This is a genomic window from Clostridium sp. N3C (assembly GCF_900095445.1).
GTDB lineage: Bacteria > Bacillota > Clostridia > Clostridiales > Clostridiaceae > Clostridium_AU.
The window spans coordinates 1-54835 of the sequence record NZ_FMJL01000020.1; the positions used below are offsets into that span (position 1 = coordinate 1).

A 54835-nucleotide genomic window follows, 5' to 3' on the forward strand; every position below is an offset into this window, starting at 1 on the left:
ATAAAAAGTTTGTAAGCTATTAGGTAGTTTACTACTTAGTGTGGAATCTATAATAATTAATTTTTTGACTGCATCATAATAGACATAGATGTAAAAAAGTTTCATAGTCCTGAAAAGCAAAGGATAAAAGGTTTAGGAAAATTATCTATTTATATAGAAACAGAAGATAAAAAAGAGGCGAAAAATGTCTCTCAGTTAAAAGATGTAGGGGGATAATGAATGTTGTTAATGATTTGTGATGTAATTAATACCTTTTGTCAAGCTTTTATATTTTCTGTCATAACTCAAGGCATTGTTTCTAAGGAAAAGAGATTATCAAAGCTTAAATTTTTCATGTTGTTTGTAGCAATAAGTGCAGAAGTAATATTTCTTACATATAGTGACTTTAATCTTCCTTTTGCGAATTTTGTCATGATAATGCTAGTCTTGATTTTGACAGTAACATTTTTTAAAGAAAGTATAAAGGAAGCCTTTATAGGCTTTGGTATAGCTTATTTCATTATTACCATATTATCTTATTTTTTAGTAACCCTTTATCAAAGTGTTTTTCTATCACTTAATTTATCTATTTCCAAAGAGTTACAAATGCTTTTGTTTGTTTTTATACCTGCTTGGGGGATTTATTATCTTTTATATAGGTGCAGAAAATATATTTTTAATGTTGCAATATTTTTTAAGAATTTAAGAAGTTCCTTGCCTTTTATTATACTTATGGATCTATCATTAGTAATTTTAGATACTTTAAGGATGGAGTGGACAATCGAAATGATGAGTGTTACATTTAAATTGTTTATGTGCCTACTAATCTTTATCGTTTTTATAACGGCTCTAATATCTTTTGCAAAGATAAATAGTAAGTCAAAGGAAGTTGAATTACTTAATTATCAGCTAAACGAAAAAATAACTGAGCTTAGAAAACTGAAACATGATTATGGTAGTGAAATAAGCAGTCTTTATGGATTATATCAGCTTAAGAAGTATGATAGGATGGGTGAGATATTAAAAGGAATTGTAGATAGATATCAAAAAATGTCCATGTCTATTAATGTAGAACATAAGGTTAATCCTATAGTTTCATCGGTGTTGTATAGTGCTAGTAATGCGGGCATTAATGTAATAACTATAGATGATGCAGATTATGATGAATTAAGTATATCGGACAATGAGCTATTAAAGATTCTATCTAATATTGTAAATAATGCTGTGGATGTACTTAAGAATACTGAAAATCCAACAATTAAGTTTAAAAGCTATAATGGTTATGACTCCATAATTATAAATATAACCAATAATGGACCTAAAATTCCTGATGAGTTAAAAGAGAAATTATTTCAATCAGGATTTACTACAAAGAGTAAAGTAGAAGGGGAAAGAGGTTTTGGTTTAAGTATAGTAAAAGACATAATAAGCAAATGTAGCGGAAAGATTACTGTGGAAAGTAATGATGACTTTACTCAGTTTAAAATAGAAATTCCTAAAAGGAACTTTAGTATTTGATACATTATTAAATAAGAAGATGTTAGTGGGGGAATAAATGTATGAGAGCTTTAATAAAAAAAATAAGCCATCGCATTGCAGAAGTAAATAAATATACTAAAGATCAAGAAGAACAGATTGAATATGCCATGAAAATATGTTCATTTGAACTTATTAAAATTTTTCTGGTAATTTTAATATTTAGCCTTTTAGGATATGCCTCTAAAGTAATTGTAGCTATGATAGTTATGATTACTACAAGATCCTTCATTGGAGGCTACCATGAGGACAACCAGGTGAAGTGCTTTGTTGCTACCTTTTTAATTAATGCAGGGGTTATTTATTTAGGATGCACTGTACATATTGGAATAATAGGAAAGATAATTATATATTTATTAGCTCTATTTTGCATATGGAACCAAGCGCCAATAGTTAATCCTTTGATGCCTATTACTAGAGAGGAATTGTTAAGGAGAAATAAAATAGTTGGAACAACAATTACTTTGATATTTGTTATTATTTCTATAGTTTTTGAAAATAATAAAGATTTATCTAACGTAATTTTATGGATGATAGTTTTCCAGGTAATGTTGATGTTTAATAAAGAAAAATAAGAGTAAAGCGTTTTTAGACACTTTACTCTTTACTGTTTTCTTAAGGAGTTTCTATTAATTCGTCCCAATTTTCTATAGTTTCTATAAGGTTTTCTATAGTTGGGCTTTTAGCATTTCTTACATAATATCCCGAAGTTGCATTGGCAGTATATAGTGCTCCCTCTAGATCTAAGCCTAGTAGGAAACCGAAGCATAGTCCTGCATTAAAGTTATCTCCACCGCCAGTAGAAAGCTTAGGCTTTTTAACATATAGACTAGGTGTTTGAGCAAACTCTTCTTTGCCCCAAGCTAAAGAATCTGTTAAGGTATGTACAACTAAATAGTCAACCTTTAAATTATCATACATATATGCACCTAACTCTTTTAGGCTAGGAACTTCCTTATCAGGGAATAGGGCCTTAAACAATAGTATAGCCTCATTTTCATTTAATCCAAATACAACAGTATTGTAATTGTTAAATTCCTTAATTAGTTTTACTGCTTCGTTTACATCCTTATGAGTACGTTCAGAGAAATCCGCCATATCAAAGAACACTATTCTTTCTTTGTTAACTGGAGAGTCTTTATATATTTCATCTAAAATTCCTCTATAAATTTCATTAAAGTTTAGCATACCAGTCCAATTTACTAAACCGATAAGATTGCTGTTAATAAAGAAATCTTTTAGAGTATCAAGGCCAATAATATCTTTTAAGGTTTGCCAAGTGATTTTATTTAAATAATCTCTTTGAGATAGCATTATCTTACCATCATCAAATTCTAAAGCAGTGGTATAACCAGGATTTCCTATACTATACAATGTACAATTTGGAGATAGGTCCTTGAACACTGGATCTATATCAGGATAACCTAAGGCACTTATACAATTAACTTTTGCGCCTAAGGAACCCATAGCATTAGACATTATAGGTGAGTTTCCTCCAAGCTTAGTAAATCTTTCGCAGATTTCAATTCCACAACTCATTCCGCTTTTGGAGGTAATATGTTGTCCAAACTGAGCTATATCATTAAAGAAGAAATAGTTTTGGTTTTCATCTTTACTATGTACTACTCTAACAATCTTATCGATAAAAGCATCTATGCCTATGGTAGTTTTTTTAACCTCTAAAAGTCTCTTTCGTTCCTTTAACGTTTTCACCGTTTTTTGGCGAACTTCATTCATTATTATAACTCCTTTCTCTCTACAAAAAATAAATGAAATAATCCTCTTGCAAAATATTGTATCAACAATTTATAAGCATTTCAAGAAAATAACCATGCCTATAAAAATATATTAATATAGAAAAATTATTATGAATCTTTCTAGTAATAATTTTCGTATAAATTAATTAATAAAGGATAAGTTTAATAGAGAAATAAGAAGCTTTGAGCCATAATTGTTAAATTGAAAAATTTTATTGTATAATATTATAGCTATAATGAATATGAAAATATTACAAAGGATATTTACTTTAATCCTTTGAGAAATGGTGGGAATAATGAGAATTGTGATTAATAAGAAAGGTTATTTATATAGATTAGTGTTTCTTATATTAATAGTGATGACTTTAATTGCTTGCAGAGGTGGTAGTACTACTAGGGAAAAAATTGATGATAAGGAAAATAAACTGTTTGGTACTATAAGGATATGGTGTAGTGAAAGAAGTAAAGAAAGTATAAAAAATTCAGTTATGCTTTTTAAACAGAAGTATCCTAAGCTTGTTATAGAAGTTACTGCCTTAAGTGAGAAAGAAATTCAAAGTAAGCTTAACAGGAAGGATATAAGTGATGATGACTTTCCGCATATAATTGAAATAGGTAGCTATGATATAGCTAATATGGTTGAAAGCTATCCTGACTTTTTTGTTCCAGTAGATAGTATTATGGAAAATAGAAGGGATAAGTTTTTATCTTGGAAACTAGAAGAAATGACTTATGAAGAAAAAATCTATGCTTTTCCTTGGGACATAGAGCCAAAGATTTTGATATATAATAGAAAATTAGCAAAGGAATATAATATTTCTACCTTTGATATAAAGACCTGGTTGGAATTTTCTAATTTAGGATTTTTGATTAAGAAGCAGACCTCAAATAACTTGAAGCTTATAGCCTTGAAGGAAAATGTAGATGGCAATTTATATAAAAGTATGTTGAGACAGTTTAGGAAAGGCTTATATTCAAAAGGAAATTACATTAATTTACCAGAAGAAAATAAGAAAGTCTTGTCTACTATTAGAGGTATGTATAGTGAAGGAATGGTTTATACATTAAAAAAAGAGGAAGATCCTTTAGAAGTATTAAAAGAAGGAAAGGTTCTATGCATTTTAGGGGATTCTTCTGATGTAAGTAGATTAAATAGAGAAACAGAATTTAAAGATTTTCAATGGGAAGTTCAAAATTTACCTGCCTTTGAATATGGTGGAAAGAGAATGGTTTATGGGGAAGGAAATGCCTTAATGCTTACCAAAAAATCGGAAAGTAATAATGGAGCTGTAGAGTTTCTAAATTTCTTATTGACAGATTCTGAATCTGTTACATACTCATTAAAGGAAGCAGGAATAATTCCTTCTATACCAATACTTTACAATTTATCGGAATTTAATATTAACAGCAATAATTATCAAAATATGAAGCTTTGGAGATTTATGGCTGAACAGAGTAAGGAGGAAGAGGCACTTTTATACGATCATAGATATGAAGTTATAGAAAAACAGTTAATTCAAATGGAACAAGCAGCTATAGAAGGGCGGGATATAGAAACATTAATAACAACAGAGGAAAAAGAATTAAATAAAATGATGGATGTTGAGTTCAAGAAAAATTGATAATGAATATAAATAGGTGGCTAAGAAGCCACCTATTTTCATAACTGAATAATTTGCTCATAAATTTTTAAAGTTTCTTTTGCAGTCTTTTGCCAGGAGTATTGTGAAGCACGTTTTAGTCCTGCTATGGAAAGCTGGTTTTTTAAAGTTTCATCGTTTAGAATCTTTACTAAAGATTCCATTAAGTTCGAAGTATCATAGGGATCTATTAGTATACCTGCATCTCTTACAACTTCTGGAATGGAAGAAACATTAGAACTTAATACGGGAGTACCACAACTCATTGCTTCTAAAGGAGGTAGTCCAAAACCTTCATAAAAAGATGGGTAAACGAAGAGTTCTGCACCGTTATATAGTATAGGAAGTAGATCTTCTTCAACAAAACCTGTAAATATTACCTGAGATGAGATTCCAAGCTTTTCAGTAAGTTCCTTTAGACAGTTACCTTCATCTTTCAAGGACCCTACTATAACTAGGTTATAGTCCTTGTTCAAATCCTTATACACCTTTGAAAATGCCATAATTAGAGAACGAACATTTTTTCTGGGAGAAAATCCTCCTATATATAGTATAAAAGGCTTTTTTATGTTCATTTTCTTCTCCAGCATATATCGGCACCATTGACGGTCTATAGGCTTATATTTTAAATCTGCTGCTAATGGTGTTACAAAAACCTTATTTTCATCAACAGGAAAGAACTTTAAAATATCTTTCTTTGACCATTCTGATACCGTGATAATGGCATCGGCAAACTGAAGGATATTAGGGACTTCCTTAAGAAACTTTAATAAGTATCCCTTACCTACTGTTTCTGGCATAATGTAGGGAATTAGATCATGTACCGTTATAACCTTTTTACATTTAATATTTTCTGATAAACCTATGCCATTTTGAGGTACATGATAAAGATCTATTTTTTCCTTTAAAAGATTGCTGGGCATATAATTTTGTTGAAAGAATCTATGATGTTTTTTAGAAGTCATTATAATTTTTGAATTAGGATAGTTAAAACGGTCATAGTCATCTCCGGACCAATAAATATGATAGTAGTTTTCTTTATCTATATTTAAAAGCTGGCTTAGAACATTGTCAGTATAGGTACCGATACCTGTTCCCTTATACCAATTGACACCTCTAGCATCAATGGCAATTCTCATATAATCCTCTCCCTAAAAATGCTGGATAATTGCAAGGGACCTATTTTCAATATTAGGTCTATATACTATAAATATTATCTAGCAAGGTAAAATGTGCTATAAGGAATTAGAATTTTATGTTCTTTAGTAATAAAGCTAAGCTTCACAGAAAGAGTCGCACTTATATTAATCCCTACATATAATAAAAAAGAAGTAATCTTTTGGAGGCCTAACCTTGGATACAGCCTTTGTTAAAAAAATCGTGGCAGAGAGATATGGAATCATAGCAGTTACTATAGAGAAGATTAAGAATGTTTATATGGTATGTGATGAGAGAAGGAAATTCTGTCTAAAAATAATTAAATATGAAAAGCCACATTTTGCCTTTATATTAGCTGCAATAAATCATTTGCGCAATAATGAATTTAAATCGGTACTGCCTATTATAGAAACTCTAGATGGAAAGCAATATATTGAGCTGGATAATAAATTTGCCTACCTTACACCTTGGGTAGAAGCAAGGGAAAGCAACTATGATAATCCTATTGATATAGAAAGAGCTGCAAAGGTTCTAGCAGAACTTCATATAAAAAGTAAGGGCTTTGAGATAAAAAATTACATGAAGCCACGTATAGGCTGGTTTAAATGGTTTGACAATTACAGAACTCGAAAGAATGAAATATTGGATTTCAAGAGAAGAATTGAAGCAAAGGAAGATAAGACGGAATTTGATAGGATTTATATGGAGCATATGGAAGAGGAATTATTACGATGTGACCAGGCCTTACAGCACCTAGGAGAAAGTAACTATTACATTAAAATGACAAAAGAGATGAGAGGTAGAGGCTTTTGTCACCATGATTTTGCACATCATAATGTATTAATAGGAGCAGATAACAAGGTTACTATTATAGATTTTGATTATACCATATTAGATACCCATCTTCATGATTTAGCTAGTCTTTTAATAAGAAGAATGAAAAATGGGAAATGGGATTTAGAAAATGCCAAATTCATCTTAGATGCTTATGACTCTGTTTATAGAGTAGAAGGGGATGACATACCTATAATGGCTGCCTTTATGGAGTTTCCTCAGGATTATTGGCAAGTAGGAATTCAGTATTATTGGGAACAACAGCCTTGGGGTGAAGAATTCTTTTTGAAAAAATTAACTAGGATAATTGAAGATAAGGAAGAAAAGCAAGAATTTATTAATGAGTTTAAGGTCTTTAACTATAAAGGAAAAGGGGGGAGAACTTATTGAGTGAAAAGTACTATTTAGATTTTAAGGATTATCTTAATAGCTGTGGCATTAATATAGTAAAAAGCTTTGATGAGGAAGAAGAGTATAAAGAACCGTTATCGAAGGATTGTATATACAAGCAGCTTTCTACCATAAGTAAGTTTCATAAGTTAACCATGGGAATATCTTCCTTTAATTCAGGTTTAATGGAAAATGCTACAGGTAGAAAGGTAGAAAGATGTAAAGTAAAAATTAAAAAGTTAAAAAGAGATATAAGTAGATTCAAGGAAAATGGACCTACTAATGAATTTGAAAAGCTTGTGCTTGATAAGGGACCGGAGTATTTAGAAAGAGCTGAGAAATCCATAAAATATATTTATGGTAATGGATACTTTGGTCTTATTGAAAGAAGTATGAAAAGAAATGAAATCTGCATTGGAAGTACTTACATTGATAATATTAGAGAGGACAAAGAAATAAACATAAGAAGCTTAAAGAAATGTTGTTACAATATGGTTGAATGTGATGCTGTGTATTTCATTAATAAGCTTAGAAAAAGGGGAACTAGCTTTGATTTTGATGAAGTTATTAGGCTATTTTGCCATTTGGAAGGCTTATCTAAGGATAGTCAAGCTTTCATAACTGCTATGGTTTCTTTTCCTGAGGAGTTTATGAAATGCTGTGAGAGATACCGATATGGTAAAAAAGAATGGAATGAAGATGAATATGCTAAGAGACTATTAGAAGCCATAGAAAAAGATGGCGAAAGTCTTCTTTAGTAGAAGGGTGGTGTCTGAAATTAATGATATTGTTAAGTATAGAGAAAAAAAGTATTTATCAAGATACGATCTGTATGTAGATTTATTTAAGAAATTTGGCTTAAAGGTTACAGATCTAGTACCACTAAGAAATGTATATTTGCTATTTACGGATAAGGGTAAAAAAATTTTAAAGAAGGTGGAATACTCTAAAGAAAATTTGCAGTTTATTTATGAAGCTGTGGAATATATAAGAAGAAGCTTTAATAGAGTTATTAGCTTTACTAAGACTTCAGAAGGTGAAATATACGCCATTTGGAATGGAGAACTTTACTGTGTAATGGATGTGGCAGAGGGAAGAGAAGCTCAGTTTAGTAATCCTATAGATGTAAGTATTGCAGTTAAAAGTATAGCAGAAATGCATAAGGCTTCAGAGGGATATAGATGCAACTATCCAGAAAAGTGTATGTTAGGAAGAGCTATTGACAACTTCAATAGAAGGTTAGAGGAATTAAGGTTTTTTAAGGAACTAGCATTGTTACATGAATACAAGAGCGGTTTTGATGAAGTTTTTCTTAGTCATGTAGATAGTTATATTAAGGAAGTTGAAGAAAGTATCAAGTTCCTTAGTTCAACCCCTTATTTGAAGCTATGTAGTGAAGAGGATAAAAAAGTTATCTGTCATCATGATTTAGCAGATCATAATATACTAATCAATGAAGATAAAGCTTTCTTTATAGACTTTGATTTTGCTATTATAGATTTAAGGGTTCATGATTTATGCAATTTTATTAATAAGGCAGTGAAGAACTTTGTATTTGATTTAGAAAAGGCAAATAGCATAGTGGAAGAGTATAGTGCAATTAATCCTCTTGATAAAAGGGAATTAGATGTATTAAAAGCCTTTCTAAGTTTTCCAGAAGATTTTTATAATATATCCAAGGATTATTATGCTAGAAGAAAGGAATGGGAGGAAGAGACCTTTTTAGATAGATTGATGAGAAAGTTAGAATATAAAGAGTATAGAGATGAGTTTTTAAGTAAATTTCTAAGTGGAATCACTTGTTAAGAGTTTATATTATAAGTAGCAGTTATAAAGAAAAAAGTATGCCTATTTTTAATAGGACATACTTTTTTCTTAATTTTTTATATGAAGTATATATGGATAGCAAAATTTAAATATTAACTTTTTTAGCTTTAACTTTTTTTTGTACTATAAATGCTCTAGCTACTATAGCTATTCCAAGGCAAGTTAGAGCCAGGATTAGAGACTTGTTACTATCAGATTTTGCTCCTCTGTACATAACTACAGAACTTAATGCTGGAATTTCATAAGTGTTACCTTCAATTATCTTTAAGGTTTCTACTCCAGCTTTTTCTCCATCAACAACTATATTCCACTTGCCATCCTTTGGTAGGGTTATAGTTTGTGGTTTTGTCTCAGCATTGAAAGCTACAACTATATCATTCCAAGTATCTCCGTTAGCGTTATTATTTATTTGATAAGCAATAACACTATCAGGAGTATCTTCAATAAATTTAAGGTTTTCCTTTATCATATCAGCAGTAGGCATTTTAAAAGCTGGATGTTCTTTTCTTAGTTTTATTAAGCCTTTATTATATTCCACAATATCTTCATTGTCTGCTTTAGTCTGCCAGTTTAATGCGTTAAGTTCTTCAGAAGCATTGTATGAGTTATCATTTCCATCTTTTGATCTTAAAAATTCTTGTCCAGCATGGATGAAAGGAATACCTTGAGAAGTGAAGATAATGGCAGAAGACATTTTGTGCATCTTCTTTCGATCTTCTTCAGAGGAATCTGGATTTGTGAAGCTTAATTTATCCCACAAGGTATTATTATCGTGAGCTTCTGAATAGTTGGTGGATTGATAGGGTTCTACTCCATCACCCCAAGTTGATAGTTCATCACTATATTTAATCGCACCAACAATACCTTTTAAAACATCGGTTTTAGCACCATAATTTCCATTTATCCAACCTGTTTCTTTTTTATTAAATACGCTTCCCTTGATACCGTCTCTGATAGTATCATTGAAGAAACCTATACCTTTAAGAAGCTTAGCGTTTTTTTGGGTAGATTCCTCATCAGTAGAAAGGATATTTGACATATCCCAACCTTCACCGTGAACAAATATAGTCTCATCAATGTTATCAAGGGTAGCTCTTACTTCCTTCATTGTGGTAATATCAATAAGCCCCATTAAGTCAAATCTAAATCCATCAAGATTGTATTCTGTAGCCCAGTATTTTACTGAGTCAATGATATACTTTCTCGCCATTGGATTTTCTGAAGCAATTGTGTTACCACAACCGGATTCATTTGCCCAGCTACCATTAGCATCTTTCCTGAAATAATAGCCTGGAACTATATTATTAAGGTTTGATGTGTTAACATCGTACATATGATTATAAACAACATCCATTATTACTCTTAAATCTTCATTGTGTAAAGCCTGGATAGCTTGTTTTAGTTCTCTAATTCTTGCCTTTGGATCTAAAGGATTAGTAGAATAACTTCCTTCTACTGCATTATAATTCTTAGGGTCATATCCCCAGTTATAAGAAGCAGTTGGATTCTTTTCATCTACTGTAGCATAATCGTATATTGGAAGTAATTGTACATGTGTAATACCTAATTCCTTTAAATAGCTTAAACCAGTAGAGGTTCCATTTGGACCCTTTGTATCCTTAGGTAAGAAAGCTAAGAAAGTGCGTGGATTTGCAATTCCGCTATCTTTGAAAGAGGAAAAGTCTCTAACATGTAATTCATATATTATAGTATCCATAATGCTCTTTTGCTCTGGCTTTTTGTCTGGTGTCCATCCTTCTGGATCAGTAGAGTCTAAATCTACTACAACACCCTTATTACCATTTATAGTAACCGCTCTAACATAAGGGTCGACGGCTTCGGACCAATTACCAAAATTATTGACCTTATATGTATATATTAAACCATCTTGATCTCCAGAAATCTCCGCAGTCCAAGTTCCTTTTTCAGCCTTGGTCATATTTATTTCTTCTTTAGGAGTAGTATCTTCAGACTTTTCATAAATCAATAATTTTACCTCAGAAGCTAAAGGGGCCCATACCCTAAAACTTGTTTTATCCTTATTGTAGGTATTACCTAAGTCATCGCCATCATAATAATACATTTCATTGAATTTTTCGCTGGACATAATTTTACCGGTACTTGCTTGCTTTTCGGTAAATCCTTCTTTGTATACGGTAACATTATCCCCAAGATTTAAATTTTCTGCTAAAGTTATTTTGAAATTACTAGATGTAGTATTAGCGCTATCAGTAGTTACTTCCTTAATAGGAATATTCTTATCGCCTACCTTAATAGAGAAGCCTTCATTGTCCTTACTTGTTACTTCTGCAGCCATATTTAAGGTAACGTTTAGTATATTATAATCATCTATGTAAGCGGATTTTATTTTACCACCTAATTCAACATCTTCTTTTGAAGTATAGAATTTCTCTTCTCCTTGAAGAACCCAAATTTCAGCTATTCCATTATCAGGTATATCATTAATGAATCTGTCTTTGTCTATATCTTTACTTTTCCAGTCTCCTTCACGAACTATAAAACCAATTTTATCAGACTTAGATAGGCCCGTTAGTTCAATTGTAGCAACCTTTCCATATTCATCTTCTCCTGTAAATTCATAAGCCTGTCCGTCTTTACCATCAGGCCAGATCCACAAATTCCAATCATTATAATTATTATCTAGTCTTCGATAATGAATAATAAGTTTTACTTTGTCTGGAATCTTTGCAATCGTTTCCAACCCGGGGCAAGAAAATAGTATGCTAGTAAATGCAAAAATAAAACAGATAAATGAGGTTAAAAATTTATGGTTTTTCATTACTAAATCCCTCCTTGCTTTAATATTATTCGACATGAGTTGTTAATATACCTTTTTAAAATTTAATAAAGTTTAAAGAAAATTAAATTTTAATAGGGAAAGTTCTCTTTTTCCTTAAGAAATGTATAAATAGATAGATGAAGTTAGATATCTATATTAGGAGGGTATTTTATGAAGAAAATTATTATATATGCTATATTTTTGAGCTTTATGCTTTTACCTAATATGCAAATTAATGCTAAGGTGCATGATAGAAAAGCTATAGAGCAATGTCTTGATAACTTTTTTATAGATTATTTTAATGCTTATAAGTCTCTAGATAATAGCAAGGCAATAAAAAAGTCTAGAGATAATGAGCATTTATATGCCTTTCAAAAGTATCATGAAGTAGAAGTAAAGTTCTTGAAAGAATTGGATCTTATCTATAAAGATATAAAATATAAGGTGGATTATTATAAAATTCAAGTAAATTATAATAGTGCAGCGGTGGGAGCACTAGTAGATATGACCTTTAAATATAATCACTATGAATCCATAGAATCCGGTATATATAATATAAGTTTTGATTTTTTCTTAAGAAAAGATCAGGATAGATGGTATATTGAGAAAGTTGAATCAGATTATGAAAAGTATATGATGTTCATGGAAGATGTAAATAGGAAAAGGAGCAAATCCTATGAAGAAGGCTTTAGAAAGGAGCTATCTTTTGGAGAAGCGACAGATGAGGTTTTTGATGAGCATATGAAGAGAATATATGAGGCAAAGGTGAAAAAAACTGCTATACATAAAGGCTATTTTAGAGCAAATTCTTTAGAAGACAAAAGAATCTACAGTGGAAAAGTAGAGGGATATTTACCGGAAATAGGAGTGGAATATGCTTTAAAATTTGCAGAATCTCCTATAGATAAAAGATTCTTTTATACTACTAAGGCCAATTGCACTAATTTCGTATCACAATGTGTTTGGGCTGCTTTGGGAGGATATGATAGCAAAGATCCTAGAAAGGTAGCAGAAAACATTAGAAAAAGATATAAAATGACAGATATCTGGTATGGAAATACTGGAGGTGGAACACCTAGTTGGGAGTCTGTGGAGAGGTTTTACTCCTATTTTATTAGTGAGGATAAAGAGAGGGAAATTGATGGAGAGGTACAGAATAATGACCAATTGGCAGTAAAATTAGATCCTGTCTTGATAAAACCAGGAGAAGTACTTCAATTTAGAAAGGGAAATAAAGGTCCTTACACCCATTCGGTATATGTAACCTCAAATACTAATAATGGAGATTTCAGTGGTATATTCGTATGCCAACAGTCTACTGACTGGAAAAACAGAAATTTAGAAGACTTAATCTTAAGTCCTGGTTGGGGAGGATATGATAAGTGTTACATGAGAAGGATATACTTTAAAAATAAATAATAGAAAGGCACTGGGAGTTTAGAAGCAAGTTTAATCTCTAAACTCCGTCATATGCTTCCAATATCTTTTAGGCATCATTTGGAGTCTTAGTCTATCATTCTTTCTTTCCTCAATGGCTATAGTCTTGTAGTAGTTTTTCCATAAGTTTTCATAAAAGCCACTATTGGCGTATTCAAGACTTTCTCCATAGCTTTTTTTCATAGATGTAAGAAGCCATTGCCCACTGTCATGTAGCACGGCCAGCTCCCTTTTTAGGTCATGTATAATCCATTTTTGATTTGAAAAACGAGCTGCAAAGTGAGGGACTAATAAGGTAAGGATATTGTGATCAGGCTCTATGGAAGCGTAATAAATTTCTCCAGTAAGGCAAGAGAACCTTACAAAACCGCATAGCCTATGGACCTCATTGTTTACTCGCTTAACTTTTTTTGAAACCTGTAAAACTATAGGGTTATGTAAATGGTGCTGTATTTTTGGTCCTATTTTAAAGCCAAGCTTTATATATTCTAAAATTAGCACTTCAAAACCTGACTCTTCAGATAAAAACACAGTAAATATATTGTTTAAGGCCTCTTTACCTATTTTATTTTCAATGGCCTTTTCTACTTTTAAACTTTTTTCTTCTGAGGTTTCAATATAAACTTCTTCTGTTAACAGAGTCTTTTCATAGTTCTTTTCACTTTTGATATCCTGAGCCTTTTTATCTGAGTAATAATACTCATATATACAAGTTAATAATCCTTGAAAACTGCCGTCATATATATAGGTAACAAGCATAGGGCACCTCACAGTTCTCCATGAATTTTTGAAGTGTAATCTTCCTTACCTAGTAGTACAGGGAGGTTACTAAAGAAGGAGAGTTGTTCAAATTTTTCATCATCTCTTAATTTCTTTGCCATAGGAGAGGTGTCTAATAGTCTATGCCTTATAAGCTGGTCATCAAAACTCACATCTCCATAGTATTTTCCCTTACAGGTAATAAAATATTGAGCTCGCTTTAACACTACTCCAATTTTCTTCAAATCTTCAAAGCTTATTGTATGAACCTTTCGTATAGACAATATTTTATAAGCAGACCTTACTCTAATACCTGGAACTCTTAGTAGCTCATTATAAGAGGCCTTATTTATTTCTATAGGAAATTTATCTATATTTCTCAAGGCCCAGGAAGTTTTAGGATCAAAATCTTTCTCTAAATTAGGATGCTGATCATTTAGTAATTCATCTGCCTTGAAACCGTAAAAACGAAGGAGCCAATCCGCCTGATAAAGTCTATGTTCTCTTAGCAACGGTGGATGTTTAATACTAGGAAGCTTAGGTCCTTGGGCTACGGGAACAAAGGCGGAATAATAAACTCTTTTTAAAGCAAATTTATTATAGAGATTTTGGGATAAATTGAGTATTTTATAGTCGCTGTCTACAGTGGCACCTACAATAAGCTGTGTACTTTGTCCTCCCGGTACAAATAAAGGAGTAGACTTTATTTGCTTTCTTATATCTTTGCTTTCACATATTTCCTTACTAATTAGGTTCATAGGCTTAAGAATGCTTTCCTTGGTTTTTTGTGGAGCTAATAGTTTTAAACCACTGCTAGAAGGTAGCTCAATGTTAACACTCATTCTGTCAACATACAGTCCGGCTTCTTTAATCAGTCTTTCATCTGCTCCTGGTATAGCTTTCACATGGATATAGCCATTGAATTTATGTTCAAGACGAAGCTTCTTAACTACAGTGGTTAGAAGTTCCATAGTATAGTCAGGGCTTTTAAATACTGCAGAGCTTAAGAATAAACCTTCGATATAATTTCTTTTATAAAAGTTCATAGTGAGATCTACCACTTCCTCTGGAGTGAAGGCAGCCCTTGGTATATCGTTGCTGTATCGATTTACACAATAGGCGCAGTTATATATGCAATAATTAGTTAGCAATATTTTAAGGAGAGATATGCACCTTCCATCAGCAGAAAAGCTGTGACATATACCGGATTCTACTACATTGCCTATACCGCCGGGAATATTTTTTCTATTACTGCCACTGGAGGAGCAGGATACATCATACTTAGCGCTATCTGCTAATATTCTTAATTTTTCTTGTAAATCCAATATTACTCCCACCTCTATAAGGAATCTTTTTACTGACCTATAAGAAATAGTATATCCATAATTATATCAAACATACGTTTGGAAGTAAATAAAAAGATACCGCAAACTACCTTAAAGTTAGTTTTGCGGTTTTTAATTTTAATAGAAATTAATGATTTTATTATAGGCTTTTATAGTTTGCAGAGCGGTGCTATTCCAACTAAGCTCTGAGGATCTTATAAAACCTTTAGTTATAAGCTTTTCTCGTAGGTTCTTGTCTTCTAGAGTTTTTAACATGGCTTCGAAAAGCTCATCAGTATCCCAAGGATTTATTAAAATAGCATTGTTGCCAACGATTTCTGGAATGGATGTAGTGTTTGAAGCTATAACCGGTGTACCGCAAGCCATAGCCTCCACCGGTGGTAATCCGAAACCTTCATAGAAGGATGGATAGGTAAATAATTCTGCAGCGCTGTAGAAGAAGGGAAGATGTTCAATAGGAATAAAACCAGGAAATATTACTTTATTCAGAATTCCTAAGCTTTCAGCTCTATTTCTGTATCTTTCATAGGAGACGCCCTTCTTGCCTGCTATAACCAACTTAATATTTCTTTTATACTTTAAAACTACTTTGCTAAAAGCTTCGATAAGTCCTAAAATATTTTTCCTAGGACTAAAGCCACCTATATAGAGAATATAGTCATCTTCAATGCCATATAGTTTTTTTATTAATTCTTTACTGTATTTTTTATCTTTAGGTTTGTATATATTTTCCGGAGCTAGATGGGTAACAAATATTTTTTCTCCGGGATAATCAAACTCTTTCATAATATCTTCCTTGGAAAAATTGGAAACGGTTATTATACCATCACATTGAGGAATTATTTTAGGAATCTGATCAAGAAATATTTTTAAGTAACTTGGTCCCACTGTCTCCGGCATCTTATAAGGTATTATATCGTGTAGGGTTATTACCATTTTGCAGGGCTTATCCATAGGTAATCCTATTCCATTTTGTGGGACGTGATATAATTCTACTTCATTATAATGAAGAATATTAGGTATATTAACTTCATCCCAGAAGTCATTACTGTTATTTTCTGTAATATTACGCACATTGAAATTACTATTAAAGTCTATATCCGTAGAGCACTTATCTGGCATGAACAACAAATAATTATTAGAAGTATCCAATTGGTTTATAGAATTGATTAGTTGATAGGTGTAGTTACCTATGCCCGTTCCCCTATACCACTTTGCAGCTCTTCCGTCAATTCCAATTTTCATTGTGGATAATCCTTTCATAATGGTCTTAATTTATTATATTAGCCCTATCTGAATTTTGCGACAAAAATACATAATTAATCCAAATATAAAAGAAAAGTGTTAATAAATATAAAACAAGCCTCATATAAATTAGATGGGAGGTGATAGCGATGATGAGAGAATTTGAGATTGAAAGGCAGTTTGGCATTAAAATTGAAAGTATAAAACCTAATAAGGGTGTGTATTATTTAAAGACAGACAAGGGTGTCAGATGCTTAAAGAAAATTAATTATGGAATCCAAAAACTTTTATTCGTATATGCTGCAAAAGAACATTTAATTAATAATGGCTTTAAAAATGTAGATAGATATTATCTAAACACTGAAGGTGCTCCATATGCCCTGGTTAACGAAGATATTTATACACTCTCAAGATGGATAGACGGTAGAGAGTGTAATTTCCAAAGCGAAGAAGATTTGATATTAGCAGCAAAAAGTCTTGCAATGCTTCATCTATCTTCAAGAGGATATGAACCTCCTGAAAATAGTAAGTTAAAAACAGACTTAGGTAGATGGCCTCATTTAATGGAGAAAAGGATTAAATCCTTTGATAAAATGAGGGACATGGCTAGGAAAAGAGGTATGAAGACAGCCTTTGACCTTACCTACATAAAAGAGGTTCAATTTTATAAGGACTTGGGTAAAAGGGCAATGGCTATCTTAAATGATTCTAAATATACAGAACTTTGCGCTATAGCGGAAGAGGAAAAGAATTTCTGCCATCATGATTATACTTATCATAATATAATAATTGATGATAATAATGAAGTAAATGTTATTGACTTTGATTATTGTAAACGAGAAGTAAGGATATATGATCTATCTAATTTCTTGATAAAGGTTTTGAAAAGGGTACAGTGGGATATTAAGTATTGCAACTTGATTATAGACGCCTATAATAGTGTAAGTCCTATAAGGAATGAGGAATATAGAGTCTTGTTTGCTTTCCTGGTATTCCCTCAAAGATTCTGGCGCTTGTCTAATAGATATTACTACAATGAAGTTAACTGGGGACAAAACACCTTTAATAAGAAGATAGAAGAGTTAGTGGAAGAACAAACTGCTTACTTAAAATTTATCGAAGATTTTAAGAAAGAATACAATCAGAAGGAGTAATGTGGATCATAAGATCTAAACTTTTATATTTAAGTCAAAAAGCTTATTCTTACCATGTCTAAGAATAAGCTTTTTGACTTTTTACTTAGAATCCTAATTTTAGGCATTAATTTTGAAACCATCTTAGCGAAGTTTTTAAAAGAATAGCTTATTTTTCACCTATTAGCAAGTTAGTCATATTATATAATGAAAGTTATTAATGGAGTGGAAGGAATGGAAGTAGGGGATACTGTAGTTAGAAAGTCCTATGGTAAAGATATTACCTTTAAAATAATTGGTGTTAATGAAACAGAGAAAGGTAGACAATATGTTATAAAAGGTCGAAATTTAAGACTTATAGCAGACTCTCCAGAAGAAGATTTGGAGCCGGTTAAAGATAATCATACTAGTGTAAAGGATGAAGTCTTCAATAAAAGGGTAAATAAAGCTATAAAAAAGGTGCTGTCAGAGAGGAATAATTATTATAGATCTGAAAATTTAAGAATGGGTAAGTCCAGTAAAAGCATTCGTCAAAAGGAGCTGACCTTTGGGAGACCAGGAAGAATTCTTCATGTAGATGGAGATTCAGAGTATCTAAATACCTGTCTTAAAGTATATCAGCAGCTAGGAATAGATGCGGTAGGACGTTTGGTAGAGGAGAAAAAACAGCCTTTAGAAATTGTAAAAATGGTAAAAGAGTTGAAGCCGGATATTGTAGTTTTAACCGGTCATGATGCAATTTTAAAAAAGAGTAAGGACTACGCTTCTTTAGATAGTTATAGAAATTCCAAATATTTTGTAGATGCAGTCACGGCTCTAAGGGAGTACCAATCTAGCTACGATGAATTAGTTATATTTGCAGGTGCCTGCCAATCCTGCTATGAAAAGATTTTAGATTCAGGAGCAAACTTTGCTAGTTCTCCTAGCAGAGTATTAATTCACTGTCTTGATCCGGTTTTTATTTGTGAAAAAATTGCTTATACCAACATAGAAAAAATAGTACCTATTCATGAGGTGCTTGAAAATACTATTACCGGAATAAAGGGTGTTGGAGGGTTACAGACCAGAGGTAAATATAGAGAAGGATATCCCAAATCTCCTTATGCTTAGAACTTTTTAATTACTAAATCCCTCTGAAATAATCATCTAGGGAATAGAAAACTAGATTTATTTCGGGGGATTTAATTTTTTATAAAATTTACTATAAAGAATGATTTTAGTTGCTAGAATAATATAGCATTATCATAATAATGTCAAACAAACAACTAAAATGTAGAAGTTTAGCTTATAGTACTATTTATTGATTAGTTAGAAGTGGGGTTTTATGGTATAAGTTGGGTTTTACGTCGAATTATATATAAGTAAGTAACTTTAAGTATTAACTTACGTATATATTTTCAGAGAAATTATATTTTTAAAATCAATGAAAAAAAGAATAATTAATACGTAAAGTGGAATAATATAAACGTTTATTGCGTATTTAGTTACTGTTAATATAAATTTAACATTGACAAAAACGTTTACAGCATGATATTATAATATGTTTATTTGACAGAAAACCGGTTTTCGAGTATAATGTAGTTGTAGCTTGATGTCAATTTGATAAACACAGTAACAACGCAGGTATTTTCACATTAAGGTATTTATAATATTAATAGCTTGCCTTTTATCAATTTATCTATATCTATATCTATATAAAGGCAGTTATTTATAAAAAAACAAGGGTTACCAATTTAGCAATTATGCTTTCGTTGGAACAATTGTGGAAAGAGGGTGTTTTTTTATGGAAATGAAAAACAGACTAGCGGCTATCAAGAAGGATATTGAGGGCCATGTTGGAGAAAGTGTTACATTAAAAGCAAATGGTGGGAGAAGAAAGGTGCTTGTAAACAAAGGTATAATAGAAAAGACCTACCCTAGCATATTTGTAATAAGGCTTGATAATGACACCCGTAGGACTGTGACTTATAGTTACTCAGATGTATTAACAAAAACAGTACAATTAGTTTATGCAGGATAATACATAAGCATAATATAATCCTTGGAAGAGATCCAAGGATTATTTTTTTAATGTTTTAACAAAGAAATTTATATTTTTAATTAACGATAAAAACAGACAAAATTAGAAGGGCCTTTTATATTAAATTAAATTTTGGTAGAAAAATAATACAATAAATGTATGCTTGTACTAAAAAAGAAAGATGGTGGGTATCCATCTTTCAACTATGGTATAAAAGGGTATTGAGAATTTATGAGAGGTTATATGGTCAATAACCATTTATAATAATACGTCAAAATCTGTCGTTTGTCAATAGTAATTTTCTTTGGGGATTTAGGAATAATTTCTATACTTCCTTTGTATACATACTTTAGTAGGTATTATAGGAGGTATAGTATGGCTGCATTAGAGCTAATTAAAGAAAATATAGAATATGAGCAGTTACTAGGGGAAAACTTTTCCGATACTGTCATTAAGGGAGAGTATTTAATTCCCGATACTCATCCTGACGTAGTAAGAATACTTATGGTTGATGTAAAACCTTCCATAACTTCAAAAGAAACTATGCAGGATAAGGTATATGTTGAGGGACAGGTGCTTTATAATGTTATTTATTTAGCTAAGGAAGAAGAAGGTTTGGGAGTTTATAATGTAAACTACACAGATAACTTTTCAAATTATGTTGACATACCCAACGCAGAACATAAAATGTTCTGTGAGGCAGAATGCTATGTTGAACATATGGATTCTACCTTAATTAATGAAAGAAAGGTTGGAATTAGCGGTATAATCAAAATAAAGTCATCCGTTTACAAAAATTACAATTTTGAAGTGGTAAAATCCATGGATAAAGATGAGGATGTGCAAATGCTAAAATATCCAACGGTGGTAGATAAGGTGCTAGATAATAGCTTTACAGATTTGGTTATCAAGACTCAGATCAGAGTACCTATGGATAAACCACAGATTGGAAAGGTTCTAAAGTGTGATGTAAGCCTTCATAAAAAAGAGATTAAATTAAGTGAAGGTAGAATTCAAGTTTCTGCCTTTGCTAATGCAAAGTTGCTTTATAGAGGCAAGGAGGAAAAGACTTTAGTATGTCTTGAAGATGATGTGTTTATAAGCAAAGAGCTTGAATTAGAATCTGTTTTGCCTTCTATGGTAGCCTTTGTTGATTTTAAAGTGGAATCTTTGGATTATGATATAAAAGAAGATGACCTAGGTGAAGATAGGATTGTGGATATTGAGGCTATAGCTAATGCGGTTATTAAGGTGCAATACAAAGAAGAAATAGACATGATTGAAGATGCTTATTCACCAAAGGTAGTTATGGATATGATAAGAAAAACTTATAATTTAAATGTACTTCAAGGAGCTAATCATGCAGAAACTATTGTTAAAGAAAATATTGAAGTAGATAATAGTCCAGCAACTATTGTTTTGAGCCAGGGCCATGTTATGGTTACAGATAAAAAAATTGTAGAAGATAAAGTAGTTATAGATGGTATCGTTAAAGTAAATATTTTATTCTCAACTAATTCAGAAGAGGAAGAGTTTAGCACTATAACTGAAGAATTACCCTTTAGCTGTACTGTAGATATAGAAGGTTCAAAAATAGATATGGAATCTACAGCTAAAGCTAATTTGGAAAGTTTAGAAGCTTCTGTTGAAGCTAATACAATAGCAGTAAAGGCCGTTGTAAATGTTGAGGCTAGAGTTAATTATTCTATAGAAAAAGATTTCCTTGTAGATATTGCTGTAGCTGATGAGGAAGTACCATTAAAGAAGGCTAGTGTAACTATTTATGTAGTTCAACCGGGAGATACTTTATGGAAGATTGCAAAACGATATTACACTACTATAGATGAAATTGTTAGAGTTAATAACATAGAAAATCCAGATTTGATTTATCCAAACGACAAGCTGATTATACCAGGAAGAGCTATTGTATAATAGATAGTTATATTCTAATAAAGGTGTCTTAAAATATAGGGACACCTTTTATATTTTTTGAAAAATTACTAATAATAATTTGTGTAATGCATTAACTAGGTACTTTGATATTTTTTGAATAAGCAAATAGCTATTGGATAAAATAAAAGATACCTATGAGAGGTGGTGATCCTTTTGGAAGAGAAAGTAGAAGGAACTCTAATAATAATTGGAGGAGCGGAGGATAAAAAAGGAGAAAAAGAAATATTAAAAGAAGTTTGTTCAAAGATTAATAAAGAAGATGATCAGTTGGTTATAGCTACAGTGGCTACAGAGTGTCCCGTAGAAGTAGGAGCTCAGTATAGGGCAATATTTGAAGGTTTGGGAGTCAGTAAAGTTAATATATTAAATGTATCTTCCAGAGAGGATGCTTGTGCTAAGGAAAATATAGAAATGGTAAGGAAAGCAGCTTTAGTATTTTTTACTGGAGGAGATCAATTAAGAATAACTAGCATGTTGGGGGGCACCCCTTTGTATAATTGCTTTCTTGAAAGATATGAAGAAGGTTGTGTGTTTGTAGGGACCTCAGCAGGAGCCTCTGTTATGAGCGAGAATATGATAGTTAATGGACTAGATGATGAATCTCCTAAAAAGTGTACTTTAAAAATGGCACCGGGTCTTGGCTTGGTAAAAGGGGTAATCATTGACCAACATTTTGCTCAAAGAGGTAGAATAGGTAGGTTACTGGTGGGAGTAGCAGAAAATCCACAAAGCTTAGGTATTGGCATTGATGAAGATACAGCTATTGAAGTAAACAGCCAAGGTATTTTTAAGGTAATAGGTTCTGGTGCTGTTTATGTTATAGATGGAAGTACCATAAGCAGGAGCAATGTATCTGAACAATATCCTAACGAGATATTATCTATATTTGATTTAAAAGTACATGTGTTAAAATCCGGAGATAGATATGATATAAATTTAAGAAAACCATTTGCAGAGGAATAATATTATACTTTAATGTTTTGGCTTGATAAATCAAGGAGGAAAATAAAACAAATGAAACTCTTAAAATTACAGGTATTTAATGGAAGAAATGTTTATTCTCATAGAAAGTGTATAAGGTTAGATGTAGATTTAGAAGGTTATCGCGAAACTCCTAGCAAGGACATAGAAAATTTTAATGAAAGACTATTACAAATGTTACCGGACTTACATAACCATAGATGTGGGATATACGAAGAAGGTGGATTTGTTACGAGGCTTAAAGAAGGTACTTATTTAGCACACATTTGTGAGCATATTATCATAGCTTTACATAATTTAAGTGGTATAGATATATCCTTTGGTAAGGCTAGAGAAATAGAGGGTGATCTATATTATATTATTTTTCAGTATGAGTATGAAAAAACAGCTCTTAAGTGTGCTTATCTTGCCATAGATATTATAAATATGCTAATAGGAAAGATTGATAATATAGATTTTGATAGGCGAATAATGGATATTAAAAATACTCTTAATAAAGAATATTTAGGGCCTAGTACTGAGGCTATTTGCTTAGAAGCAAAGAGAAGGGGTATCCCTGTAATAAAAATAGGTGATACAGGACTATATCAATTAGGAAATGGAAAGTACGGCAAAATGATTGAGGCTACTATATGTAGTGATACTAGTGCTGTAGGTGTAGATATTTCCTGTGATAAGTTAGCTACAAAGGAAATATTAGCTATGCATAATTTACCGGTAGCTATAGGTTATAAGGTAAAGGGAACTGTTGATTTATTATATTATGCAGAAAAAATTGGATATCCAGTAGTGATAAAGCCTCAATTTGGAAATCAAGGTAAAGGTGTAATAGTTAATATAAAAAATCGCTTAGAACTAATAAAGGCCTATAATTCTTTGATTGAAAACTATAAGGACATAGTTATTGAAGAGTATATAGAGGGAAAGGACTATAGAGTTTGTGTAGTAGGTGGAAAAGTAGTAGCGGCAGCACTAAGAATACCACCCTATATTATTGGAGATGGTCATAAATCAATACGGGAGCTAATATATGAATTAAACAATGACCCCAGAAGAGGGGATGATCATGAAAAGCCTATGACTAAGATAAAAATAGATGAAGCTTTGATTTCTCATTTGAAGGAAGCAGGCTATAAGCTTGAAAGTGTATTGGAAGAGGGCAAGAAGCTTTCCTTAAGAGGGAATGCTAATATTTCAACAGGAGGTATGGCTATTGACTGTACCGATGAAATATGTGAAGAAAATAAATCAATCTGCATAAGAGCAGCCGCAGCTTTAGGATTAAATATTTGCGGCATAGATTTATGTTGTTTAGATATAGGAAAGTCTATAAAGGAACAAGGAGCTATAGTAGAGGTGAATTCTGCACCAGGTATAAGGATGCATTACTTTCCTTATGAGGGTAAAAAACGAGAAGTTGCTAAAGCTATAGTAGATATGATGTTTCCTGATAAAAAAGCATCTATACCCATAATATCAGTGACTGGAACTAACGGTAAAACTACCACTACAAGATTGATTGGTCATGTTTTGCAATGTGCCGGCTATAAGGTAGGAATGACAACCACTGGTGGTATATATATAAACAATGAATGTATTGAAAAAGGGGATACTACCGGTTATGATAGTGCTCTTTCTATCCTCTTAAATAAGGAAGTGGAAGTAGCAGTCTTAGAAACAGCTAGAGGTGGAATAATAAGAAAGGGTCTGGCTTATGATATGGCAGATGTAGGAGTAATTACTAATATAACAGAAGATCACTTAGGCTTGGATGGAGTTAATGATTTGGAAAGCTTAGCACATGTAAAAGCGCTTGTGGTAGAGGCGGTGAAGGATGAAGGCTATGCTGTCATTAATGGGGATGATAAAGTATCTAAGAGCTTGTTAGATAGAATCAAAAGTAAACTTGTGGTCTTTTCTAAAGATAGTGGCAATCCTCTTTTAAATAAGGCTGTTACTAGTGGTGGTATAGCTGTATATTTAAAGGATAACTATATCTACGTGGAGCAAAAGCATATTGTTGAAAAAGTAATAAAGGTTGAAGACATACCAATAACCTTGATGGGTAAGCTTAAATTTAATGTGGAAAATAGTCTTGCAGCAGTAGCAGCTTTGGTTTCTATAGAAGTACCATATAAAATAATTAGCAAGGGACTTAACAGCTTTTTTGGAGATGAGTTTGGCAATCCAGGAAGATTCAATATCTTTAATGTGAAGGGAACTACTGTTATTTTAGATTATGGACACAATAAAGAGGGGTATAGGGCTGTAACGGAGGTCTTACAAGAAATAAAGAATAAAAGACTGGTTGGTATAATTGGAGTACCTGGAGATAGACTAGATAGTGATATAGTTGAGATAGGAAGAATCTCTGGCCAATGCTTTGACTATATATATATAAAAGAAGATGATGATAAAAGAGGAAGAAGAGAAAGAGAAGTAGCAGAACTACTAAAAAAAGGGGTTATGGAATCAGGAAGGATAGATGAAAGCAATGTGAAAATATTAGATAATGAAAAAGAAGCACTTGTTGAAGCTATAGACAATTCAGCGGCAGGGGATATTATTATGGTATTTTTTGAAAAATATGAGCCTTTATTAGAGATTGTAAAAAGTCGAATGGAAAACTATGTGTTGGAAAAGGTTGCAACCTAATAGTAACTTTTGTTCTTTACATTTCCTGCAATCTAAATCATAATGTATTTATATAATTATGATTTTGTTGCGTGGAGGTAAATTATGTTAGTTAAGGCTTATGCAAAGATTAATATATCTTTGGATGTAGTTGGCAAGCAGGATAATGGATATCATTTGTTAGAAATGATTATGCAAAATATAGAACTATACGATTTGATAGATATCACAAAGCGTGATTCTGGAATAGAAGTTAAATGTAATATCCCATATGTTCCTACAGATGAAAGAAATTTAGCTTATAAGGCAGCAAAGCTTTTTATTGATACCTATGGAATAAAAGGAGGAGTATACATTAATATCAGAAAGAACATACCTGTGGCAGCAGGTTTAGCAGGAGGTAGCTCCAATGCTGCCGCGGTTTTAAAGGCTATGAGGGATCTATATGAAGTTGAGGTTTCTGATGAAGAATTAATTAAATTAGGTCTTCAGATTGGTGCAGATGTACCATATTGTTTTGTTGGAGGTACAGCCTTGTGCACAGGAATTGGAGAAGTAGTTAAGCCACTAAAACCCTTCAAAAATCATATTTTAGTAGTGGTTAAACCCAACTTTGGTGTTTCAACAAAAGAAGTTTATGGTGCCTTGGATATTAATAAAATTAACCTTCATCCTAGAACCACAGATATTATAAGTGCTATGGAAAGAAATGACTTAGAAGAAACCGCTGCCTTAATGAAAAATGTTTTGGAAAATGTTACATTGAGAAAGCATTATACATTGAGGGAAATTAAGAAAGATATGATCAGACAAGGAGCTATAAATGCCTTGATGAGTGGCAGTGGACCTACTATATTTGCTTTTTTTAATGATATGCTAAAAGCCCAAAAGTGCTTTGAAAGAATGAAGGAAAGATATTCGGAAGTTTTTATAACCCGTACAATATAAAAGTTAATACAACTAATTATGAGTAAAAAAATTCAGCCGATGGCTGAATTTTTTTATTTAGACTCAAATCTAATACAAATAAAAAAGCTTATTGAATCTATAACTTTAATATCCCTTATCCTACTATTGACATCTGCTTAACTATATCTTCACTTCTATTTCAAACATGAATATTTTAATCCCTTAAAGAAAAAAATAAAATGAAACAGATTTGTTAATATGGCGAAGTGTTATAGGTAGAAAGGTTGTGTAGCCATGATTTTAAGGTTGTTTAATGAGTACTTTCTTGCTTTAGTTATAATACTTAGCTTACAGGTTATTTTCTATGATAGCAAGGAGTTTATGAAGAAAAATAGGGTCAAGAAGGCTAAAAAAGCAAGATTTATTGGGGGGCTATATATAGGATTAGCCTTACTTTTGTATTTGTGCAATAAATTAAGGTAAAGGGGTGACATTTTTGAAGGAGTTACTCAGAAAAAACATCTATGTTGATTTGGAGGATAACTTTACATATTTAAAAGAACTATTTGAGAATAATACAGATGTAGTATTTAGACGATTTTATGTTGGACCTTGGGAAGCTGCTCTCATATATGTAGAGGGGCTAGCGGATAATAAATTACTTAATGATTTTGTTATGGAAACATTAATGATTTTTGGAGATCGAGTTCAAAGTATTGAAGACATAAAAGATACTTTGATAACAGTCACTGATATTAAGGAAGAAAAGAAGCTGGATTCTGCTATTAAAGCCTTACTATCAGGAGAAACTATCTTTATGATCGATGGGATTGATATAGCCTATATCATTGCTACTAAATTCTGGCCTTCCAGAGGTATTTCTGAACCTTCTAGTGAAAGTGTTTTAAGAGGTCCTAAAGATGCCCTAGTTGAATCTTTGAGAGCCAATACTGCTCTTATCAGAAGAAGAATAAGAGATACTAGATTAAAGGTAGAAAGTACAACTGTAGGTGTTAGATCAAAGACAGATATAGCTATTATGTACGTTGAAGATATTGTAAATCATGATGTGTTAGCTCAGGTTAAAGAAAAGTTAGATAAGATTAATATAGATGCAATTTTAGATAGTGCCTATATAGAACAGCTTTTAGAAGGAAGTAAATGGTCCATATTTCCACAGATACAAGCTACGGAAAGACCAGATGTAGTAGCGGCAGCCTTACTGGAGGGTAGAGTAGCCTTGGTTGTTGATAATAGTCCGTTTTGTCTTATAGTTCCCGCTACTTTGAGCGCTCTGTTTCAATCGCCAGATGATTATAACCAGAGATGGTTATATGCATCTAGTATTAGATTGCTTAGAACTATAGCCATATTGCTATCACTTGTTTTGCCTGGTGTATATGTGTCTGTTACCTCTTTCCATACATCTATATTACCAACAAGATTAGTTTATGCTATGGCTGCCTCAAGGGAGGGTGTACCTTTTCCTGCTTTTATTGAGACCTTGATAATGGAGCTTAGCATGGCCTTACTAGTAGAGGCGGTGTTACGATTGCCCAATGGACTTGGGGCTACTATAGGAATAGTAGGAGGCTTGATAATTGGTCAGGCAGCGGTAAGTGCTGGAATAGTTAGTCCTGCTATGATAATTATTGTATCTATAACATCCTTAACTACTTTTATAACGCCACATTATGAAGTAATATCTTCCCAGAGGATAATTAGGGTAACTTTAATTATTGCAGCAGCTATCATAGGTTTTTACGGAATTGTGCTAATGCTGATAGTTTTTTTAATTCATTTAGCAAAATTAGAGAGCTTTGGTGTGCCCTATATGGCACCTATAGTTAATACTAGAAGCAGTGATATGAAAGACACATTTATAAGAGCACCCTTAAGATTTTTCAGGAAAAGACCAGCATACATTAATCCTCAAGATAAGATAAGACAAAAGTAATATGAGTGTGGAGGAATGACAATGGAAAAGGATAATTTTATAACATCCTATGGGTTTATAGCCACTATTATTGTAACAGTAGTAGGTATTGGTATATTCTCATATCCAAGGGAAATAGCATCTATGGTAGAAGGGGATGTGTGGCTAGTAACCATAGTTGCGGGGGGAATAAACCTAATTCTCCTTAAATTATTAGTAAGGGCTGTAAAAGTTAATGGATTTCAAAGTGTAACAGATGTTATTAAAGCTAGATTTGGAAGCATGCTTGGAGGGCTTATACTTATAATTATGTGTCTCCCAACTCTTTTTTCTGTGTCCCTTGGCTTAAGAGCTTTTATAGAAGTAGTAAAGATGTATTTGCTGACTAAAACCCCTACGGAGTTTCTTTTGGTTGTTACTATATTAACTGGAGTCTATATAGTTCGTGGTGGAGTAAGTACCAATGTAAAGTTTAATGAAATTACATTATGGATAATGTTTATTCCTGCTGTAATTATAGTGCTATTTACCTTTAAACAGGCAGATTACACTAACATACTTCCTGCCTTTAGACAGGAAGTGAAGTCTTATATATATGCCTTGCCAGTGGCTTCCTTTGCCTTTACTGGAGCAGAAGTTGTTTATATGATGTTACCAATGCTAAGAAATAAGAAAAGTGCAATTAAAGGTATTAGATACAGTATGATTTTTATTACTTTTTTTTACATAGTAGTATCAATTACAAGCATAGCCGTATTGACAACCTCTCAAACTAAGCAGCTTTTGTGGCCTGCTATAGATTTGATTAGAAGCATTGAGATTCCAGGAGCTTTTGTGGAGAGATGGGATGGAGTAGTGATGTCTTTGTGGATTATCTATTTCTTTACAACATTCTCCAATGGCTATACTTTTTCAGCCTATATATTAAGTGATGCATTACCTTTAAGAGATATACGACTTTCTGCCTTAATTATTGCACCTTTTGTTTATATAATAGCTTTGTTACCAACTAATCTTACTCAGCTATACAGTACAATTAATATAATAGCCCCTTTTAACTACATAATTAATTTGCTAATTATACCCTTATTATTAATAATGTTTGGTAAAAGCAAAAATTATAGTACAAGGGGGGAGGAACGATGAAGAAAAAAATGGTCTTGCTTTTATCCTGTATGTGTATTTTTTTAACAGGTTGTTGGGATAAGGTGGAGATAGATAGAAATGCCTTCGTTTCTGTAATTGGAGTGGACGTAGGAAAAGACATTAAAGACGAAGAAGCTTTAAAAGATGTTAAAGCAGGTGAACCCTTTGGAGAAAGAAATTTAGAAAGATTAAATGTAACCTTTGCCTTTCCGGACATAAGTAAATACACTTCTCAAAATCCAGAAATATCTTCTGATAAATATGTAAAGACACCTTCTTATTCTATGGAGGATGCTTTATCAAATGCAGTATCAAAGAGTAGCAGGGTTCTAAACCTAGGCCATACAGATTTGCTGCTCATAAGTAATGAACTGCTTCAGTATCCGGACAATGTGAAGGAAATAGTGGATTTTTTATCACGAAGTCCTCAAATAAATAGAACCATGTATGTGGCGATGACAGAAGGGGATGTGGAAGAGTTCTTTAACTTTAAAATAGAAATGGAAAATACCTTAGGAACATATCTAACAGGTTTAATGGAGAGCAGTAAACGAAATGCCTCTATTTTACCAGTGAACTTAAATGAATTTATCATATTATTGACTGAAAATGGCAATGCTATAATACCAGCAATCAAAATTGATAAAGATAAAAATGAAATGTTAATAGACGGTATAGCTATTATTAAAGGATATAAGTTTATAGGTCGCTTATCGCCTCAAGATACCACGGTAGTAGAAATGTTAAGAGGAAAACTGATAACTGGTAAAAAGGTTATATACAAGGATCAAGTGCCAATAGATTTAGAAATAGATAACTTAAAAAGAAAGATTAAGGTTGTTGAAGATAATGGAAAGTTAGTATTCAATATAAATATTGATATAGAAGGTAGAATAAAGGAGTATAAGGTGGATAAGGAGCTTTTTAATGATTATACACTTGAAGAAATTCAAAATTATTTCAACAATTCCTTAAGTGAAGAAGGTGAAAAGGTAGCAAGAAGAGTTCAACGTGAATATGCAGTAGATATCTTTGGGGTTAGAGAGCATGTAAGAAAATTTATGCCTATTACTTGGGAAAAGATGGAAGACAATTGGGAAAAAGCCTTTAAGGATGCTGTAATTAATGTCAATGTTGATACCAAAATTAGAAGAATTGGTACAAGAAAATAAAAAGAAAATGTATATTATATATAAAATATGGGAAATATTACTAGTGTGAATACAAAAAAAGGGGGAAATATACATGAAAAGATTCATGCTAGTAGTTTTTCTTTTAATATTTATTGGGGTTGCAGTGAATGAAGGGGTTTATGCTATGTTTTTATCAACTCGAGAAAAAGATAAGGAAATGTTAAATTCTATTAGTAGTAAATTAATTCGCTTTCACGTTATAGCAAACAGTGATAGTGAAGAAGATCAGAATTTAAAATTGAAGGTTAAAGATGAAGTGCTAAAATATTTGGCTCCAGAGTTGGAAAAGTGTACAACCATAGAGGAATCTAGGCAGCTGTTAAGAGACAATGATAATAAAGTAAAAGCTATAGCAGAAAAGGTAATTAGAGAAAATGGCTACAGCTATGAGGTTAAGAGTGAGCTGTCCAAGGAAAACTTTCCGGTAAAGACCTATGGACCTATAACCTTACCTCAAGGTAATTATGAAGCTTATAGAATTTTAATAGGCAACGCTGGTGGCCAAAATTGGTGGTGTGTTATGTTTCCTCCACTATGCTTTATAGATATTACAAAAGGTGAAGTTGCTGAAGAAAAAACTATAGAGCAAATGAAAGAGGTATTAAGTGAAGAAGAATTAGAATATGTAGAAAATGATAGCGAAAATATACAATTTAAATTTAAAATTGTAGAAATATATAATAAATTAAAAAAGCGACTTTAGTCGCTTTTACTTATATTTGCCTTTAATAGCTTGTGCATTAAGTTTTTTATATCGTATCCACTATTAGGCTTAGCGAATATTAAACAGTTGTTTCGCATGTTTTCTAGTTTTTCTGAATTACATAATAAGCTATTAATGGTTCTGTGGCAGTTTTTACCTTCGCCTAAGGAAACTGCTAGATTATTATCGAGCAAAAACTCGGCGTTTTTTTGCTCTTGACCAGGTATGGCTGAAAATACCGCTAGAGGGACACCACTTACCAATGCCTCTGTAATGGTAAGGCCTCCAGGTTTTGTTATAAGTAAATCACAGGCTTGCATATATTTGTTTACTTCGGTAGTATATCCTATAATTCTTGTATCTTTAACGGAATTACTACTTAGTTCTGTTAATTGATTGAATAGTTTTTTGTTATTGCCTGTTATTGCGATAATTTGAATATCTAAATCTACTTTCTGAAGCTCTTCGTATAAAAGACATAACTTACCTAATCCTAAACTACCCCCCATGAGCAATACTGTTTTTTTATCAGGATTCAAGTTTAGTGTTTTCAAAGTATTCTCTCTAGGATATTTTTTTAAAAAATTAGGTTTTACCGGTATTCCTAAAGGATATAGGATGCTTTTGTCTACACCTCTTTTAATCATTTCATCCACCATAGCTGAGGTGGATACAACATAAGCATCAATGTTTGGATGAATCCAAAAACTATGCGGAGCATAATCCGTTAGGATTGACAAAGCCGGTATATTTATCATGCCTTTAGCTTTTAATATGGATACCATTTCCGTTGTAAAAGCGTGAGTGGCAATTATTATGTCTGGGGAAAAATCATCTATAAGAGGGATAAGTTTATGTATAATCATTTCAATTAACTTATTACTAAAAGTTGCAATACTTTCTCCTGTTTCAGCAAAATCGTATAACTTACCAAACAGTGATGGTGATAGTTTTAAGCTCTTAAGATAACTACCAATAACCACTTTGTCTAGTAAGGGGTTTATGTATTTTATCGTATCCACTACCTTAACTTCATTATTTGGGTTCTCTAATTTTATATAGCATTCCATGGCTTCGGAAGCATTTACATGCCCACCGCCAGCAGAAATTGAAAGTATTAGTGTACGCATATGTTTCATCCTTTAAACAATCTTAGCTGTAAATCCTTATATAGGATTCTAATTTCAAACCTTAATCTATATTATACATAAAATTTAACTAGTAATAAACAAAATTATTGATATTTATGTTGAATGTGAGATTCTTTTACAAAGTTTAAGCTATATTTGAGCTATAGAAAATATATGAATAAGCGCATATATTCAAAGGGATAATAATAGTAAGGAGGTTGGAATATATGGAAATGACTAAAAAAAGAATGTTTTATACATTGTCGACAACTATAATTGTAGTGTTTGCTACTACATATGCAGTATTAATGACTTTAGAGAGACAAGATTATAGGAATTATTTGCAAGGCGAATATAGTAAAAATTTGTATGATCTTATTACTAACATAGAAAATATAGAAGATAATTTAGGAAAGTCTGCAGTAGTCAATTCAAAGGAACAAAGTATGATGATTTTTCAAGATATATATAAAGATGCTACTGCTGCAAATGACAAGCTTAACTCCTTGCCAATCCCCTTAGAAGTTTCCCAGGACACTACAAAATTTCTTTCACAGGTAGGAGATTATAGTTATACATTGGTGAAAGCTAATTCCGATGGAAAAGAACTTAGCGATGAGGAGTATAACACAATTGAAAGGCTGGAAGAGCAATCTAGTAAATTAAAAACTCAATTAAATAATATATTAGCAGATATTAATCAGGGAGATATAAAGTGGGGCGAAATTAGAAAAAAAATAACTAGTGTTATGGCAGCAGGAAATGAAGATCTTGTGTCGGAAAAATTTGAGGAAGTAAAAAAACAAGTAGTTGACTATCCAGCACTTATTTACGATGGACCTTTCTCCGACAATGTTTTGGATATTAAACCAAAGGTAAATGCTTTAGAAGAGGTTTCAGAAGATAAGGCTAAGGAGGCAATAAGATCCTTTATTGGCAAAGATAAGGTTAGCAATATAGAATCAAGGAAGGTGGAGGGAAATCAAAAGATTCCAGCTTATAGTTTTACTGTTACTATGAAGAATAAAGCTAAAGAGGAAAATGTGGTAGTTGAAATAAGTAAAAATGGAGGTAAAGTTATTTATTTATTGGATAACAGAAGGTACTCCGCTCCTACTATTGATGCAGAAAATGCAGTAGATATAGGAAAGAAGTACCTAGAGAAGCTAGGATATAAGGATATGAAAGAAACCTACAAGATGACTTATGAAGATAATGTAATTGTGAACTATGTTCATGTTATTAATGATATTTCTATTTATCCTGAGCAAGTAAAATTAAAAATTGCGTTAGATGATGGCAGTATAACTGGATTAGAAGCGGAAAAGTATTTAATTGCTTTTGATCCTGATAGAAAAATTCCAACCCCTAAGATAACACAGGAAGAAGCAGCTAAAGCTGTAAGTAAGAGGTTGAAGGTAAATAGTGTTAAATTAGCGATAGTACCTACAGAAACTAATAAAGAAGTGTTATGCTATGAATTTGCTGGTACTAATCATAATTCAGATTATATTGTTTATATAAATGCCGAAACTGGGAAAACTCAAAAAATATTAAAAGTTATTAATACTCCGAATGGTAAGTTAACTATATAAAAACATATGTTATAATATAATTTAAAGAAGGAACTGAAATTTTAGTTCCTTCTTTAAATATTGTCTTAAACTACAATTAAGAGGTGAGAACATGGGGAAAAAAGCGTTAATTTCTATCACCAGTCACCATAAGGCTAGTGAAAATGATATAATAGAAGTTCAAACTCCAGGGGAGTATTTTAAGAAGGATAATAAGTATTATGCTGAATATGAAGAAACGAAGATATCTGGAATGGAAGGAACTACAACCATTCTTGAAATAAATCCAGAAAAGGTTGTATTGATGAGGGAAGGAACCACTACGGCAAAAATGGAGTTTGAAAAAAACAACAAGTATACTACTTTATATAATACCCCTTATGGAGTTTTAGAGTTAGTTATATCTACAAGAAATATTAAAGTGGATATTGACGATAATGGTGGGGATATATATATAGATTATGACATGAGCGTGGCTGGTCAAGCATCCTACAACACTGAGTTAAATATTAATATAAAGGCTTAAATTTTTATAATAAAATATCACCTCTATGATTAAAATACATAGCTTTGGATAATAATTCAAGTATGCCAGTTTAATCTAGGGGTGTTTTTATGGAAGAGAGAAGCTATAAGTTCAATAAATATGAAATGATTATTAATATTATTTGCACCTATAAAGGAATTTCAAAATCACAATTAGGGAATATAATAAAGGACAAGGAGTGCAAGTATTTGCTATTGCTTTTGTTGGAAAATTATAAATGCATGGATTTACAGCAGATGAAAGTAGATCTGAAGATTTCTAGTAATAGAAGTATTAGATATAACGTGAAAAAAGCTGAAGAGAGATTTTTTATAAATAAAAGCTTTAGAGAAAAATATTTTGAGTTAGAAGAAATAGCAAATCAAATAATATAATAAATCTATTAAATGATAGTTTATTATTAAAATAATAGGCTAAAAGTCTAAAAAGTAAAATTATTAATCCTTGAGCTTTTCCTTATTATATGGTTTAATAATTTAGTTGTTGAAGGAAGGATTTTATTTATAAATATAGAATTATATTTATAGATAAAAATTAATGGAGGCGAATTGATGCTATATAATTTTGATATTAAAATTGCAGTGAAAAACTCAAATAACTGCTATAAAAGCTATGATTTCTCAATCTTTGAGTTGGAAAGCATCAGTGATTATCTGCCTGATTTTAATGCTACAATTAATAGTTCAAATAAGATATGTATAAGATATAAGTGTCCTATTTGTGGGGAAGAGCATGAGAATAACTACAATATTAAGGATTTTTTTAGAAAGCAATTAATTATAGGTGGATGCGATATCACAGGTTCACCGGTTTATTTTGTTGGACAACCAATAAAAGTGAGCAAATATATATCGAAATATAATGAGATTAACAGCAAAGTATATGCTATGTTGTAAATAGTATGGTAGGAGTTTTTATAAGGGTATACATAGAACTTTTAATAATAAATGTATACTCTTACCAAAAAAACTTATAAAGGTATGGATTAAAAACTGTAAATTGTATATAATATAAAAAGTATTATAAAGTTATAAGGTACATCTCTACATTTCTATTTTTCATGTTGAATTTATAATGCAACGATTCATTAAGTAAACAATTGATTTCTTTTATATTTTCCAAGGCTTAGTTTAACAAATATAATAGTTCTTATATATTAAATATTTGATGAAAGGTAGGTGAATACTGATTTACACATGAATTATTGATAAATATAATTATTTTTTGTCTTGTGTGAACAGGGAACATGTTGAGTAACAAAGATTATGAAACTATGACAATAATTGAATTAAGAAAAATTGCAAAGGAATTAGGTTTAAAGAACCTAACAAAGTATAAAAAAAACGAACTTATTGATGAAATCATTAAGTTATCTCCAAAATCTATTGAAAAGGATGGAGTTGTTCTAACGGAAAAAATTTCTCCTAAAAATAGAAATGTAGATGATAGTGAAAGCAATGATGACATTAAAGGGGAGGAAAATAAAATAAGCCCCAATGCTATGGAAGATAGAGAAAATGTTGAAGAAAATGTACAAGAAACCAAAATTAATCCAGAAGAAAAGAGAGAAAAACTAAGAGGGATGATTAATGAATCTGAAACTGCAAAAGGTGTTTTGGAGATTAATGAAAATAACAGTTTTGGATTCTTAAGAGGGAAAAATTATCTTTCTACTCCTGAAGATGTATATGTCTCACCATCACAAATAAGAAGGTTTAATTTAAGAACTGGTGATGAGATAGAAGGAAAGGTGAGAACACCAAAGGAAGGAGAAAAGTTCAAGGCTCTTTTATATGTTGATAAGGTAAATGGAGAAGATCCTGAAAAGGCTGTTGGTAGGAAACCTTTCGAATATTTAACGCCTATTTATCCAAATAAAAGACTTAGACTGGAGACTAAAAGCCAGTTGGATTTAGCCTCTCGTTTAATGGATATAATCTGCCCTATAGGTATGGGACAGAGAGGTCTAATCGTAGCCCCTCCTAAAGCTGGTAAAACTACTCTTCTAAAAAAAGTAGCTCAGAATTTATCTATAAATTATCCTAATGTAAAACTTATAGTTTTGCTTATAGATGAGAGACCGGAAGAAGTTACCGATATGCAGAGATCTATTAATGGTGAAGTAATTTTTTCTACCTTTGACGAGGAACCAGAACATCATACTAAGGTAGCACAGATGGTTTTGGAAAGAGCAAAAAGAATGGTAGAACAAGGGCAGGATGTGGTAATTCTTCTAGATAGTATAACTAGGCTCTCAAGAGCTTACAATTTAACTATTACACCAACAGGTAGAACCTTATCCGGAGGATTAGATCCAGGAGCTTTGATTATGCCTAAAAAGTTTTTTGGAGCTGCAAGAAACATAGAAGAGGGAGGAAGTCTTACAATATTAGCTACAGCCCTTGTAGAAACAGGCAGTAGAATGGACGATATGATATTTGAGGAATTTAAGGGTACTGGAAATATGGAAGTTCATTTAGATAGAAAGCTGCAGGAAAGAAGGATATTCCCTGCGGTAGACATATATAAGTCTGGTACTAGAAGAGATGATCTTCTTCATAATGAAGAAGAAAGAGATGCTGCTTATACTATAAGAAAGTTGCTATACAGGGAGGCTAATCCTGATGAAGTAACTGAAAAACTTATTAATTTGTTGGCAAAGACAAAAGACAATAAGGAGTTCTTATCTTTGATTAGTAAAGGGGATGCACTTCTTACTAAGGAAATTAATAAATAATACAAAAAAACAGGAAGTTTAACTTCCTGTTTTTTTGCATCTCGGATAACTAATTCGCCAATTTGGTTATTTATTTTCGTTATTGAGGTTGAATCTCTTATTGAACTTTTCAACTCTTCCGCCAACATCAACGATCTTTTGTTTCCCAGTGAAGAATGGGTGGCACTTAGAGCATATTTCTACTTTTAGTTCCTTTTTAACGGAACCTGTTGTAAAAGTATTTCCACATGCACACTTAACTACAGCGTCAGTGTAGTATTCTGGATGTATGCCTTCTCTCATCTTTTTCACCTCTTTCGAATTGCATCGATACAATTTTCAACTACTAAATTATAGCATATTGAATATCTTAGGTCAATACAAATTAATAATAATGAAGGAGACAATTAATATATAGTTGTTAAACTTTCTTAGAAGTATATTTTTGTTTATTGGAAAATGATTTTTTGTTATAATGAGTATACATTATACTTATTTTTGAGTTTATAAAATAAAATGTTTAGGATGCAAATTATAGAATAGAACATATTAAGAATGGCAAAAGGATAAAAAGAGAGGGTGGGAGTAATGACTAGAAAGACTTCTGTTGGAGGACAGGCAGTCATCGAAGGTGTTATGATGAGAGGAGAAAAAGGTGTTGCTACTGCTGTTAGGTTAGATGATGGCAGTATTGAGGTTAAATTTGAGAAGTTAGTACCTTCTACAAAGAAAAATAAGCTTTTGGCACTTCCGGTTATTAGGGGGGCTGTTTCTCTCTTTGAATCTTTAAAGATTGGCATTGAAACACTAAATTATTCTGCCAGCTTTTTTGAGGAGGAAGAGGAAGAAAGTAAATTTGATAAGTGGTTTAACAAGGTATTTAAAGATAAAAGCAATGATGTTTTAATGACCATCGCCCTTATCTTTTCTTTGGGCATTTCTGTGTTATTGTTTTTCTTATTGCCAACATTTATAGCTAATCTGCTTTATAAATTAAATTTTAGCAGGTTATCAGTAAATATTTTTGAAGGGGTTCTCCGTGTTGTTATATTTTTAGGCTACATTTATGCAGTAGGTAAGTTAGAAGATATAAAGAGAGTGTTTCAGTATCACGGGGCAGAGCATAAAACAATTTTTTGCTATGAAAATGAAGCTGAACTAACACCAGAAAATGCAGCTAAATTTAAGCGCTTTCATCCAAGATGTGGAACTAATTTTATGTTTATAGTAATGATTGTAAGTATAGCTTTATTTACATTGATTGAGTTTAAATCTATTTGGTATAAGCTTTTGTATAGATTATTACTCCTTCCTTTAGTAGCAGGCATCTCCTATGAGCTAATAAAGTGGATGGGGAAAAGTGAAGGAAAGCTTTCAGGTATAGTGGCTTATCCTGGTTTAAAGCTTCAGCAACTAACTACTAAGGAACCGGATGCATTACAACTTCAGGTAGCTATAGTAGCTTTAAAAGCCGCAGAAGGTATGGATTATTCTAGAGAAGTAAAATTATCTAAAGGTGGTAAGACAATAGGTGACCTCTTAAATGAGGCTAAGGATATATTGAAAAAATCTGAAATAGATAGTTACTTGTTGGATTCACAATTGCTTTTAGCTAAAGTTTTGAAGAAGGATAAGCTTTATGTAATTACTAATAGAGATGAAGTTGTAGAAAAAGATTTGGTTGAAAAGTATATGCGCTACATTGATTTAAGAAAGGATAAGATGCCAGTGAAATATATCCTTGAAGAATGCGAATTCATGGGGATAGATTTATATATTAAACCTGGTGTGCTTATTCCTAGAACTGATACAGAGATTTTAGTAGAATCGGTTATAGAAGATATAAAGGATAAAAGTTATACTAAAATATGTGATCTTTGTTGCGGTAGTGGAGCAATAGGTATAGCTATTGCTTCCTTGGTAAATAATGTTGATGTGGAATGTTATGACATAAGTCCTATAGCTGAAGAGGTAACTAGAAAGAATATTAAGAAGTTAGAGCTTCAAGAGAAAGTGAACTATAAGCACAGTGACTTGTTAGAAGAAGCTGTAAAGGAAAATAAAAAATATGATGTTATAGTATCAAATCCTCCTTATATTAAGGAAGAAGAAATAGATAAATTAATGGAAGATGTTAAGAATTATGAGCCTAGGTTGGCTCTTTCAGGAGGAGAAGACGGCTTAAACTTCTATAGGAAAATAACGGAGCAGGCAATAAGTTGTCTTAATAATGGTGGATTATTAGCCTTTGAAATAGGCCATGATCAAAGAGAAGCGGTAGAGCAAATAATGCTGGAAAAAGGTTTTAAAGATATTCAGTGTCTTAAGGATTTAGGAGGTAATGATAGAGTAGTTAAGGGATTTTTGTAAATATACGTTGATTAAGATAAAATCTCTATGTTATAATAATTTATTGTTATAGTTTTGAAAATATATAATAGTTCGGAGTTGAGTGGTGTATGTTAGATAAACTGCATTTTATAGAAAATAAATATGAAGAGTTATCCATAAAAATATCTGATCCTTCCGTTATGGCAGACCAAAAAGAATGGCAAAAGCTTTGCAAAGAGCATGCTGATTTGGAAATCATAGTTACAAAGTATAGAGAGTACAAACAAGTTCTTGAAGATATAGAAGCTGCTAAAGAAATGATTAGCCAAGAAGAAGATAAAGATATGAAGGAAATGCTTCAAGAAGAGTTAAAGGAACTTACGGAAAAAGAAGAAGAGACTAAGAAAGAACTTCAGATAATGCTTATACCTAAGGATCCTAATGATGATAAAAACGTATTTGTTGAAATTAGAGGCGGTACCGGAGGAGAAGAGGCTGCATTGTTTGCAGCAGACTTATTCAGAATGTATACTAGATACGCTGAATCTAAAGGTTGGAAAGTAGAAGTTATGAGTGCTAATGAAACAGATATTGGCGGATTTAAAGAAATAGTATTTATGATTTCTGGTACTGGAGCTTATAGTAGATTAAAGTATGAAAGTGGAGTTCATAGAGTACAAAGAGTACCAGATACAGAGGCTAGCGGAAGAATTCATACCTCTGCTACTACTGTAGCGGTGCTTCCTGAAGTGGAAGAAGTGGATATAGAAATTAATCCTAATGATTTAAGAATAGATGTTTATAGATCTTCTGGTCATGGTGGACAGTGTGTTAATACTACTGATTCAGCGGTAAGAATAACACACTTACCTACAGGATTAGTAGTAACCTGCCAGGATGAAAAGTCTCAGCTAAAAAATAAAGAAAAAGCATTGAAGGTACTTAGAGCTAGATTGTACGAGAAAGCGGAGGCTGAAAGAAATGCTAGTATAGCTGCTGATAGAAGAAATCAGGTGGGTTCCGGCGATAGAAGTGAAAGAATAAGAACTTATAATTTCCCTCAGGGTAGAGTTACAGATCATAGAATTGGTCTTACACTATATAAATTAGATTCCTTTATGAACGGAGATTTAGATGAAATTATTAATGCCCTTATTACTGCTGACCAAGCAGAAAAATTGCAGAAGATGGGCAATAATGAAGTTTAGAATATTATTGAGGTGAAGTTGATGAATATAAATAAAGCCATAAAGAAGCAAAATAACTCTTATAAGAGGTTTGTGCTTATTATGGGCTTTATTTTTTTTATTAATCCTCTTGTATTAATTATATCCGGTGAATTTAATTTGTTTTTTTTATCTTACTTAGTCATAATAGAAGTACTAATAATTGTAGCTGTATTATTAAAAAAAGATGCAAATTCTATGAGTTACGAGTATTATAATGGTAAATTGAAGCTTTACCAAGGAATCTTTAAAAAGAAGTGCTCTATACACTGTGAAAAAGTGGTGTTTGTGCATATTGAAACTAAGATTCAAGATAAAGAAGATCCAGATATTATAATGCTAACAAGCTCTAGGTTTAGAAATAAAAAAATAAATCAAGTTGATATTACTTTTTTAAAAAAACATGAATATGTAAAAAAGGAATATGAAAAAATAAAAGCTGCTAATCCTGATGAGGAATACTATTATATAATAGTATCGAAAGGAAAGTTGATAAAGTATAAACTATTGATGGAATTATATAAAAGATGTGTTAATGCTAAATTTTCAGAGTTTGCAATTGATTCTATAAAAACTTGGTATGACAATTAATTATTATAGTAGATGATAGCTTTTAGTGGTTATAATTACTCCTTTCTATAAATAGAATACTATAGAATGGAGTGATTAAGTTGCAAAATGTTATTCTTGTGGTTATCTTATCTTCTATTATATCTTTAATTGGGACAATGGTTGGTGCCTCTATAGGTGTGTTTTTTAAGAATCCATCTAAGAGGTTTATGAGTTCGATTTTGGGCTTTGCTGCAGGTATTATGCTAGCTATAGTTGTTTTTGACTTGATTCCAGAGTCCATAGAAAGCTGGAGTTTTTCAGGAACAATCATTTTTGTTATCATAGGGATTCTCATAGTTATGACTATAGACAATTTAATCCCTGAAGACCATAATGAAGTCTCTGCTCATTATAAAGTAGCTTTTCTTACTGCTTTGGGGCTTATGCTCCATAACTTTCCTGAGGGCATAATAATGGGCTGCGGATTTATGGCAGGTAAAACCCTAGGCTTGAGAATGAGCATAATAATAGCTATCCATGATATTCCTGAAGGGATGGCAGTTTCTGCACCTTTAATGTTATCACGAGTTAGAGTATCTAAAATTCTTACCTATGTTTTGATAACAGCCTTACCTACTGCTTTAGGAGCTTGGTTAGGTATATTCTTAGGAAGTGTTTCAAAAAATATGCTGGGTTCCTGTCTTGCCATGGCATCTGGTATTATGCTGTATATTTCTTGTGGTGAGCTGTTACCAGAGTCTAACAAACAGTGGAAAGGAATTGCAGGTACTGTAGGCTTGCTTTCAGGAGTTATATTAGGATTGATTATGATAAAGATAATTTAGAATTTAAGGGGAAATGTACTATGAAGACAAAGGTAGTAAAAATGCTAGAGAATAATTTGAATGAGGAAGCTTTAGAAGAAGCAGCGGAAGTAATAAATAAGGGCGGTTTAGTGGCTTTTCCTACGGAGACTGTTTATGGATTAGGGGCTAATGCGTTAGACCCAGAGGCAGTAAAAAAGATATTTGAAGCTAAGGGAAGACCTCAAGACAATCCCTTAATAGTACATATTGCAGACTATGATTTACATGCATATGCTAAGGAAGTACCGGATATAGTTAATAAGCTTACTGAGCGTTTTTGGCCAGGGCCTCTCACTATTATTTTGGAAAAGAAAAGTATCATACCAGATGAGACTAGTGCTGGTTTATCAAGCATAGGACTTAGAATGCCTAAAAATGAAATTGCCTTAGCTCTAATAAAAAAATCTGGCCTACCTATTGCTGCTCCATCGGCAAATCTTTCAGGAAAACCCAGTCCTACAGAGGTTCAAAGATGTATAGAAGACTTGGATGGCAGGGTGGATTTTATAATAGGAGGTTCTGAAAGCGAAATTGGAGTGGAATCTACAGTGTTAGATTGTACCAGCTATCCACCTTGTATTTTAAGACCCGGTGGTATTACCCTTGAAATGTTAAGGGAGATAGATGAAAAAATATATATTGATCCAGCTATTATGGAAAAGGTTACTGGGGATTTTAAGCCTAAAGCTCCTGGAATGAAGTATAGACATTATGCCCCTAAGGCACCGGTAAAGATTATTAAGGGAGATTTCAAAAAAACTATTGAAAAAATTAATGAAATGGTACAAAATTATATGGATAGAAATTTAAAAGTTGGCATAATGGCAACGGATGAAACTATGGATTTTTATCCTAATGGTGAAGTGATTTCACTAGGAAGTAGAGAGAACTTATCCTCAGTGGCTCACAATCTTTTTGAGGTTCTTCGAGCCTTAGATGATAAAAAGGTTGATATTATTTTATCGGAAGCTTTCGAAGAAGAGGGGATAGGCATTGCTATTATGAATCGTCTTAATAAAGCAGCATCTTTTGACATAATAAAGATTTAATTGGAGGCAACTATGAATATATTATTCGTATGCTCAGGAAATACTTGCAGAAGTTGTATGGCTGAAGCTATATTTAATCATTACAATACTATAAGTGATATTAAGGCGTTTTCTGCTGGAGTAGCTGCAATTAAAGGAAGCAAAACTTCCAAAAATTCTGCAGTGGTAGTAGAAACAAATACAGGGGTTAATATAGCTGACAGAGAAGCAGTACAACTTACTCAAGAACAGGTTCATAATAGTGATTTAATATTAACTATGACTTACAGTATAAAAAATTACTTAGTAAGTTTATTTCCTGATTTTAAAAATAAAATATATGTATTAAACGAGTATGTCGGCGCAGAGGGAGAAGTTTCAGACCCTTACGGCGGCGATATAGCCGTTTATAATAATACTTTTAAATCATTAAAAAAATATATAGATTTGCTATTGTTAAAGCTAAAAGAAGATATCAGTAAGTAATATTACTGCTATCTTCTTTTTTGCAATATTAAAATGGTTTAACCTATTGATAATTTTCTGAAAATAATTTGGAGAAAATAAAAAAGTATGGAGGTGTATAGGATGAAAATTGCCATTGGATCTGATCATGGTGGCTTTAGGTTAAAGGGTTATATTATTGATTATCTTAAGAGTAAGGGCATAGAGTATAAAGATTTTGGAGCTTTTGATGAATCTTCTTGTGATTATCCAGATTATGCATTGCCTGTAGCTGAAGCTGTGGCAGCAAAAGAATACGATTTTGGTATTCTTATCTGTGGTACTGGTATAGGTATAGGTATTGCAGCAAATAAAGTTCCTGGTATAAGAGCAGCCTTGTGTCATGATACTTTTAGTGCTCATGCTTGCAGAGAACATAATAACGCTAATATACTTACTATGGGAGAAAGAATTGTTGGGCCAGGTTTAGCAGTAGAAATAGTAGATACATTTTTAAATGCTAAATTCGAAGGTGGTAGACATATCCTAAGAATTGACAAAATAAGTGAAATCGAAAGAAAATATAATAAATAAATGAATGAATGGGGGATTTTATAATGAGTAAAGTAACACAAATAGCACATCCATTAATTCAGCACAAGCTAGCTATTATTAGAGATAAAAATACTGGTTCAAAGGACTTTAGAGAATTGGTAGAAGAAGTAGCTATGCTTATGGCCTACGAAGTTACTAGAGAAATGCAGGTAAAAGATGTTGAAATAGAAACACCAATATGCAAAACAACTTGCAAAATGTTAGCTGGTAAGAAATTAGCTATTGTTCCTATACTAAGAGCGGGTTTAGGCATGGTAGATGGAATGCTAAAGTTAATACCAGCAGCTAAGGTTGGTCATATTGGTTTATATAGAGATGAAGAAACACTACAGCCAGTAGAATATTTCTGTAAGTTACCTCAGGACATACAGGAAAGAGAAGTTATCGTGGTAGATCCAATGTTAGCTACAGGTGGCTCTGCAGCTGATGCTATAACTTTGCTTAAGAAAAGAGGAGCAGTTAATATAAAACTTGTTTGCTTAATATCTGCACCTGAGGGTATTAAAGCAGTAACAGAAGCTCATCCAGATGTAGATGTTTATGTTGCAGCTATAGACGAAAAGTTAAATGAAAATGGATATATTGTGCCAGGTTTGGGCGATGCTGGCGATAGATTATTCGGTACAAAGTAATAATTAAAATCAATATTTTGAAAGGCTTTTCTCAGTTAAGGAGAAAAGCCTTATTTTTTAGTACTTTAAGTAAAATTGTATCGTATAAACCTATAAAAGTTTGTATTAACTAGGTAGATGGTTTATAATATACTTGATATGGAAGTTTTAACTTTCTACTTAATAAGTTAATGGATAATTTTTAAAAACTTATTATAAATATCTTTTAATATGTTTTAAATCAAATCTTTAAGTTCATAATACATAAATAACAGGATGGGGATAAAATGGAACGAAGAGATAAACATAATTATTATTTAGATATAGCAGAAACCGTTTTAGAAAGAGGAACCTGTTTAAGAAGGAATTATGGATCTATAATAGTAAAAAATGATGAAATAATATCTACAGGCTATACTGGTGCACCTAGAGGAAGAAAGAATTGCTCTGATCTTGGTTTTTGCAGGAGAGAACAGTTAAATATCCCTAGAGGTACTAAGTATGAGCTTTGCCGTTCAGTTCATTCCGAGGCAAATGCAATTATTAGTGCTGCTAGACGAGATATGATAGGGGCAACCTTATATCTTGTTGGAAAGGATGCAAAAACTGGGCAATTAGTAGAACAGGCTAATTCATGTACTATGTGTAAAAGAATGATTATTAACGCTGGTATAGAAAAAGTTTATATAAGAGATACGAAGGACAGCTACAGAGAAATACTTGTTGAACAATGGATAAGAGAAGATGATTCTCTAGTAGGCGATGGAACATACTAAGATAGAAAGTGATAAATAAAATGAATAGTGTAATAATATTGATATTAGTATCTGGCATAATAGCTTTCTTGGTGACCCCCATAATAAAAAAGCTTGCAATAAAATTTAATGTGATGGACGTGCCAAAGAGCAATAGAAAAGTTCATAAGAAGCCTATACCACTTTTAGGAGGGTTGGCTATATATATACCCTTTGTACTTTTGACCTTAACAAAAAAATCAGCTTTAACTGATGCAGAAATAGGAATAGTTTTAGGCGCTACTATAATTATAATAGGGGGTATTTTAGATGATAAATGGGATTTAACCCCTTATGAAAAATTATTTTTTCAGTTAATGGCTGCAGTGGTTTTATTAATTATGGGAGTTAATATACAGCTGATTGCGAACCCTTTCACTAATGATATTTCGTATTTGGATATTGGTTATTTATCTATACCTATTACTATAGTTTGGGTAGTGGGAATCACTAATGCTATGAACTTAATAGATGGATTAGACGGACTTTCTGCTGGAGTCTCCCTTATTTCCACTATTACTATTTTTCTTATAGCCTTAACCAAGGATAGGAGTAGTGCTATGTATCTTACTGCTATTCTTATGGGGGCTATAACTGGGTTTTTACCTTACAATTTCAATCCCGCTTCGATTTTTTTGGGTGATACTGGGTCGCAGCTCTTAGGCTTTCTTTTAGCGGCAATATCTATGGAAGGTGCCATTAAATCTGCAACTATTTTTTCCGTAGTAGTTCCTATATTAACTATGGGGCTACCTATTTTTGATACAATCTTTGCCATCATAAGAAGAAAGATTAACGGTAGGCCTATTATGGAGCCAGATCGTGGTCACCTGCATCACAGACTGTTGAATTTGGGGCTTAGTCAAAGGCGGGTAGTTTTAATAATGTATTTGATAAGCGCTTTGTTAAGCGGATTAGCTATTTTTTCTGTGCAATTGAGCTCTCTTGCATCTTACTATTTACTGATAAGTGTAATTATATTAATAGGCGTCATCTGTTGGAGGATTGGATTATTTAAACATGAGGATTAATATTAAGGAGATGAAGGTATGATTAAAATAAAGGTACTCACCATTTTTGGAACAAGACCTGAAGCAATAAAAATGGCACCCTTAATAAAAAAATTAGAACAATACGACTGTATAACATCTAAAGTATGTGTTACAGCTCAACACAGAGAAATGTTAGATCAAGTATTAAATTTATTTAACATAACTCCAGACTATGATTTAAATATAATGAAGACTAGACAGAGCCTTACAGGTATTACATCAATGGTGTTGCAGGGATTAGAAGAGGTCTTTGATAAGGAAAAACCAGATATAATTTTGGTACATGGAGATACAACTACAACTTTTTCAGGGGCTTTAGCAGCTTTTTATAAGCAAATTAAAGTTGGCCATGTGGAGGCTGGTTTAAGAACCTTTGATAAGTATTTTCCTTTTCCAGAGGAAATGAATAGAAAGTTAACTGGCGCTTTGGCAGATTTACATTTTGCTCCAACAACAGGTTCAAAAAACAATCTTTTAAGAGAAGGTATAGCAGAAGAGGCTATTTTTATTACTGGAAATACTGTAATTGATGCTATGGATTATACGGTGGAAGAAGATTATATATTTGAAAATGAGGAATTAAATAAAATAGACTATTCTAAAAAGGTAATAATGGTAACAGCTCATAGGAGAGAAAACTGGGGTGAAGGAATAAATAATATATGTAAAGCAATTAATAGGATAATAGAAGAAAATGAAGATGCAGAGGTTGTTTATTTAGTTCATTTAAATCCTATTGTAAAGGATGTAGTATATAGAGAATTGGGCGGCAAAGAAAGGATACATCTTTTACCTCCATTAGATACAAAAGAAACCCATAATCTTATGAATAAATGCTATATGATTATGACGGATTCCGGTGGATTGCAAGAGGAAGCTCCACATCTTGGAAGGCCAGTTCTAGTGTTAAGAGATGTTACTGAAAGGCCAGAAGCAGTGGAAGCTGGTACAGTGAAATTGGTAGGCACTGACTGTGAAAAAATCTACGAAGAAGCTAATAAGCTTCTTCGGGATGTAACAGAATACGATACTATGAGTAAGGCAATTAATCCTTATGGTGATGGGAAGGCTTCAGAGAGAATATGCGAAGCTATTATAAATTATTTTGCTAAATCTAATAGAAAAGTACAAGAGTTTCAAGGTTAAAAGATTGTTTATTTTTTAACAAAATTATATTGATAAACCTAACTTTTATATGTATAATTAATGTGTGATAAGGTTTTATTTTAAAAGTTAACAATACATATATTGGAAAGGGGGTTGGCTGGTTTCGCTGGCAAACGTAAAAATTAGGTTATAGATGGATTAAAAATAGCCTATGTTATGTTGCCGTTATATAAATCTTGAAAGAGATTTATAAGCTTTTAGAAACCAGGATAACTATGAAAGAAGTCGTTATAGTTAGTGCAGTTAGAACTGCAGTAGGTTCTTTTGGTGGAAGTTTAAAAGATGTTCCAGCTGTAGATTTGGGAGCATTAGTAATTAAGGAAGCTGTAAATAGAGCTGGTATAAAGCCTGAAATGGTTAATGAAGTAATAATGGGAAATGTATTACAGGCTGGATTAGGTCAAAACCCAGCTAGACAGGCAATGATTAAGGCTGGTCTTCCTGTTGAAGTATCAGCAATGACTATTAACAAGGTTTGTGGATCTGGATTAAGAGCTGTAAGCTTAGCTGCTCAGTTAATAAAGGCAGGAGATGCTGATGTAGTTGTTGCTGGTGGAATGGAAAATATGTCAAGAGCTCCTTACGTTCTTAACTCATCAAGATGGGGTCAAAGAATGGGTAATGGAACTATGGTAGATGCCATGATAAATGATGGTCTTTGGGATGCATTTAATGATTATCATATGGGTATCACTGCAGAAAACGTAGCTGAAAAGTGGAATTTAACAAGAGAAGAACAAGATGCTTTTGCTGCTGAATCTCAGGCTAGAGCTGCTAAGGCAATAGCTGAAGGCAAGTTTAAGGATGAAATAGTTCCAGTACTAGTACCTCAAAGAAAAGGAGACCCAATTGTATTTGATACAGACGAATATGTAAGACCTGATACTACAGTAGAGAAGCTTGCTAAGTTAAGGCCAGCATTCAAAAAGGATGGAACAGTTACTGCTGGTAACGCTTCAGGTATCAATGATGGTGCTGCTGCAGTAGTAGTAATGAGTGCAGAAAAGGCTGCAGAGCTTGGAATTAAGCCATTAGCTAAAATAGTATCCTATGGTTCAAGAGGATTAGATCCTCAAATAATGGGATATGGACCTGTAGGAGCAACAAAGGCTGCATTAGAAGCTGCAAATCTTTCTGTAGAAGATTTAGACTTAATTGAAGCTAATGAAGCTTTTGCATCACAATGCTTAGCAGTTGCAAAAGATTTAAACTTCGATATGAGCAAGGTAAATGTTAACGGAGGAGCTATAGCAATTGGTCACCCAATTGGAGCTTCCGGAGCAAGAATTCTTGTAACATTGCTACATGAAATGCAAAAAAGAGATGCTAAAAGAGGTCTTGCAACTCTCTGCATAGGCGGAGGTATGGGAACAGCCCTTATAGTTGAAAGATAAATTACTCAAATTTAAAGACTTAGAAGGTTATTTGCTTCTAAGTCTTTTTTATTTTTTCTCATACTTTTTTATAAAAAGTATATATTAATCATATTAACCTTTTAGGCTGGAGGAGATTACATTAATGGATAAGCATAATATTTATACTCTCAAGGGAATACTATTGTCAGATGTAATTATAGGAATGATTATATATTTGCTTATAAAATCTACAATTTTCAGTGATTTTGCAGAAATTATATTTCTAGGTTTAATAGTAGCTTATATTAATTTAGCAGTAAGCAGTTTTTATGCAAAGAGAATGTTTAAAAATAAATGGTTTATATTTTCCTATTTACTTATGCAAATGGTAGGGATAGTTGGTACAGCTTATATAGCGTATATATTCTACTTGACTAATAGCTTTAGCTCCTTATTTTTTTTAGGAGGCTATTGTACACATTTTATTGCCTTGGTACTTATAACTTTTAAGGATTTAATTAAAACATGAAAACTATACTGTTACTTTTGAACATATAGAAATTCTAATAGCCTGATTGCTTAGGAAAGGAAGTGGTAAGGTGGAGTCTGAAAATTCTGTTGGCCTTGCCTTTAAGATTTTTGGAATAAGGATTGAAATTACAACAAGTATATTAGTCCAATGGGCAATTATATTAGCCTTAACCTTTATTTCCATATTACTCACAAGAAATTTGAAAAGGAATCCGGATAAAAAACAAACTATATTAGAAATGTTTTATGAACTCATTGAAAATCTTGTTTTAGAAAATATGGGAAAGGAATATTTGCATTTTGTTCCCTTTGTGGGAATATTGGCTCTCTATCTAATGATTATGAATATTGTTCCGCTGGTAGCAGTTCCAGCACCTACAGAGGATTTAAGTGTTACTATTGGCATGGCTGTGGTTAGTTTTTTAGTAATACAAGGTTATAGCATATACAAGAATGGTTTAAAGGGATATTTTCTAGGTTTATTGCATCCTGTAGCAGTTATGCTACCAATGAATATAATTGAAAGAATAATGTTGGTAGTTTCACTTAGCTTACGATTATTTGGAAATATAGCTGCAGGATCTGTAATTATGGGCATAGCTTATAGTAGTTTGAGAGAAGGGAATCCATTTCTAAATATCGGAATACCTGTTCCTTTTCATTTTTACTTTGATATTTTTGATGGATTTATTCAAATGCTTATTTTTGTAATGTTAACTATGATACACATAAAAATAGTTGCTGAAGATTAATTTAAGGAGGGATTTTATTATGGATAGGGCTTTAATAGCAATTGCAGCAGCCTTGGCTGTATTAGGTTGTATAGGAGGAGCTTTTGGAACAGCAAAGGTAGCTTCTAAAGCGGTTGAAGGAGCAGCTAGACAACCGGATGCCAGTAGTAAAATATTAAGTTTGCTAGTTATAGGTGCTGCTTTTTCAGAAATTACAGCCATATTTTGCTTTTTAATAGCCTTTATACTAACTGGTAAGCTGTAATTATTCAACTATAAGGGGGCTTGGATGACATGAGTTTAGATATACACACACAAACAACTATATTTACAATAATAAACTTCTTTATACTGTATTTTATTTTAAGACATTTTCTATTCATACCTATTAACAAAGTGATTACAGATAGAAGAGAAGAAATTAATAAGAATTTGCAGGAAGCAGAAGAAAATAAGAATAAAGCTCAGCAGTATAAATTAGAAAGTGAAAATAAGTTAAAAGATTCAAAAAAAGAAGGTAAGGCTTTAATTGAAAAGTATAAAATTCAAGCTGAAAAAATTAAAGAAGAAATAATTAATAAGGCAGAGAAAGAAGCTAAGGAGATTATAAATAGGGCAGAGAAAGAAGCTCAATATCAAAGGGAAAAGGCAGAAGCTGAAATTAGAGAACAAGTAGTGTCCTTAGCCTTAGCTTTAGTAACTAAGGCCTTAGAAAAGCAAATAGATGAAAAGGAGCATAGACGGTTAATGGACGAATTTATAGAACAGGTGGGTAAATAATTATGTATGAGTATTTAGATCATAGATATGCTCTAGCTCTTTATGAAATTGCTGAAGAAAAAGGAAAAGAAGAACTTGTTTTGAATCAATTAAGGGAAGTTATAGATTTAATATATGGAAATGAAGACATAATGATGCTTCTAAAACATCCAGAAATAAACCTTTATAAAAAGAAGGAAACTTTCGAGTTAATTTTTAAAGGTAGAGTGGAAGAGGAAATTTATAATTTTTTAATGGTTCTATTAGACAAGGATAGGATTTTATTCTTAAAAGAGAAACTATATGAAATGGAAAAGATTCATTTGGAGAAAAACAACACTTTGCTAGCAAAAGTAAGAAGTGCTTTGCCTTTAAATGATGATGAAAGAGAGAAGTTATTAGAAAATCTTAAGAAAAAATATAATAAAAAAATAATTATAGAAGAAGAGGTAGATACAAGTTTGATTGGGGGTATCTTTGTAAAGGTTGGAGAGGATGTTATTGATGGATCTATTAAAGGTAGGTTAGAAAAGTTAAAGGAGGCAATGCTGAAATAAGAGGTGAAGTTGAATGATTATAAAGCCTGAAGAAGTTACTTCTATAATTAAAGGTAAATTAAAGGAATATGAAGGCAGAATAGAAACAGTATCTTCTGGTACTATAGTACAAATTGGGGATGGTATAGCTAGGGTTTATGGGTTGGATAACTGTATGGAAGGGGAACTTCTACAATTTTCTAATGGAGTTTATGGTATGGCTTTGAACTTGGAGCAGGATAATGTAGGTTGTGTTCTTTTAGGTTCAGAAGAGGGCATAAAGGAAGGCGACCTTGTAAAAAGGATAGGTAAGGTTGTTGAGGTACCAGTAGGTGAAGCACTAATAGGAAGAGTTGTAAACTCTTTAGGAGTTCCTGTTGATGGAAAGGGACCTGTAATAACTAGTGAAGCTTATCCTATAGAACATGAAGCTCCAGGAGTTATAGAAAGGCAATCTGTTAAAGAACCTTTACAAACAGGTATTAAAGCTATAGATGCTATGATTCCTATAGGCAAGGGACAAAGAGAACTTATAATAGGTGATAGGCAAACAGGAAAGACCGCTATAGCTATTGATACAATTCTGAATCAAAAGGGGAAAGATGTGATTTGCATATATGTGGCTATAGGACAAAAGCAGTCAACGGTAGCTCATATAGTAAATATTTTAAGCAAAATGGGGGCTATGGATTATACCATAGTTGTATCCTCTACTGCATCTGATAGCGCTCCATTACAATATATTGCACCCTATGCTGGATGTAGTATGGGTGAGTATTTTATGAATAAGGGCAAGGATGTGCTTATTGTATATGATGACTTATCAAAACATGCAGTAGCTTACAGAACTATGTCACTTTTACTAAGAAGACCACCAGGCAGGGAAGCCTATCCCGGTGATGTGTTTTACATACATTCTAGATTACTGGAAAGAGCCGCCAAGCTATCACAAGAGAAGGGTGGAGGTTCCTTGACGGCCTTACCTATAGTTGAAACCTTAGCAGGAGATATAACCGCTTATATCCCAACTAATGTGATTTCTATTACAGATGGGCAAATCTTTTTAGAGTCTGAATTATTCTATTCAGGTCAAAGGCCAGCAGTAAATGCAGGAATTTCTGTATCTAGGGTTGGAGGAAATGCTCAGATAAAGGCCATGAAAAGGCTATCTGGAACCCTACGATTAGAAATGGCACAATATAGGGAACTAGAAGCCTTTTCTCAATTTGGTTCAGACCTTGATATAGAGACCAAAAAAAGGTTAGAAAAAGGTAAAAGATTGGTGGAAGTGCTAAAACAAGATCAATACAATCCAATACCTGTAGAAAAACAAGTGATAATACTGTATGCAGCAGTCAACGGTTATCTTAATGATATAGAAATATCAAATATACGTAAATTTGAAAAGGCTCTGCTAGAGTATATAGATACCTATCATAGAAATGTTACAGTTTCAATAACTGAAAAGGGTGTATTAGATGAGGAAGCTGAGAAAGAGCTTAAGGAAGCTATAGAGGAATTTTTAAAGATCTTCTTAAGTGAACAAAAAGATAAATAGAGGTGTTTTTTATGTCTGCTGCAGGTTTAGTTATATTAAAAAGACGTATAGAATCCATAAAAAAGACTAGAAAAATAACGAGGGCAATGGGGTTGGTAGCTACTTCAAAGCTAAGAAAGAGCAGAAATGTCCTTGTAGGTAACAAATTATACTTTGATAAGATTTCATCTATCTTTCGAGAAATCATAAAGTATATACCTGAAGATAATATATATGTAGGTGCTCCCAAAGATGAGAATTGCTTATATGTAGTATTTACTTCTGATAAAGGTCTCTGTGGAAGTTATAACAATTATGTTGTAAATAAGATGAAGGATATTTATATAGATAGGAAGGAAAAATGCGGAATTTTCCTTATAGGACAAAGGGGGAAGGGACATTTTGAAAGATTAAACTTTAAGATTATTTCAGGCCCTTGGGAGCTATCAGATTTACCAACTGTTGAGGAAGTTAAAGCTATAATAAATAGCTTAGTTGGACTTTATAAAAGTGGTGAAGTTTCAGAAATAAATCTTGTATATACTAAATTTATAACCACGGTGAAAACTGAAATTATAGTTGAAAGGTTACTTCCCTTTGAAAGAGAGAATGCAGAGGGGGATATGGATTATACAATATTTGAGCCTTCCTTTGAAGAGGTTTTCGAAGAAATAGCAAATGCATATCTTAAAGAAAAGATATATTATGCTGCTATAAATGCAAAATCTAGTGAACATAGTGCAAGAATGAGAGCTATGGATGGAGCAACTCAAAATGCTAACGATTTATTAGGAAAACTACAGTTAAAATATAACAGGATAAGACAAAGTTCTATTACCCAGGAAATAAGTGAGATTGTGGGAGGATCTGAAGCACAGAGATAAGAAAGGTGGGAGATTATGTCGGACAATATAGGTAAAATAGTGCAAATTATAGGTCCAGTTATTGATATCAAATTTAATTCTGATAATCTTCCCAATATTCTTAATGCGCTAGAAATAAAAATGGAAAATAAAACTATTGTGGTGGAAGTAGAGCAGCACATAGGAGATGAGATTGTAAGAGCTATTGCTATGGAACCTACTGAAGGATTGAGAAGGGGAATGCCTGTTTATGACACTGGTAAGCCTATTTCTGTTCCAGTAGGAGAGGAAGTTTTAGGAAGATTATTTAATGTTTTAGGCAAACCTATAGACAATGCAGGAGATATAAAGAGTGAAACTAGATATCCTATACATCGGTCAGCGCCAAGTTTTGAAGAGCAATCAGTGGAACCGGAGATGTTTGAAACCGGTATAAAGGTTATTGATCTATTAGCGCCCTATCAAAAAGGAGGAAAGATAGGGCTTTTTGGAGGAGCAGGTGTAGGTAAAACCGTTTTAATTCAAGAGCTTATAAACAATATCGCTAAGGAGCA

Annotated in this window: 51 protein-coding genes and 1 pseudogene; 44 read left to right on the forward strand and 8 right to left on the reverse strand. The window is 32.3% G+C overall.

Annotated features, from left to right (window positions below):
• The first annotated feature begins 219 nt into the window (after positions 1-219).
• Complete coding sequence (locus N3C_RS07500) at positions 220-1497, forward strand: sensor histidine kinase (RefSeq protein ID WP_074365427.1); 1278 nt, start codon at positions 220-222, stop codon at positions 1495-1497.
• Positions 1498-1538: 41 nt separating this feature from the next.
• Positions 1539-2090, forward strand: coding sequence for an accessory gene regulator ArgB-like protein (locus N3C_RS07505; protein ID WP_074365428.1), 552 nt, complete (start codon positions 1539-1541; stop codon positions 2088-2090).
• A gap of 40 nt (positions 2091-2130) precedes the next feature.
• Here the strand turns inward: N3C_RS07505 and N3C_RS07510 are convergent, their stop codons facing one another.
• Positions 2131-3252 (reverse strand): carbohydrate kinase family protein, encoded by a 1122-nt coding sequence (locus tag N3C_RS07510; protein ID WP_074365429.1) that lies wholly within the window; start codon positions 3250-3252, stop codon positions 2131-2133.
• 316 nt (positions 3253-3568) lie between these two features.
• Between N3C_RS07510 and N3C_RS07515 the strand changes: the two genes are divergently transcribed.
• Positions 3569-4894 carry an ABC transporter substrate-binding protein gene (locus tag N3C_RS07515; RefSeq protein ID WP_074365430.1) on the forward strand — a complete coding sequence of 442 codons (1326 nt, stop codon included), beginning with the start codon at positions 3569-3571 and terminating at the stop codon, positions 4892-4894.
• Positions 4895-4932: 38 nt separating this feature from the next.
• Here N3C_RS07515 and N3C_RS07520 read toward each other — a convergent pair whose 3' ends face one another.
• On the reverse strand, positions 4933-6051 hold the full coding sequence (locus N3C_RS07520; protein WP_074365431.1) for a glycosyltransferase family 4 protein: 1119 nt from the start codon (positions 6049-6051) through the stop codon (positions 4933-4935).
• A 214-nt stretch (positions 6052-6265) separates the two neighbouring features.
• Between N3C_RS07520 and N3C_RS07525 the strand changes: the two genes are divergently transcribed.
• The 3 genes from N3C_RS07525 to N3C_RS07535 are packed head-to-tail and all read left to right on the forward strand — an operon-like array spanning position 6266 to position 9100.
• Positions 6266-7294, forward strand: coding sequence for a CotS family spore coat protein (locus N3C_RS07525; protein ID WP_074365432.1), 1029 nt, complete (start codon positions 6266-6268; stop codon positions 7292-7294).
• On the forward strand, positions 7291-8052 hold the full coding sequence (locus N3C_RS07530) for a protein kinase family protein (protein WP_074365433.1): 762 nt from the start codon (positions 7291-7293) through the stop codon (positions 8050-8052). The genes N3C_RS07525 and N3C_RS07530 overlap by 4 nt, the downstream gene beginning before the upstream one ends.
• On the forward strand, positions 8033-9100 hold the full coding sequence (locus tag N3C_RS07535; RefSeq protein WP_074365434.1) for a CotS family spore coat protein: 1068 nt from the start codon (positions 8033-8035) through the stop codon (positions 9098-9100). The genes N3C_RS07530 and N3C_RS07535 overlap by 20 nt, the downstream gene beginning before the upstream one ends.
• Positions 9101-9206: 106 nt before the next feature.
• On the opposite strand, the gene pulA is transcribed toward N3C_RS07535, so the two are convergent.
• Complete coding sequence (gene pulA / locus N3C_RS07540; protein ID WP_074365435.1) at positions 9207-11921, reverse strand: type I pullulanase; 2715 nt, start codon at positions 11919-11921, stop codon at positions 9207-9209.
• Positions 11922-12092: 171 nt separating this feature from the next.
• On the opposite strand from pulA, the gene N3C_RS07545 reads away from it, so the two are divergent.
• On the forward strand, positions 12093-13340 hold the full coding sequence (locus N3C_RS07545; protein ID WP_074365436.1) for an amidase domain-containing protein: 1248 nt from the start codon (positions 12093-12095) through the stop codon (positions 13338-13340).
• 30 nt (positions 13341-13370) lie between these two features.
• Here N3C_RS07545 and N3C_RS07550 read toward each other — a convergent pair whose 3' ends face one another.
• The 3 genes from N3C_RS07550 to N3C_RS07560 all read right to left on the reverse strand — a co-directional run bounded on the left by N3C_RS07550 (position 13371) and on the right by N3C_RS07560 (position 16708).
• On the reverse strand, positions 13371-14117 hold the full coding sequence (locus N3C_RS07550) for a TIGR03915 family putative DNA repair protein (RefSeq protein ID WP_074365437.1): 747 nt from the start codon (positions 14115-14117) through the stop codon (positions 13371-13373).
• 8 nt (positions 14118-14125) lie between these two features.
• On the reverse strand, positions 14126-15442 hold the full coding sequence (locus N3C_RS07555; RefSeq protein ID WP_074365438.1) for a putative DNA modification/repair radical SAM protein: 1317 nt from the start codon (positions 15440-15442) through the stop codon (positions 14126-14128).
• Positions 15443-15580: 138 nt separating this feature from the next.
• On the reverse strand, positions 15581-16708 hold the full coding sequence (locus N3C_RS07560; protein WP_074365439.1) for a glycosyltransferase family 4 protein: 1128 nt from the start codon (positions 16706-16708) through the stop codon (positions 15581-15583).
• A 149-nt stretch (positions 16709-16857) separates the two neighbouring features.
• Between N3C_RS07560 and N3C_RS07565 the strand changes: the two genes are divergently transcribed.
• From N3C_RS07565 to spoIIR, 12 genes are all read left to right on the forward strand, one after another.
• Positions 16858-17862, forward strand: coding sequence for a CotS family spore coat protein (locus N3C_RS07565; RefSeq protein ID WP_074365440.1), 1005 nt, complete (start codon positions 16858-16860; stop codon positions 17860-17862).
• A gap of 213 nt (positions 17863-18075) precedes the next feature.
• Positions 18076-18951 (forward strand): sporulation peptidase YabG, encoded by an 876-nt coding sequence (gene yabG, locus N3C_RS07570; RefSeq protein WP_074365441.1) that lies wholly within the window; start codon positions 18076-18078, stop codon positions 18949-18951.
• Between the two features lie 673 nt (positions 18952-19624).
• Positions 19625-19861 carry a Veg family protein gene (locus N3C_RS07575; RefSeq protein WP_074365442.1) on the forward strand — a complete coding sequence of 79 codons (237 nt, stop codon included), beginning with the start codon at positions 19625-19627 and terminating at the stop codon, positions 19859-19861.
• 375 nt (positions 19862-20236) lie between these two features.
• Positions 20237-21793: a DUF3794 and LysM peptidoglycan-binding domain-containing protein gene (locus N3C_RS07580; RefSeq protein WP_074365443.1), complete on the forward strand. Its 1557-nt coding sequence runs from the start codon at positions 20237-20239 to the stop codon at positions 21791-21793.
• Between the two features lie 174 nt (positions 21794-21967).
• The gene (locus N3C_RS07585; RefSeq protein WP_074365444.1) at positions 21968-22777 is read left to right on the forward strand and encodes a cyanophycinase; all 810 of its coding nucleotides are present in this window, start codon (positions 21968-21970) and stop codon (positions 22775-22777) included.
• A 51-nt stretch (positions 22778-22828) separates the two neighbouring features.
• Complete coding sequence (gene cphA, locus N3C_RS07590) at positions 22829-25450, forward strand: cyanophycin synthetase (protein WP_074365445.1); 2622 nt, start codon at positions 22829-22831, stop codon at positions 25448-25450.
• 84 nt (positions 25451-25534) lie between these two features.
• On the forward strand, positions 25535-26377 hold the full coding sequence (gene ispE / locus N3C_RS07595; RefSeq protein ID WP_074365446.1) for a 4-(cytidine 5'-diphospho)-2-C-methyl-D-erythritol kinase: 843 nt from the start codon (positions 25535-25537) through the stop codon (positions 26375-26377).
• Between the two features lie 255 nt (positions 26378-26632).
• Entirely contained in the window at positions 26633-26821 is a 189-nt protein-coding gene (locus N3C_RS15510; RefSeq protein ID WP_074365447.1) for a CLC_0170 family protein, read from the forward strand.
• Between the two features lie 13 nt (positions 26822-26834).
• Positions 26835-28295, forward strand: coding sequence for a spore germination protein (locus N3C_RS07605; RefSeq protein WP_074365448.1), 1461 nt, complete (start codon positions 26835-26837; stop codon positions 28293-28295).
• A 21-nt stretch (positions 28296-28316) separates the two neighbouring features.
• Complete coding sequence (locus N3C_RS14715) at positions 28317-29420, forward strand: GerAB/ArcD/ProY family transporter (protein ID WP_178377793.1); 1104 nt, start codon at positions 28317-28319, stop codon at positions 29418-29420.
• Positions 29417-30592 carry a Ger(x)C family spore germination protein gene (locus N3C_RS14720; protein WP_083604471.1) on the forward strand — a complete coding sequence of 392 codons (1176 nt, stop codon included), beginning with the start codon at positions 29417-29419 and terminating at the stop codon, positions 30590-30592. Before N3C_RS14715 ends, N3C_RS14720 begins: the two co-directional genes overlap by 4 nt.
• Before the next feature lie 73 nt (positions 30593-30665).
• Positions 30666-31316, forward strand: a complete 651-nt coding sequence (spoIIR, locus tag N3C_RS07615; RefSeq protein ID WP_074365449.1) for a stage II sporulation protein R — start codon at positions 30666-30668, stop codon at positions 31314-31316.
• Here spoIIR and N3C_RS07620 read toward each other — a convergent pair.
• Complete coding sequence (locus N3C_RS07620; protein ID WP_074365450.1) at positions 31313-32446, reverse strand: MGDG synthase family glycosyltransferase; 1134 nt, start codon at positions 32444-32446, stop codon at positions 31313-31315. The genes spoIIR and N3C_RS07620 overlap by 4 nt on opposite strands.
• Before the next feature lie 227 nt (positions 32447-32673).
• On the opposite strand from N3C_RS07620, the gene ypeB reads away from it, so the two are divergent.
• From ypeB to rho, 5 genes are all read left to right on the forward strand, one after another.
• Complete coding sequence (gene ypeB, locus N3C_RS07625) at positions 32674-34041, forward strand: germination protein YpeB (RefSeq protein WP_074365451.1); 1368 nt, start codon at positions 32674-32676, stop codon at positions 34039-34041.
• 91 nt (positions 34042-34132) lie between these two features.
• A complete protein-coding gene (locus tag N3C_RS07630) occupies positions 34133-34546 on the forward strand; it encodes a YwiB family protein (protein WP_074365452.1) in 414 nt (137 codons plus the stop codon).
• 89 nt (positions 34547-34635) lie between these two features.
• On the forward strand, positions 34636-34941 hold the full coding sequence (locus tag N3C_RS07635) for a hypothetical protein (RefSeq protein WP_074365453.1): 306 nt from the start codon (positions 34636-34638) through the stop codon (positions 34939-34941).
• A gap of 177 nt (positions 34942-35118) precedes the next feature.
• On the forward strand, positions 35119-35463 hold the full coding sequence (locus N3C_RS07640) for a hypothetical protein (RefSeq protein WP_074365454.1): 345 nt from the start codon (positions 35119-35121) through the stop codon (positions 35461-35463).
• A gap of 353 nt (positions 35464-35816) precedes the next feature.
• The gene (gene rho / locus N3C_RS07645; protein WP_074365455.1) at positions 35817-37304 is read left to right on the forward strand and encodes a transcription termination factor Rho; all 1488 of its coding nucleotides are present in this window, start codon (positions 35817-35819) and stop codon (positions 37302-37304) included.
• A gap of 66 nt (positions 37305-37370) precedes the next feature.
• Here rho and rpmE read toward each other — a convergent pair whose 3' ends face one another.
• Positions 37371-37586: a 50S ribosomal protein L31 gene (gene rpmE / locus N3C_RS07650; RefSeq protein ID WP_074365456.1), complete on the reverse strand. Its 216-nt coding sequence runs from the start codon at positions 37584-37586 to the stop codon at positions 37371-37373.
• Between the two features lie 285 nt (positions 37587-37871).
• Here rpmE and prmC point away from each other — a divergent pair, with 285 nt between their 5' ends.
• From prmC to N3C_RS07750, 20 genes and pseudogenes are all read left to right on the forward strand, one after another.
• Complete coding sequence (gene prmC / locus N3C_RS07655; RefSeq protein ID WP_074365457.1) at positions 37872-39653, forward strand: peptide chain release factor N(5)-glutamine methyltransferase; 1782 nt, start codon at positions 37872-37874, stop codon at positions 39651-39653.
• Between the two features lie 89 nt (positions 39654-39742).
• Positions 39743-40822 carry a peptide chain release factor 1 gene (prfA, locus tag N3C_RS07660; protein ID WP_074365458.1) on the forward strand — a complete coding sequence of 360 codons (1080 nt, stop codon included), beginning with the start codon at positions 39743-39745 and terminating at the stop codon, positions 40820-40822.
• A gap of 21 nt (positions 40823-40843) precedes the next feature.
• Entirely contained in the window at positions 40844-41431 is a 588-nt protein-coding gene (locus N3C_RS07665; protein WP_074365459.1) for a hypothetical protein, read from the forward strand.
• Positions 41432-41568: 137 nt separating this feature from the next.
• The gene (locus tag N3C_RS07670; RefSeq protein WP_074365475.1) at positions 41569-42237 is read left to right on the forward strand and encodes a ZIP family metal transporter; all 669 of its coding nucleotides are present in this window, start codon (positions 41569-41571) and stop codon (positions 42235-42237) included.
• 20 nt (positions 42238-42257) lie between these two features.
• Positions 42258-43307 (forward strand): L-threonylcarbamoyladenylate synthase, encoded by a 1050-nt coding sequence (locus N3C_RS07675; protein WP_074365460.1) that lies wholly within the window; start codon positions 42258-42260, stop codon positions 43305-43307.
• Positions 43308-43319: 12 nt separating this feature from the next.
• Entirely contained in the window at positions 43320-43772 is a 453-nt protein-coding gene (locus tag N3C_RS07680) for a low molecular weight protein arginine phosphatase (RefSeq protein WP_074365461.1), read from the forward strand.
• Positions 43773-43874: 102 nt separating this feature from the next.
• Positions 43875-44324 (forward strand): ribose 5-phosphate isomerase B, encoded by a 450-nt coding sequence (gene rpiB / locus N3C_RS07685; RefSeq protein ID WP_074365462.1) that lies wholly within the window; start codon positions 43875-43877, stop codon positions 44322-44324.
• Positions 44325-44347: 23 nt separating this feature from the next.
• Positions 44348-44977 carry a uracil phosphoribosyltransferase gene (gene upp, locus N3C_RS07690; protein WP_074365463.1) on the forward strand — a complete coding sequence of 210 codons (630 nt, stop codon included), beginning with the start codon at positions 44348-44350 and terminating at the stop codon, positions 44975-44977.
• 266 nt (positions 44978-45243) lie between these two features.
• A complete protein-coding gene (locus N3C_RS07695) occupies positions 45244-45732 on the forward strand; it encodes a deoxycytidylate deaminase (RefSeq protein WP_074365464.1) in 489 nt (162 codons plus the stop codon).
• Between the two features lie 20 nt (positions 45733-45752).
• Complete coding sequence (locus tag N3C_RS07700; protein ID WP_074365465.1) at positions 45753-46781, forward strand: MraY family glycosyltransferase; 1029 nt, start codon at positions 45753-45755, stop codon at positions 46779-46781.
• A gap of 18 nt (positions 46782-46799) precedes the next feature.
• Positions 46800-47948 (forward strand): non-hydrolyzing UDP-N-acetylglucosamine 2-epimerase, encoded by a 1149-nt coding sequence (wecB, locus tag N3C_RS07705; protein ID WP_074365466.1) that lies wholly within the window; start codon positions 46800-46802, stop codon positions 47946-47948.
• A gap of 236 nt (positions 47949-48184) precedes the next feature.
• Positions 48185-49363: an acetyl-CoA C-acetyltransferase gene (locus N3C_RS07710; protein WP_074365467.1), complete on the forward strand. Its 1179-nt coding sequence runs from the start codon at positions 48185-48187 to the stop codon at positions 49361-49363.
• A 124-nt stretch (positions 49364-49487) separates the two neighbouring features.
• Positions 49488-49853, forward strand: coding sequence for a hypothetical protein (locus N3C_RS07715; RefSeq protein WP_074365468.1), 366 nt, complete (start codon positions 49488-49490; stop codon positions 49851-49853).
• A gap of 70 nt (positions 49854-49923) precedes the next feature.
• A complete protein-coding gene (locus N3C_RS07720; RefSeq protein WP_074365469.1) occupies positions 49924-50607 on the forward strand; it encodes a F0F1 ATP synthase subunit A in 684 nt (227 codons plus the stop codon).
• Positions 50608-50626: 19 nt separating this feature from the next.
• On the forward strand, positions 50627-50851 hold the full coding sequence (gene atpE / locus N3C_RS07725; RefSeq protein ID WP_074365470.1) for an ATP synthase F0 subunit C: 225 nt from the start codon (positions 50627-50629) through the stop codon (positions 50849-50851).
• A 29-nt stretch (positions 50852-50880) separates the two neighbouring features.
• Positions 50881-51366, forward strand: a complete 486-nt coding sequence (locus N3C_RS07730; RefSeq protein WP_074365471.1) for a F0F1 ATP synthase subunit B — start codon at positions 50881-50883, stop codon at positions 51364-51366.
• 2 nt (positions 51367-51368) lie between these two features.
• Positions 51369-51902: a F0F1 ATP synthase subunit delta gene (locus N3C_RS07735; protein ID WP_074365472.1), complete on the forward strand. Its 534-nt coding sequence runs from the start codon at positions 51369-51371 to the stop codon at positions 51900-51902.
• Between the two features lie 13 nt (positions 51903-51915).
• On the forward strand, positions 51916-53439 hold the full coding sequence (atpA, locus tag N3C_RS07740; protein ID WP_074365473.1) for a F0F1 ATP synthase subunit alpha: 1524 nt from the start codon (positions 51916-51918) through the stop codon (positions 53437-53439).
• Positions 53440-53450: 11 nt separating this feature from the next.
• On the forward strand, positions 53451-54302 hold the full coding sequence (gene atpG / locus N3C_RS07745) for an ATP synthase F1 subunit gamma (RefSeq protein ID WP_074365474.1): 852 nt from the start codon (positions 53451-53453) through the stop codon (positions 54300-54302).
• Positions 54303-54317: 15 nt separating this feature from the next.
• Positions 54318-54835 (forward strand): annotated as a pseudogene (locus N3C_RS07750) (F0F1 ATP synthase subunit beta); the annotation flags it as partial.

What these genes read in the sequence shown, in the direction of transcription:
- rpmE (WP_074365456.1), bottom strand. Translation starts at nt 37,586, where the DNA reads ATGAGAGAAGGCATACATCCAGAATACTACACTGACGCTGTAGTTAAG.
- N3C_RS07680 (WP_074365461.1), top strand. Translation starts at nt 43,320, where the DNA reads ATGAATATATTATTCGTATGCTCAGGAAATACTTGCAGAAGTTGTATG.
- spoIIR (WP_074365449.1), top strand. Translation starts at nt 30,666, where the DNA reads ATGAAAAGATTCATGCTAGTAGTTTTTCTTTTAATATTTATTGGGGTT.
- N3C_RS07500 (WP_074365427.1), top strand. Translation starts at nt 220, where the DNA reads ATGTTGTTAATGATTTGTGATGTAATTAATACCTTTTGTCAAGCTTTT.
- N3C_RS07505 (WP_074365428.1), top strand. Translation starts at nt 1,539, where the DNA reads ATGAGAGCTTTAATAAAAAAAATAAGCCATCGCATTGCAGAAGTAAAT.
- atpA (WP_074365473.1), top strand. Translation starts at nt 51,916, where the DNA reads ATGATTATAAAGCCTGAAGAAGTTACTTCTATAATTAAAGGTAAATTA.
- yabG (WP_074365441.1), top strand. Translation starts at nt 18,076, where the DNA reads ATGGAAGTAGGGGATACTGTAGTTAGAAAGTCCTATGGTAAAGATATT.
- N3C_RS07515 (WP_074365430.1), top strand. Translation starts at nt 3,569, where the DNA reads ATGAGAATTGTGATTAATAAGAAAGGTTATTTATATAGATTAGTGTTT.
- N3C_RS07710 (WP_074365467.1), top strand. Translation starts at nt 48,185, where the DNA reads ATGAAAGAAGTCGTTATAGTTAGTGCAGTTAGAACTGCAGTAGGTTCT.
- N3C_RS07560 (WP_074365439.1), bottom strand. Translation starts at nt 16,708, where the DNA reads ATGAAAATTGGAATTGACGGAAGAGCTGCAAAGTGGTATAGGGGAACG.
- ispE (WP_074365446.1), top strand. Translation starts at nt 25,535, where the DNA reads ATGTTAGTTAAGGCTTATGCAAAGATTAATATATCTTTGGATGTAGTT.
- N3C_RS07735 (WP_074365472.1), top strand. Translation starts at nt 51,369, where the DNA reads ATGTATGAGTATTTAGATCATAGATATGCTCTAGCTCTTTATGAAATT.
- rpiB (WP_074365462.1), top strand. Translation starts at nt 43,875, where the DNA reads ATGAAAATTGCCATTGGATCTGATCATGGTGGCTTTAGGTTAAAGGGT.
- N3C_RS07630 (WP_074365452.1), top strand. Translation starts at nt 34,133, where the DNA reads ATGGGGAAAAAAGCGTTAATTTCTATCACCAGTCACCATAAGGCTAGT.
- N3C_RS07565 (WP_074365440.1), top strand. Translation starts at nt 16,858, where the DNA reads ATGATGAGAGAATTTGAGATTGAAAGGCAGTTTGGCATTAAAATTGAA.
- N3C_RS07675 (WP_074365460.1), top strand. Translation starts at nt 42,258, where the DNA reads ATGAAGACAAAGGTAGTAAAAATGCTAGAGAATAATTTGAATGAGGAA.
- N3C_RS07730 (WP_074365471.1), top strand. Translation starts at nt 50,881, where the DNA reads ATGAGTTTAGATATACACACACAAACAACTATATTTACAATAATAAAC.
- N3C_RS07535 (WP_074365434.1), top strand. Translation starts at nt 8,033, where the DNA reads ATGGCGAAAGTCTTCTTTAGTAGAAGGGTGGTGTCTGAAATTAATGAT.
- N3C_RS15510 (WP_074365447.1), top strand. Translation starts at nt 26,633, where the DNA reads ATGATTTTAAGGTTGTTTAATGAGTACTTTCTTGCTTTAGTTATAATA.
- N3C_RS07520 (WP_074365431.1), bottom strand. Translation starts at nt 6,051, where the DNA reads ATGAGAATTGCCATTGATGCTAGAGGTGTCAATTGGTATAAGGGAACA.
- cphA (WP_074365445.1), top strand. Translation starts at nt 22,829, where the DNA reads ATGAAACTCTTAAAATTACAGGTATTTAATGGAAGAAATGTTTATTCT.
- prmC (WP_074365457.1), top strand. Translation starts at nt 37,872, where the DNA reads ATGACTAGAAAGACTTCTGTTGGAGGACAGGCAGTCATCGAAGGTGTT.
- N3C_RS07640 (WP_074365454.1), top strand. Translation starts at nt 35,119, where the DNA reads ATGCTATATAATTTTGATATTAAAATTGCAGTGAAAAACTCAAATAAC.
- N3C_RS07550 (WP_074365437.1), bottom strand. Translation starts at nt 14,117, where the DNA reads ATGCTTGTTACCTATATATATGACGGCAGTTTTCAAGGATTATTAACT.
- atpG (WP_074365474.1), top strand. Translation starts at nt 53,451, where the DNA reads ATGTCTGCTGCAGGTTTAGTTATATTAAAAAGACGTATAGAATCCATA.
- N3C_RS07510 (WP_074365429.1), bottom strand. Translation starts at nt 3,252, where the DNA reads ATGAATGAAGTTCGCCAAAAAACGGTGAAAACGTTAAAGGAACGAAAG.
- N3C_RS07695 (WP_074365464.1), top strand. Translation starts at nt 45,244, where the DNA reads ATGGAACGAAGAGATAAACATAATTATTATTTAGATATAGCAGAAACC.
- N3C_RS07580 (WP_074365443.1), top strand. Translation starts at nt 20,237, where the DNA reads ATGGCTGCATTAGAGCTAATTAAAGAAAATATAGAATATGAGCAGTTA.
- N3C_RS14720 (WP_083604471.1), top strand. Translation starts at nt 29,417, where the DNA reads ATGAAGAAAAAAATGGTCTTGCTTTTATCCTGTATGTGTATTTTTTTA.
- N3C_RS07700 (WP_074365465.1), top strand. Translation starts at nt 45,753, where the DNA reads ATGAATAGTGTAATAATATTGATATTAGTATCTGGCATAATAGCTTTC.
- N3C_RS07635 (WP_074365453.1), top strand. Translation starts at nt 34,636, where the DNA reads ATGGAAGAGAGAAGCTATAAGTTCAATAAATATGAAATGATTATTAAT.
- wecB (WP_074365466.1), top strand. Translation starts at nt 46,800, where the DNA reads ATGATTAAAATAAAGGTACTCACCATTTTTGGAACAAGACCTGAAGCA.
- N3C_RS07665 (WP_074365459.1), top strand. Translation starts at nt 40,844, where the DNA reads ATGAATATAAATAAAGCCATAAAGAAGCAAAATAACTCTTATAAGAGG.
- ypeB (WP_074365451.1), top strand. Translation starts at nt 32,674, where the DNA reads ATGGAAATGACTAAAAAAAGAATGTTTTATACATTGTCGACAACTATA.
- N3C_RS07715 (WP_074365468.1), top strand. Translation starts at nt 49,488, where the DNA reads ATGGATAAGCATAATATTTATACTCTCAAGGGAATACTATTGTCAGAT.
- N3C_RS07575 (WP_074365442.1), top strand. Translation starts at nt 19,625, where the DNA reads ATGGAAATGAAAAACAGACTAGCGGCTATCAAGAAGGATATTGAGGGC.
- N3C_RS14715 (WP_178377793.1), top strand. Translation starts at nt 28,317, where the DNA reads ATGGAAAAGGATAATTTTATAACATCCTATGGGTTTATAGCCACTATT.
- pulA (WP_074365435.1), bottom strand. Translation starts at nt 11,921, where the DNA reads ATGAAAAACCATAAATTTTTAACCTCATTTATCTGTTTTATTTTTGCA.
- atpE (WP_074365470.1), top strand. Translation starts at nt 50,627, where the DNA reads ATGGATAGGGCTTTAATAGCAATTGCAGCAGCCTTGGCTGTATTAGGT.
- prfA (WP_074365458.1), top strand. Translation starts at nt 39,743, where the DNA reads ATGTTAGATAAACTGCATTTTATAGAAAATAAATATGAAGAGTTATCC.
- N3C_RS07545 (WP_074365436.1), top strand. Translation starts at nt 12,093, where the DNA reads ATGAAGAAAATTATTATATATGCTATATTTTTGAGCTTTATGCTTTTA.
- upp (WP_074365463.1), top strand. Translation starts at nt 44,348, where the DNA reads ATGAGTAAAGTAACACAAATAGCACATCCATTAATTCAGCACAAGCTA.
- N3C_RS07670 (WP_074365475.1), top strand. Translation starts at nt 41,569, where the DNA reads ATGGTTGGTGCCTCTATAGGTGTGTTTTTTAAGAATCCATCTAAGAGG.
- N3C_RS07620 (WP_074365450.1), bottom strand. Translation starts at nt 32,446, where the DNA reads ATGCGTACACTAATACTTTCAATTTCTGCTGGCGGTGGGCATGTAAAT.